The sequence below is a fragment of the Zavarzinella formosa DSM 19928 genome (assembly GCF_000255705.1).
GTDB lineage: Bacteria > Planctomycetota > Planctomycetia > Gemmatales > Gemmataceae > Zavarzinella > Zavarzinella formosa.
Genome location: NZ_JH636441.1, coordinates 906,575 through 956,086, shown reverse-complemented (window position 1 = coordinate 956,086; position 49,512 = coordinate 906,575). Strand labels below are relative to the sequence as shown.

42 protein-coding genes and 1 pseudogene (1 of these 43 running past the window's edge) are annotated in these 49,512 nt (G+C 58.3%); 23 read left to right on the top strand and 20 right to left on the bottom strand.

Annotation, left to right across the window (positions count from 1 at the left end; translation table 11 throughout):
• The 12 genes from BGIM_RS57925 to ilvB form a co-directional block, all read left to right on the top strand.
• On the top strand, positions 1 to 870 hold an 870-nt coding region (locus tag BGIM_RS57925; RefSeq protein WP_020471630.1), incomplete at its 5' end, for a tetratricopeptide repeat protein.
• A 205-nt stretch (positions 871 to 1,075) separates the two neighbouring features.
• Positions 1,076 to 1,777, top strand: coding sequence for a 3-keto-disaccharide hydrolase (locus tag BGIM_RS0120620; protein WP_020471629.1), 702 nt, complete (start codon positions 1,076 to 1,078; stop codon positions 1,775 to 1,777).
• A 52-nt stretch (positions 1,778 to 1,829) separates the two neighbouring features.
• Entirely contained in the window at positions 1,830 to 3,251 is a 1,422-nt protein-coding gene (locus tag BGIM_RS0120615) for a DUF1501 domain-containing protein (RefSeq protein ID WP_020471628.1), read from the top strand.
• Between the two features lie 48 nt (positions 3,252 to 3,299).
• A complete protein-coding gene (locus tag BGIM_RS0120610) occupies positions 3,300 to 3,788 on the top strand; it encodes a hypothetical protein (protein WP_020471627.1) in 489 nt (162 codons plus the stop codon).
• A 91-nt stretch (positions 3,789 to 3,879) separates the two neighbouring features.
• A complete protein-coding gene (locus tag BGIM_RS0120605) occupies positions 3,880 to 5,844 on the top strand; it encodes a phospho-sugar mutase (protein WP_020471626.1) in 1,965 nt (654 codons plus the stop codon).
• Between the two features lie 7 nt (positions 5,845 to 5,851).
• Positions 5,852 to 6,775 carry an RpnC/YadD family protein gene (locus BGIM_RS51515; protein ID WP_020471625.1) on the top strand — a complete coding sequence of 308 codons (924 nt, stop codon included), beginning with the start codon at positions 5,852 to 5,854 and terminating at the stop codon, positions 6,773 to 6,775.
• A 19-nt stretch (positions 6,776 to 6,794) separates the two neighbouring features.
• Positions 6,795 to 7,913 (top strand): D-TA family PLP-dependent enzyme, encoded by a 1,119-nt coding sequence (locus tag BGIM_RS0120595; protein WP_020471624.1) that lies wholly within the window; start codon positions 6,795 to 6,797, stop codon positions 7,911 to 7,913.
• Between the two features lie 153 nt (positions 7,914 to 8,066).
• Positions 8,067 to 9,107: a DUF3500 domain-containing protein gene (locus BGIM_RS51510; protein WP_020471623.1), complete on the top strand. Its 1,041-nt coding sequence runs from the start codon at positions 8,067 to 8,069 to the stop codon at positions 9,105 to 9,107.
• A gap of 205 nt (positions 9,108 to 9,312) precedes the next feature.
• A complete protein-coding gene (locus BGIM_RS0120585) occupies positions 9,313 to 10,710 on the top strand; it encodes a DUF1501 domain-containing protein (protein WP_020471622.1) in 1,398 nt (465 codons plus the stop codon).
• 137 nt (positions 10,711 to 10,847) lie between these two features.
• Entirely contained in the window at positions 10,848 to 13,466 is a 2,619-nt protein-coding gene (locus BGIM_RS57920) for a PAS domain-containing protein (protein WP_020471621.1), read from the top strand.
• Positions 13,467 to 13,536: 70 nt separating this feature from the next.
• Entirely contained in the window at positions 13,537 to 15,357 is a 1,821-nt protein-coding gene (locus BGIM_RS0120575; protein ID WP_020471620.1) for a hypothetical protein, read from the top strand.
• A gap of 374 nt (positions 15,358 to 15,731) precedes the next feature.
• Positions 15,732 to 17,525 carry a biosynthetic-type acetolactate synthase large subunit gene (gene ilvB, locus BGIM_RS0120565; protein WP_029630224.1) on the top strand — a complete coding sequence of 598 codons (1,794 nt, stop codon included), beginning with the start codon at positions 15,732 to 15,734 and terminating at the stop codon, positions 17,523 to 17,525.
• 161 nt (positions 17,526 to 17,686) lie between these two features.
• Here the strand turns inward: ilvB and hslV are convergent, their stop codons facing one another.
• The gene (gene hslV, locus BGIM_RS0120560) at positions 17,687 to 18,220 is read right to left on the bottom strand and encodes an ATP-dependent protease subunit HslV (protein ID WP_029630223.1); all 534 of its coding nucleotides are present in this window, start codon (positions 18,218 to 18,220) and stop codon (positions 17,687 to 17,689) included.
• A gap of 211 nt (positions 18,221 to 18,431) precedes the next feature.
• Between hslV and BGIM_RS60485 the strand changes: the two genes are divergently transcribed.
• Positions 18,432 to 19,553, top strand: coding sequence for a hypothetical protein (locus BGIM_RS60485; protein ID WP_020471616.1), 1,122 nt, complete (start codon positions 18,432 to 18,434; stop codon positions 19,551 to 19,553).
• A gap of 91 nt (positions 19,554 to 19,644) precedes the next feature.
• Here the strand turns inward: BGIM_RS60485 and BGIM_RS0120550 are convergent, their stop codons facing one another.
• The 9 genes from BGIM_RS0120550 to BGIM_RS0120510 all read right to left on the bottom strand — a co-directional run bounded on the left by BGIM_RS0120550 (position 19,645) and on the right by BGIM_RS0120510 (position 28,244).
• Complete coding sequence (locus BGIM_RS0120550; protein ID WP_020471615.1) at positions 19,645 to 20,184, bottom strand: hypothetical protein; 540 nt, start codon at positions 20,182 to 20,184, stop codon at positions 19,645 to 19,647.
• 88 nt (positions 20,185 to 20,272) lie between these two features.
• Entirely contained in the window at positions 20,273 to 20,956 is a 684-nt protein-coding gene (locus BGIM_RS51495; RefSeq protein ID WP_020471614.1) for a 4'-phosphopantetheinyl transferase family protein, read from the bottom strand.
• A gap of 41 nt (positions 20,957 to 20,997) precedes the next feature.
• On the bottom strand, positions 20,998 to 22,320 hold the full coding sequence (locus BGIM_RS0120540; RefSeq protein WP_029630222.1) for an MJ0042-type zinc finger domain-containing protein: 1,323 nt from the start codon (positions 22,318 to 22,320) through the stop codon (positions 20,998 to 21,000).
• A gap of 76 nt (positions 22,321 to 22,396) precedes the next feature.
• Entirely contained in the window at positions 22,397 to 23,575 is a 1,179-nt protein-coding gene (locus BGIM_RS0120535; RefSeq protein ID WP_020471613.1) for a hypothetical protein, read from the bottom strand.
• A gap of 47 nt (positions 23,576 to 23,622) precedes the next feature.
• Entirely contained in the window at positions 23,623 to 23,865 is a 243-nt protein-coding gene (locus BGIM_RS0120530; RefSeq protein ID WP_040889792.1) for a hypothetical protein, read from the bottom strand.
• Positions 23,866 to 23,870: 5 nt separating this feature from the next.
• Positions 23,871 to 24,728: an ATP-dependent sacrificial sulfur transferase LarE gene (gene larE, locus BGIM_RS0120525; RefSeq protein ID WP_020471611.1), complete on the bottom strand. Its 858-nt coding sequence runs from the start codon at positions 24,726 to 24,728 to the stop codon at positions 23,871 to 23,873.
• 76 nt (positions 24,729 to 24,804) lie between these two features.
• Positions 24,805 to 25,440: a zinc ribbon domain-containing protein gene (locus BGIM_RS0120520; RefSeq protein WP_020471610.1), complete on the bottom strand. Its 636-nt coding sequence runs from the start codon at positions 25,438 to 25,440 to the stop codon at positions 24,805 to 24,807.
• Positions 25,441 to 25,533: 93 nt separating this feature from the next.
• Positions 25,534 to 27,237, bottom strand: a complete 1,704-nt coding sequence (locus BGIM_RS0120515; protein ID WP_020471609.1) for a GH3 auxin-responsive promoter family protein — start codon at positions 27,235 to 27,237, stop codon at positions 25,534 to 25,536.
• Between the two features lie 47 nt (positions 27,238 to 27,284).
• A complete protein-coding gene (locus BGIM_RS0120510; RefSeq protein ID WP_020471608.1) occupies positions 27,285 to 28,244 on the bottom strand; it encodes an alpha/beta hydrolase in 960 nt (319 codons plus the stop codon).
• Between the two features lie 176 nt (positions 28,245 to 28,420).
• Between BGIM_RS0120510 and tsaD the strand changes: the two genes are divergently transcribed.
• From tsaD to BGIM_RS0120490, 3 genes are all read left to right on the top strand, one after another.
• Positions 28,421 to 29,431: a tRNA (adenosine(37)-N6)-threonylcarbamoyltransferase complex transferase subunit TsaD gene (tsaD, locus tag BGIM_RS0120505; RefSeq protein WP_020471607.1), complete on the top strand. Its 1,011-nt coding sequence runs from the start codon at positions 28,421 to 28,423 to the stop codon at positions 29,429 to 29,431.
• Between the two features lie 228 nt (positions 29,432 to 29,659).
• Complete coding sequence (locus BGIM_RS65940) at positions 29,660 to 30,193, top strand: hypothetical protein (protein WP_020471606.1); 534 nt, start codon at positions 29,660 to 29,662, stop codon at positions 30,191 to 30,193.
• Positions 30,194 to 30,360: 167 nt separating this feature from the next.
• Entirely contained in the window at positions 30,361 to 31,554 is a 1,194-nt protein-coding gene (locus tag BGIM_RS0120490; protein ID WP_020471605.1) for a hypothetical protein, read from the top strand.
• A 16-nt stretch (positions 31,555 to 31,570) separates the two neighbouring features.
• On the opposite strand, the gene BGIM_RS0120485 is transcribed toward BGIM_RS0120490, so the two are convergent.
• On the bottom strand, positions 31,571 to 32,485 hold the full coding sequence (locus BGIM_RS0120485; RefSeq protein ID WP_020471604.1) for a DUF4349 domain-containing protein: 915 nt from the start codon (positions 32,483 to 32,485) through the stop codon (positions 31,571 to 31,573).
• 161 nt (positions 32,486 to 32,646) lie between these two features.
• On the opposite strand from BGIM_RS0120485, the gene BGIM_RS0120480 reads away from it, so the two are divergent.
• Positions 32,647 to 33,480 carry a glycosyltransferase family 2 protein gene (locus BGIM_RS0120480; protein WP_020471603.1) on the top strand — a complete coding sequence of 278 codons (834 nt, stop codon included), beginning with the start codon at positions 32,647 to 32,649 and terminating at the stop codon, positions 33,478 to 33,480.
• Positions 33,481 to 33,553: 73 nt separating this feature from the next.
• Positions 33,554 to 33,847 carry a hypothetical protein gene (locus BGIM_RS65935; protein ID WP_020471602.1) on the top strand — a complete coding sequence of 98 codons (294 nt, stop codon included), beginning with the start codon at positions 33,554 to 33,556 and terminating at the stop codon, positions 33,845 to 33,847.
• 263 nt (positions 33,848 to 34,110) lie between these two features.
• Here the strand turns inward: BGIM_RS65935 and BGIM_RS0120470 are convergent, their stop codons facing one another.
• The 3 genes from BGIM_RS0120470 to BGIM_RS0120460 all read right to left on the bottom strand — a co-directional run bounded on the left by BGIM_RS0120470 (position 34,111) and on the right by BGIM_RS0120460 (position 37,997).
• The gene (locus BGIM_RS0120470; RefSeq protein ID WP_020471601.1) at positions 34,111 to 35,547 is read right to left on the bottom strand and encodes a PrsW family glutamic-type intramembrane protease; all 1,437 of its coding nucleotides are present in this window, start codon (positions 35,545 to 35,547) and stop codon (positions 34,111 to 34,113) included.
• 27 nt (positions 35,548 to 35,574) lie between these two features.
• Positions 35,575 to 37,044 (bottom strand): DUF1501 domain-containing protein, encoded by a 1,470-nt coding sequence (locus tag BGIM_RS0120465; RefSeq protein ID WP_020471600.1) that lies wholly within the window; start codon positions 37,042 to 37,044, stop codon positions 35,575 to 35,577.
• 182 nt (positions 37,045 to 37,226) lie between these two features.
• Entirely contained in the window at positions 37,227 to 37,997 is a 771-nt protein-coding gene (locus BGIM_RS0120460; protein WP_020471599.1) for a hypothetical protein, read from the bottom strand.
• Between BGIM_RS0120460 and BGIM_RS63130 the strand changes: the two genes are divergently transcribed.
• Positions 37,996 to 38,415: a hypothetical protein gene (locus BGIM_RS63130; protein ID WP_157369277.1), complete on the top strand. Its 420-nt coding sequence runs from the start codon at positions 37,996 to 37,998 to the stop codon at positions 38,413 to 38,415. The genes BGIM_RS0120460 and BGIM_RS63130 overlap by 2 nt on opposite strands.
• Before the next feature lie 172 nt (positions 38,416 to 38,587).
• Here the strand turns inward: BGIM_RS63130 and BGIM_RS0120450 are convergent, their stop codons facing one another.
• Entirely contained in the window at positions 38,588 to 39,316 is a 729-nt protein-coding gene (locus BGIM_RS0120450) for a 3-keto-disaccharide hydrolase (RefSeq protein ID WP_020471597.1), read from the bottom strand.
• A gap of 299 nt (positions 39,317 to 39,615) precedes the next feature.
• Between BGIM_RS0120450 and BGIM_RS0120440 the strand changes: the two genes are divergently transcribed.
• Entirely contained in the window at positions 39,616 to 41,037 is a 1,422-nt protein-coding gene (locus tag BGIM_RS0120440) for a multiheme c-type cytochrome (protein WP_020471595.1), read from the top strand.
• Positions 41,034 to 42,674, top strand: a complete 1,641-nt coding sequence (locus tag BGIM_RS0120435) for a multiheme c-type cytochrome (RefSeq protein ID WP_020471594.1) — start codon at positions 41,034 to 41,036, stop codon at positions 42,672 to 42,674. Before BGIM_RS0120440 ends, BGIM_RS0120435 begins: the two co-directional genes overlap by 4 nt.
• Before the next feature lie 14 nt (positions 42,675 to 42,688).
• Here BGIM_RS0120435 and BGIM_RS0120430 read toward each other — a convergent pair whose 3' ends face one another.
• The 5 genes and pseudogenes from BGIM_RS0120430 to BGIM_RS67835 all read right to left on the bottom strand — a co-directional run.
• Complete coding sequence (locus tag BGIM_RS0120430) at positions 42,689 to 43,630, bottom strand: HDOD domain-containing protein (protein ID WP_020471593.1); 942 nt, start codon at positions 43,628 to 43,630, stop codon at positions 42,689 to 42,691.
• Positions 43,631 to 43,964: 334 nt separating this feature from the next.
• Positions 43,965 to 46,655: an alanine--tRNA ligase gene (gene alaS / locus BGIM_RS0120425; RefSeq protein WP_020471592.1), complete on the bottom strand. Its 2,691-nt coding sequence runs from the start codon at positions 46,653 to 46,655 to the stop codon at positions 43,965 to 43,967.
• Between the two features lie 163 nt (positions 46,656 to 46,818).
• The gene (locus BGIM_RS57910; RefSeq protein WP_157369275.1) at positions 46,819 to 47,127 is read right to left on the bottom strand and encodes a hypothetical protein; all 309 of its coding nucleotides are present in this window, start codon (positions 47,125 to 47,127) and stop codon (positions 46,819 to 46,821) included.
• Positions 47,128 to 47,201: 74 nt separating this feature from the next.
• Positions 47,202 to 48,050, bottom strand: a complete 849-nt coding sequence (locus tag BGIM_RS51480) for a DUF1559 domain-containing protein (RefSeq protein WP_261339983.1) — start codon at positions 48,048 to 48,050, stop codon at positions 47,202 to 47,204.
• Between the two features lie 15 nt (positions 48,051 to 48,065).
• Positions 48,066 to 48,122 (bottom strand): annotated as a pseudogene (locus BGIM_RS67835) (prepilin-type N-terminal cleavage/methylation domain-containing protein); the annotation flags it as partial.
• Positions 48,123 to 48,428: 306 nt separating this feature from the next.
• On the opposite strand from BGIM_RS67835, the gene BGIM_RS0120410 reads away from it, so the two are divergent.
• Both BGIM_RS0120410 and BGIM_RS0120405 read left to right on the top strand, forming a co-directional pair.
• Complete coding sequence (locus tag BGIM_RS0120410; protein ID WP_020471589.1) at positions 48,429 to 49,367, top strand: ABC transporter ATP-binding protein; 939 nt, start codon at positions 48,429 to 48,431, stop codon at positions 49,365 to 49,367.
• A gap of 37 nt (positions 49,368 to 49,404) precedes the next feature.
• Positions 49,405 to 49,512: the start of an ABC transporter permease gene (locus tag BGIM_RS0120405; protein ID WP_029630221.1), read on the top strand. Its footprint extends 936 nt past the window's final position; only the first 108 of its 1,044 coding nucleotides appear in the window; the start codon lies at positions 49,405 to 49,407; its stop codon lies beyond the right edge, outside the window.

Genomic DNA, 49,512 nt, shown 5'->3' with positions numbered 1-49,512 from the left:
GGCGGGGGCTGGAATGGCTACTACGGCGGTTGGCATAACGGCTGGTACAACGGTTATTGGGGCGGCCGTGGATTAGGATGGTTCGGCGCCGGGCTGGCGGCCGGCTGGTTGCTCTCGCCGGGTTATGGCAATTACGCTTATGCCAACCCGTTCTACTCGGCTCCGGCAGTTGCCGGGGCCGGATTCTACGATTATTCCCAGCCGATCGTCACCGCTCCGCTGTCCGCTCCTTACACGGATTCAGGGACAGACCTCCCGGCCGATTTGCCCCCGCCGGACCAGACGCCGGTGAACCCAAGCGTCTCCCGTTCTCCGTTTGAACAGGCGGCCCCGGATGTTTCCAAGTTGTCCGATGATGACGCGAAACAACTCCAAGAACAAGTCGAGGGAACCGTTGGCGAAGCCCGGTCGGCGTTCAAGGCGAAGGCTTATCCAACCGCCTTGGGCAAAGTTGACGCGGCCATCGCCAAACTTCCGAATGATCCCGCTTTGCACGAGCTTCGGGCGTTGATTCTCTTTGCCAAGGGGGATTACAAAAACGCCTCGGCCGCGCTCTATTCCGTTCTGGCCAGCGGGCCGGGTTGGAATTGGGAAACCATGAGCGGGCTATACGGCGATGTGAAGGACTACACCACGCAACTGCGGGCCTTGGAAGCTGATTACAAGGCCAATCCGACCGCCAGCCAAGATGCCTTTTTGCTGGCGTATCACTATTTGACGCTCGGCGAAAAGGATGCCGCCATCGCCAAGCTGGAAGACACGCAAAGACTGATCCCCGGCGATCAGCTTTCCAAGAAAATGCTCGATTACCTGAAGAATCCTCCGAAGGATGCGACCCCGCCTGATGTGAAGCCCAAACCGGGCAGTTGATCTAAAGATGACACGGAGACAAGGAGACCGGGTGACACGGTGACAAAAGCGACGCTCTGAGGAGTGCGTTTTTGTCACCGTGTCACCCGGTCTCCTTGTCTCCGTGTCATCTTCAAAGCCGGTCATCTTTTCCCTTTCCCCCAATCCGCTTCCGGTTTAAGATAGCCTCGCCCGAGAACATCCCACCCCAACCGGAAGAAAATCCATGTCCCTCTCCCGTGTCTTGTTCGCCATCGCTTTGTGTGTGATCTCATCTGTGACCATGCGGGCTGATTCGCCGGCCAGCGGCAAATCGAGCAGTCCGTTTGATGGCAAAACAACCGCCGGTTGGAAGCCCAAGGACGAGAAGAAAAATCATTGGATGGTTGGGGTGTCCTCGCTTGATCCGACCAATCCCGGCAAGATCATCTTGAAGGATGGCTCCGGCGAACTGGTCAACGCGGCCACCGGCGGCACGGACATTTCCACCGAGGCCAAGTACGGCGATTGCACAATCGAAGTCGAGTTCATGGTTCCCAAGGGATCGAACTCAGGCATCTATGTGATGGGCGAATACGAGGTGCAGGTGCTGGATAGTTTCGGCAAGCCTAACGACAAACTCACGCAGGGGGATCTCGGGGCGTTGTACAGCGCCGCCGCCCCGAAAGTGAATGCCGCGAAGAAGCCGGGCGAGTGGCAGAAGTTCGTGATCGAGTTCCAAGCCCCGAAGTTCGATGGCGACAAGAAGACGGCCAAGGCCAAATTCGTGAAGGTGACCCTGAACGACGTGGTTCTTCACGAAAACGTGGAAATGGAAAAAGCCACCCCCGGCGGCCTGACCGGCAAAGAGGCCGCCACCGGCCCGCTGATGTTCCAAGGCGACCACGGCCCAGTGGCTTTTCGGAACATCAAAGTCACCGCCAAGTAAGCGGTGCCTATTCCGAATTGTGATTCCCGCCCAATGAGATTAAACTAACGCCATGACGCCACACATTCCTGTTGCCAAAAATCGTCGGGATTTTCTCTTCCAAGCCGGTGGCGGTTTGGGGGGGCTGGCCCTTGCGGCCATGCTGCAACAGGAGGCATCGGCCGCGCCGACGGTGAATCCGCTGGCGCCGAAGAAGCCACATTTTGACGGGAAGGCCAAATCAGTCATCTTCATGTTCATGGTCGGCGGGCCGTCGCCGTTGGATTTGTTCGACCCCAAGCCGGAACTGGAGAAATGGCGGGGCAAACCGTTGCCGGAAAGTTTGGGCAAGTTCCCGAGCCAGTTCACCAAGGGGGATTCCGGTCTGCTGCCCACGGCCCGCAAGTTTCAGAAGCACGGCAAAAGCGGCCAATGGGTTTCGGATTTGATGCCGAATCTCGCAACTTGTGTGGATGACATCGCGTTTTTGAAAAGCTGCTTCTGCAATTCCTCCATCCATGCCCCGGCCATCTACGAACTGCACACTGGCCGGACACTGATGGGGCATCCCAGCCTCGGTTCCTGGGTGACCTATGGTTTGGGAAGCGTCAGCGAGAACCTGCCAGCGTATTGCGTGATGCCTCAACCGGAAGGGGTTCCCGAGGGCGGGGCGCCTTGTTGGAGCGCCGGGTATTTGCCGACGGTGAATCAGGGGACTCTTTTCCGCAAAGGGGCGAATCCCATCATCAACCTCAAGCCGCCGCGGGGAGTGGGGGACGAGCAACAACGCCGCACCTTTGACCTCGTGAAGAAATTAAACGACCAGCAACTCGACCCGACCGATTCAGAACTGTCGGCCCGCATCTCCAGCTATGAACTGGCCTTTCGGATGCAGCAGGCCGCCCCGGAGGCGGTGGACCTCACGCGAGAACAAGAGACCACGCGCGAAGCCTATGGCCTCAACCGCAAGGAAACCGCCGATTTTGGCACCCGTCTCCTACTTGCCCGGCGATTGGTGGAACGCGGGGTACGATTCGTGCAGGTCTATTCCGGCGGCGGGCCGCTCATCACTCAATGGGACGCCCACGACGACATCAAGTCGAACCATGAAACCATGTGCGGCCACGTGGACCAACCGATCGCCGCTTTGCTCAAGGATTTGAAACAACGGGGAATGCTAGACGAAACCCTTGTCGTGTGGTGCAGCGAGTTCGGTCGCACGCCGTTCTCACAAGGCGGACGCGGCCGGGATCACAACCCCTACGGCTATACCATGTGGATGGCTGGCGGCGGCGTGAAGGGGGGCCAGAGCATCGGGGCGCTGGATGACTTTGGCATGAAGGCCGTCAAGCACCGGACGAGCGTGAACGATTTCCACGCGACCATTCTGCACCTGCTTGGCCTCAATCACGAAAAGCTGACCTTCCGGCACAACGGCCGGGACGAACGGCTGACGGACGTGGCCGGGGAAGTCGTCGAGGAAATCTTGGCCTGAGCCGGGTCGCCCATAGAACAATCGCAAACACCGCCGAAATCCTCCCCCATGTCCCCGCTTGAAGATCGTTTGCGCCATCTCTTGCAAAGCCTCTTAATCAGGTTCGGCGGGGCCATCGAGTTCTGGACAGTCGCGTGCATGTCCCGAAGCGACCTCGGGAACCCGAACCTGTTTGTGGATACCCAATGGAACTCTCTCATCAACGAGGTTCACGAAGTCCGCGCCTTGATCGCGGAACTGCCGCACGAACCGCCGACGGTTGTGCATGAACAATTGGCCCGGTTGATGAATCTTTGTTCGGACTTGCGGGATTTGTTCGACACTTTTTTACGGGCCGGCGATTTCGACCCGGACCTGACGGAGGCCGCCGTCACCCGTCTGACACAATTATGGAAAGAGGTCCGCCTCCGCGTGGCCTTGCTGGCGGCCACGCTTCCGTTGGCGGCTCCGCTGCCGGGGATCACGATGGAACAGGAAGTGTACTATCAGAGCATTCTTGACGAATTGTTTGATCGATTCACGTCTGTGACGAAGTAACTCGCATATCTGATTGCCCCGTTCTATTGCTCCGCTTAGAGTAGCCTCAACGAATCTCATCCGTTGTCATCCTCTTTCGAGTTGCATTCTCATGGATCTCTTGGCCGCCGCCAAACAGGGATTTGAAACCGTTGACGCCGACCCGGCCTTTCGCGCCAAGGCGGTTCAATTCTTGGAACAATGGCTCTCCGGCGGGGATTTTACCCCGTATCGGCCGCAGATTGAATGGCTCGTCACCGCGTCCAAGTGGGCCGATTTGCTCGATATGTTTTACCAAGTGCTTCCCTTCGGCACCGGGGGCCGTCGCGGGGCCGTCGGCATCGGGCCGAACCGGATGAACCTGTGGACGCTTGGCGCCTCCGTGCAGGGGCACAGCGAGTTTCTCAAGGCTCGCTTCCCCGGCAAGACCGATCTTAAGGTGGCCTTGGCTTATGATGTCCGGCAGTTTGAGGACAAGCGTAAAGTCTACAACCCGGCGTTGCCGAACCCGGTGCTGCACCTGAGCAGCAAGGATTTCGCCAAGTTCGCCGCCTGTGTGTACGCGGCCAATGGCATCCACTCCCACATTCTGCCAGACGACAGCAACCGATATCTGGCGACGCCGGAGCTTTCATTTGCCATCCGCTTTTTGGGAGCCCAAGGGGGCTTGAACGTCTCGGCCTCTCACAATCCCCCGGACGACAACGGCGGCAAGTTCTACGAAGAACGCGGCGGCCAGCCGGTCCCGCCGGACGACCAGATCATGAGCGACTACGTCGATCAAGTGAAGACGATCCGGTCGATGCCGTGGGCCGAGGCCGTCCGCGGCGGGAAAGTGCATTTTCTCGATGACTCGTCGCACAAGGCGTACATCGGATTGTGCGCGAAGCAAAGCATCACCGCCCCGCCGACGAAGGCCGATGATTTTCGTCTGGTCTACACGCCGTTGCATGGCGTGGGTTCGATGACCGCTTTGGAAGCTCTTCAAGCAGTTGGTTTCAAGCCGTTCACGGTGGCCGAGCAGATGCCGCCGAACGGCCAGTTCCCGAATGTGACGAAATCGCCAAATCCGGAAGTGCCGGAAAGCATGGATCGCGGCGAGGCCGAGGCAAAGACACAGAAAGCTCATTTGGTGATCGCCACCGATCCGGACGCGGACCGCATCGGCGGCGTGGCCTCCCGGTCGTTGGAAGGGGGCGGCGAATTCCGCTTCCTGACCGGCCAGGAAATCTGCGCGATGATTACCCATTTCAAACTCAGCCAATTGGCCCGTTCGGGGGACATGCCTCCTTCCCCGGTGGTGGTGACCACGGAAGTGACGACCTCGATGGTCGGCCGCATCGCTCGCAGTTTCAACGTGCAGATTGTCGAGAACCTGTTGGTCGGCTTTAAGTACATCGCCGAGGTGATCTGGCAACTCGAATCAACCGGCCACTACGAAGATGTGAGCGGGACCACCTCGGACTTCTTGCTCGGCTGCGAAGAGAGCCACGGTCTGCAAACCACGGCTGAACTGCGGGACAAAGACGCCGGCGGGGCGGCGGTGCTGGTGGCCGAGATGGCCTTGGAGCAAAAGCGACAAGGCCGCACCGTGCCGGAGTATCTGGACTCGCTCGCCCGGCAATACGGCTACTTCCGCAATGAAGTTCTGAACATCATCATGACCGGGATCGAAGGCAAGTCCAACATGGGCCGGATGCTCGACGCCCTGCGGAAAACCCCGCCGAAAACCATTAGCGGCGTGGCTGTCACCGGCTTCGAAGATCTGCGGGACGAAAACGGCCGGATGGGGCCGCTGAAGGGAGCGACGGATGCCTCGTCGCGGAACTTCCTGATCTTCCGTCTCGGCGACATCGGCAAGGTGGTGCTGCGACCCAGCGGCACTGAACCAAAGGCCAAGGCCTATCTCGAAGTCCGCTCGGCCCCGTGGAAACCCGGCACGACTGCCGAAGCATGGGATGCGGCCTGCCGGGAGATCGACGTTCAGGTCCAAAAGATCGCCACGGACTTCCTGACGATGGCCCTCGCCACCGTGGGCCAGAAACCGGCCGCCGGCGGGGACAAACTTAGCCGGTGAACAACCCTTGATTTTGGAACTGGACAGCCCTTGGAAGGACACACTGGACGACTATTTGGAGGAACTGCTCCGGTCGTTCTGTCCGGAAACGCACGCCTTGGTGGACTGGTCGTACCCGGTCGAGAATCTTGAAACGGAGCTGCCGAAACTGATCCGTGACGGGGAACTCGGCCGCACGATTGCCGACCGACTATATCGGGTGCGTGAGAGGGGAACGGCCGAGCCGCTGTATCTGCTGATCCATGCCGAGGTTCAAAGCCAGCGAGACGAAGAACTGGCCCACCGGATGTTCGTGTACCATTATCGGATCAAAGATGCGTATGGCCGGGCGCCGATTGGCTTGGCGATTCTGGGGGACACATCAGAATCGTGGCGGCCGGATCATTACGAATGGATTCGAGGCCGGACACGTCTGCGTTATGAGTTTGAATCGCTCAAGTTGTGGGACTGGCGACACCGCATCGAAGAACTGGAGGCCATGCCCGGTTTCATCGGCTCGGCCGTGTTGGCTCACTTGCAAAGCCAGTTAACCCGAAACGATCCGACCGGTCGGATGGAGTGGAAGTGGCGGCTCATGCGACGGCTGTATGATAAAGGTTATGGCCCGGAAGAGATTCGGCGGGCGTTTCGGATCATTGACTGGTTCCTGAACCTCCCGCCCGAATTGGAAAGACAACTGACTCTCCGGGCGGTCGAATTTGAGAAGGAGCATATCGTGCCGTATGTGTGGTCGGTAGAACGCATGGCCAAGGAAGATGGTCGGCGAGAGAATATCACCCTCGCACTGAAAGCCAAGTTTGGCGACGCCGGAGTTCGGTACGTCGAAACTGAATTGGCCACCGCTGATAGTCTCCTACTTGATCGAGTGATCACCACCTTCTTTTTGTTCAACACACTCGACGAACTCCGGGCTTCTATTGCCCGGCCCTGATCCCACCTTGGAATTTGAAATGAATCCCGTCTATCGGATTGACAATCTCGACGAAGTCTTTTCGCCGGCGCTGGTCTTTTACAAGTCCCTTATCGAATCGAACATCGCCGAGATTATTCGGCTGGCGGGTTCGCCGGCCCGGCTTTGCCCGCATGTGAAGACGCACAAGACGAAGGAGATCGCGGCCATGCAACTGGCCGCCGGGATCACCACGCACAAGTGCGCCACGGTGGCCGAGGCCGAGATGCTCGCTCAGATTCAGGTTCCCGATATCTTGCTGGCCTATCCGGTCATCGGGCCGAATGTGCGGCGGGTGCGGGAGTTGGCGGGCAAGTATCCGCGATCACAGTTCGGCGTGCTTTGCGATCACCCCGACTCGGCGAAGGCCCTCAGCACAGGTTTTCAAGGCGCCTCGGCCAAACTCAAAGTGCTGATGGATATTGATGTCGGCCATCACCGCACCGGGATTGCTGCCAGCCCGGCGGCTGCCGAGTTGTACGCTCTGTTGGCGACCCTTCCCAATCTGCAACTGGATGGCTTCCATGTGTACGACGGGCACAATCATCAGGAAGAGTTGGCGACTCGGGAAGCGGCGGTGCGGGATCTCATCGCCCCGGTGCTGAGTCTTCGGAAACAAGTGGAAGCGAAAGGCATTCCTGTTCCGCGAATCATCTGCGGCGGGACGCCGACCTTCACTGTGTGGGCGAAGATGGATTTCCCTGGCCTGCAATGTTCGCCCGGCACGTTTGTCCTCTACGACAACGGTTACGGCTCGAAATACAAGGAACTTTCAGGACTGACCCCGGCGGCCGTTGTGGTCTCCCGGTTGATCTCCAAGCCGATGCCCGGCCGGTTGACGTTCGACTTGGGCCACAAGGCCATCGCCGCCGACCCGCCGGCGGGGAAGCGGTGCATTCTGCTCAATCTGCCAGAATTTACCCCCATTTTGCAAAACGAGGAACACTTCGCCATCGACACCCCGGCGGCCGACACATGGAACATCGGGGACGTGATTTATGCCGTTCCCTCCCACGTTTGCCCGACGGTCGCCCTGCACCGCCGGGCTTATGTGGTTGAGAATAACAAGGTGACCGGCACATGGGAAATCGCCAGCCGGGATCGTGTCCTGACGGTGTGACAAGTTTGGGCCAAAGACACCCGGCGATTCACATTTTTCTCTCACGCCTTGAATTGTTCTTTTCAAACACCCGTCAATGGGTGTACCATCTATCCACCATCCACTCAACACGGGCAATCTGTCCCGTGTGTCTCTCTCAACGGAGTTTTCCGCATGAACACCAGGAAAGAACCGATCTGCCCGGAATGTCTTCCTTCCGTGGACCGCCGTGACTTCGTCCGGTCTCTTGCCCTCGGCGGCGTCGCCGTGGCCGGCGGGGCCACAATGCTGAATCCGGCCCGTTTGCTGGCCGATTCCCCCAAGCCCGAAATCGGGCCGATGCCGCGGGTCGTCAACACGATGGCCGAAGATCTGGTGAAAGAACTCTTCGCCGGATTGACCGATGACCAGAAGAAGGCCGTTGTGAAGCCTTGGGAACATCCCGCCCGCAAGAGCGTGAACCCGAACAAGGCCCTCGACAAGACGCTCAAGAGCGTTTACACGAAACCCCAGCAAGAACTGGTCGAGCGAATCGTGAAGGCGATCTCCTCCGATGACAAGGGCTGGAATCAGATGACGCGGGGCGGCACGTGGGATGCCAGCAAGAGCTTCGACAACACCGGGGCTGACATCTTCGGCGACCCCTCCAAAGGCAAGTTCGCCTTCCTGTTCACCGGGCACCACCTGACGGTCCGGTGTGATGGCGACAGCGAATCGAACATCGCTTTCGGCGGCCCGATTTACTACGGCCACACGCCCCCCGGTTACAATGAACGCAACGTGTTCTCTTATCAGTCCTTGAAGGCAATGGAAGCTTTCAACGCCCTTGACCCGAAGCAACGGGAGAAGGCCGTCATCACCAAGGGACACCCCGGCGAAGGCCCCAACTCCATCAAGTTGACGAAAGACGGCGCCCGACCCGGCATCGCCTATGCCGAACTGTCCAAGGACCAACAGGAACTGTTCGTCTCCGTACTGAACACCCTCCTGTCCCCCTTCCGGCAGCAAGACGGGGCTGAGGTGATGACGATCATCAAGCAAACCGGCGGCATGGACAAAGTCCACATGGCCTATTACACGGAAGAGTATGAAGGCTCCGGCGTCACCAAGAGCCAGCCGTGGACGTTCTGGCGGTTGGAAGGCCCCGGAATTGTCTGGAACTTCCGCGTTCTGCCGCACGTTCATACGTTCGTGCAAATCGGCGTCCCGGCGTAAGTAAATAAAAACATAGAAAGAGCAGACTTCACGCAGAGTTCGCAAAGGGGACGCAAAGCTCATCAAAAGTCAACGAAAATGAGTCAATGATTCCCTCCGTTGGAAGACATCGCTTTTTTTCGTTGGCTCTTGGCGAGCTTTGCGTCCCCCTTTGCGAACTCTGCGTGAAATCTGCTTCTGTGTCGTTGCGAGTGGGAGTTTGCGGATGATCGTGAATCGTCGTCGGGCCTTGTCCACGTTTGCCAATGGTTTTGGAATGCTCGGCCTGGCCGGTCTGTTGGCCGACGAAGCCCGTGCGGAATCGCTTTCGCCGTTGGGTGTCAAAACCCCGCATTATCCGGCGAAGGCCAAACGGGTGATTTTCCTGTTCATGTCCGGCGGGCCGAGTCACATCGACACGTTTGACCCGAAGCCAAAAGTCCGGGAGTTTGATCGGAAACCGCTGCCGTTCGAGCAGCCGAAACTCGTCCGCACTCGCACCGGCAATCTGCTGGCTTCGCCGTTTAAGTTTGCGAAGCACGGGGCCAGCGGCGTCGAGGTGAGCGAACTCTTTCCGAACGTGGCGAAACACATCGACGATATTTGTGTCGTCCGGTCGATGCACGCGGACAACATCAATCACAATGGCGCTTGCCTGCAAATGAACACGGGGGAACAGGCGTTCTCCCGGCCGTCACTCGGGTCGTGGTTGCTCTATGGTCTCGGCACGGAGAACCAAAACCTTCCCGGTTTCGTCGTCATCAGTCCGGCCCAACCCGCTCAAGGGGCGCCGCTGTGGTCGTCCAGTTTTCTCCCGGCGACGTATCAGGGAACGCTGGTCAACGACCTCAAGAACCCGATTGCCAACCTCAACGCGAATGGCGTCTCGCTCGAAAAACAGCGGGAACAACTTGATCTGTTGAAGAAACTCAATGAACTGCACCGCGACCAGACGGCCAGCGACTCGGCATTGAATGCCCGGATCGCCTCGTTTGAACTGGCTTTCCGAATGCAGAAAGAAGCCCCGGAGGCTTTCGGCATCGATAGCGAATCAGCCGAGACGAAGAAACTCTACGGCATCGGCGACCAAAACACGGACATCTTCGGCAAGCAATGCTTGATGGCCCGGCGGTTGGTAGAACGAGGCGTTCGCTGTGTGCAGGTATATCACACGCAAACATCGAAGCGTTCCAGTTGCCAGCTTTGGGACCAACATGGCGGTCTCAAGACCGAATTGCCCGCCAATTGCCTCGCCACCGATTTGCCCATCGCCGGGTTGCTCCACGATTTGAAATCCCGTGGTTTGCTGAAAGACACTCTCGTCGTCTGGGGCGGTGAGTTCGGCCGCACTCCCACGGCCGAGGGGGATAACGGGCGGGAACATCACCCGTTCGGCTTCACCATGTGGCTCGCCGGAGGTGGCATCAAAGGCGGGCAAGCCCACGGGGCGACGGATGATTTTGGCTGGCATGCCGCGCAGGACAAGGTGCATGTCCACGATTTGCATGCGACGATCCTGCATCTGATGGGCCTGAATCACGAAAAGCTGACGTTCCGATACGGAGGCCGGGATTATCGGCTGACCGATGTGCATGGAAATGTGGTCAAGAATTTGCTGGCGTGATGGCGCGAACAGGATTCCATGAGACGTTACGCTGTCCGACGTAACGTCTTACCCTATCTTAGCATTCTCTCGCGGTGTTGTGGTTCCGACTGTTTTCACGCCAGTCGGGGACGACGGCCCAAGAACCATCGTGATGAATGGCTGAATTTGCTCGTTTCATCGGGTCAGGCTATCTGCTCGCCGTGCTGGCGACGGCTGTCGTGAGTCTGTTTCGCTGGATCGCCGCCGATGTCGTTGGTGATCCGGCTCCCTTTCTTCCTTTTGTTGGTGCGGTGTTGCTGGCGGCATGGCGGGGCGGGTTGAAGCCCGGTCTCCTGGCCACCATTCTTGGCGGCGCGGCCGGATTGTGGTTCGCGCATTCCCCTCCGTCATTCTCGGGGACCATTCCCGCCGAACTGATGTCATTGTTTATGTTCCTCACCCAAGGAGTGGCCATCGGGTGCGTTTTTGAGGCCCTGCGCCGCACCCAACGGCAGTTAGTGGCCGAACAAACGCGATTGATCGCCGAAGTCCAGGAACGTCAGTCGGCGAATTTGAAACTCAACGCGATCATCGATTCGTCCCCGTTACCAATCGTGATGCTTGAACTCAATGAGAACGTGCGACTCTGGAACAGGGCGGCCAGCAACGTCTTTGGCTGGTCCGAATCGGAAATGATCGGCCATCCGTGCCCGGTCGTCACTTCGGAAAATGCCGCTGTTTGGAAGCAGTTGCTGGCGACGGTCGCCGGCGGTGGGGCCGTCACGGGAGTGGAAACAGTCGTTTCCCGCAAGGAACATGGCTCCCTTCAAGTGCGAATGTCGGCCGCTCCGGTGTGGGATGACACCGGCCGGATCATTCAAGCCGTCGTGATGATCGAGGATGTCACCGAACGGACACTGGCTGAAGATCGGTCACGGCGAGGCGAAGAACGAATGTTGCTGGCCACCGAGGCCGTCAACGGGCTGATTTACGAACTCGACTATCCAAGCGGAGCGGTCTGGCGGTCGTCAGCCCTCCGTTCTTTGATCGGCGTGGACACCGCCGACGCCGAGCCGACGATGAATTGGTGGCTCGAACGCTGTCATCCGGATGACGTGAACCGGCTCCAAGCGGAAATTCTGGGCAGCCAAAACTCTAATCGCTACAGCACGACGTACCGCGTCCGGCATGTCGATGGCCGGTATATCCATGTGTGGGATCAGGGAATTATCTTTCCCGATGCCTCCGGCCGGGCGTGCCGATCCGTCGGGTGTGCCGTGGACACCACTAAGCAGCATGAGGCAGAACAACAGATTCGCCGCAGCGAGGAACGTTTCCGTCTTCTGGCCGATGCCATGCCGCAGATGGTTTACGTCAGCGGAGCCGACGCCCGGCTGGAATATCTGAACAATCGCTGGCGGGATTACACCGGACGAACCACGGCTGATTCCGGTGACCTGCATGAAGTCATTCATCCCGATGATTTGCAAAACTTGAATGATCGGTGGGCGGCCGCCTTCGCCGGGGGAACGCAACTCACCGCCGAATTCCGGCTTCGGAACGCAAAGACCGGCGAATACCGTTGGTTTCTCACGCGAGCGGTGCCGATCTTGGACGCCGACGGCCGGGTGATGAATTGGTTTGGAACATCCACGGATATCCAAGACCAAAAACAAGCCGAGGAGGCGCTACGGCAAGCCGACCGCCGGAAGGATGAATTCCTCGCTTTGCTGGCCCACGAACTTCGGAATCCGCTGGCTCCCGTTCGGCAAGGCGTGCAGTTGATGAGTCTGACCGCCTTGCCGGATGATCCGAGGCGGGAAACCTTGCACATGATGGATCGGCAGCTTGACCAGTTGATCCGACTGGTTGATGATCTGTTGGATGTCAGCCGGATCGGTCAGGGCAAACTCGACCTGCGAATGGAACAAGTGGACATGGCCGCCGTCATCGCCCACGCCATTGAAACCACACGATCGATGATTGAGGGAAAAAATCACACCTTGTTGCTGGACCTGCCGCCTGAACCGATGTTCGTCGACGGGGATTTCACCCGGCTTTCTCAAATAATTTCCAACCTCCTCAACAACAGCGCCAAATACACACCGCCGGGGGGGCGCATCCGTTTGAGCGTCGAAACAGAGGCGGGGTTTGTTCGAGTGAGCGTGCGGGATTCCGGGGTCGGCATCCCCCGGAATATGTTGCCGAAAATTTTCGATCTTTACATGCAAGTGGACCGGTCGCTGGACATGGCCCAGGGGGGATTGGGGATCGGCTTGTCACTGGTTCGACAACTGCTTGAACTGCACGGAGGCACGGTGGAGGCCCATAGCGAAGGTTACGGGCTGGGGAGCGAATTTATCATCCGGTTGCCGTCCTGCGAGCCTCCGGAACCCTCGCCCGAAACACTTCCGGCCGTGCAGCGGACACACGTCAGCCGGCGAATCCTTGTGGTGGATGACAATCAAGACGCGGCCGAGAGTCTGGCGTTGATGTTTCGGTTGATGGGGCACGACACTCAGACAGCGCATGACGGTTTGGCGGCGGTCGAACTGGCGGCAACGGTCCGGCCGGACTTGATCTTGTTGGACATCGGGATGCCGAAACTCGATGGCTATGCGGCCGCCCGGCGCATCCGGGAATTGCCGGGGTCCGAGGCGATTACGCTGGTGGCCCTGTCCGGTTGGGGGCAGGAAGAGGATCGCCGCAAATCGGCCGAGGCGGGCATCAACCGACATTTGGTGAAGCCCGTCGATCTGGCCGCTTTGCAGGATGTGCTGGCCACCCTGCCTTGAAGGACCTGTGGCCGGGGATCGAATTTTGTGATCTCACTTCTGTTCAGTCGATTGGGAAGGGAATCATTTCATGCCGGAAGAAACCGCTTCACCGCCTTCCCGTTGGCCTAACCTGTTGTTGATCGCCGGAACCTTGATGGCGCTCGGATTCGTTGGCTGGATTTTTGCGGAACGAGCCACCGGATGGCAGATCCGCGAACCACTGATGTGGGACGAGTGCCTCAATCTTGAAAACTACACCTGGCTTGATTTCGAGAGGGACGGTTCCCCGCGACGGATCAGGCGGGCCGATGAACTTCTACACCAACCCAAACCATCGACCGGCATGCAACTGGTCGCCGGATTGTACCGGGCCATCGGTGTCTGGCGGGAACCCAACGATCACATTCCGCATAGTGTGATGCTCAACGCGGCCATGCTCGCCGCCCCGTCTGATGAGCGAGCGGCCCGTGTTCCCGCCCTCATTGGGGCATTGGTTTTCACGCTGTCCGTTGGTTGGTTTGCCCGAAAAAATGGATCATTGATGGCATGGCCGGTGGCAATATTGCTGGCGGCAGCGTGGCCGTATGTTCACCTGTTTTCCATGCAAGCCCGCGGGTATTCATGGATGCTGGCTTTTCAGACGCTTCATCTGCTGGCGCTGCGGCGGGTGGCGTTGCAACCTGTTTCGGTCTGGTGGGGATCACTCTCGGCTCTGACAGGCATCATCACGTTTTTGAACATCATCAGTCTGGCGCTCGACTGGTTGTTGCCGCTGTATGCCGTGTTGTGGTTGTCCCCCCCGCTGGATCGCGATGGATTCTCGCCAGAACAATACGCCGCCAGGCGAACGGCCTATCGTCGGAATCTCTTGGTGCAATTCGGCGTGATCGTTTTGGCCGGGTTCTTCTTCTTGGCCGATCATCTGCCGTATGTCGTGCTGGCGATGCAGGAACACGGGGTGAGAACAAGACTGCACGAACTTCCGGCCCGGTTTCGGGAGATTGGCGGTTATCTCTTCCCCACGCTCGGATGGCAAATTGTCGCCGGGCTGGGTGTTCTCGGCTGGTTCCTGATTCTGGCCGACCGGTCCGTTCGGTGGCTGGGATTGATCGCCTTGGCGGTTGTTGGCGTCAGTCTGTCGCATTTCATCGGGACGCACAAAGTCCCCTTTTCCCGCACTTGTGCGTATGTGCTTCCCTTGCTGGTGATGGGAGCAACGTATTCGGCTGATCGGTTGCTGCGATTGATTCCCGAACCGGCGAATGCCGTCGGCCGGTTCCTGATGATCGTCGGAGTCAGCGTTTTTGCCTTCTTGCAACTGACCGGCCCGCGACAGCAGGAATCCCCGCTCACGCCGTATGTCCACGATGTCCGGGAGACTGCCGTGCCGGGACATCCGTATGTGCTGTTTGACCGGGACATGTACATCTTTGAACTCACCCGGCATTTGTCGGCCGATTATCGAACCGCCACCGATGACTTGACCCTTCTCTCGGAAATCGACGGATTGATTTTGATGGGGCCGCCCAACTTGACACGAGGCAACCCGGCGGCTGAATGGGCCAATTCGCCGGTGAGAGACATGCGGATGAGCCATCACCCGGCCCGGAGCATTCCGTTGTTGGTGGACAGTGTTCCACAGGCTTATCCGGCAGTGGTGCTCTGGATTCCGCAGGTTGACAGACTCGGCCTGCGGAATGCGAAACTGTATGAAGCCCTCGGGGATGCCCAAGGCCTGATGCTGCGGCATTACCGGCCTGTGTTTACCAAATTGGAATTCAACAACCAGTTGTATGCCGCCGAGTTTCTGGTCACCAACCCGGATGACTTCTTGATGGTCCGGTCGGCGGTCATTCAAGGGATTGAAACATTGGGGGGTTCTGCCCGGTTGATCGAACCGACTCCGTGAGGATTTTCGGATGTTGGCCCCGTTGAAGATCGCTGGTTTTGAATCCGGGTCATCGGTCTTGGAAGCCGCCAGCGCCGGATACAAATGGAGCCAAAACCAGATGAAATCGCCTGATTTTGAGGGAAATTTGGATGCAAAGGGGTTGATGGGCAAATTCGGCAGGCTGGTTTTGTGGTGAGTATGTCCGGAATGAGTCGTTGGCGGATGCTTTTCCCGCGACCGTCCCGTCCCGTTCGGATGCCATTTCACATCGTCAAATCAAGTGGCCGTCCGTATACCAAACCTTCCGGCTGATGATTGCGGCCGTCCGACCGTTCGGGTGTCGTCCGAACCGAAGACGGGAAGCCATGCAGCCGCAGAAAGGTGATGGTCCGATGGCTGATTCTCCCAAACCCGCTTTGCCGAAAACCCCGATGAGCGGGGCGGACATTCTGGTTCAATGCCTCATCAATGAAGGCGTCGACACCATGTTCGCCTATCCGGGCGGGGCCAGCATGCCCCTGCACCAGTCCCTTACCAAGGTCGGCGACAAACTACGGACCATCCTTCCCCGCCACGAACAAGGCGGCGGGTTCATGGCCCACGGCTACACGCGGACGACCGGCAAGGTCAGCCTGTGCATGGCCACCAGCGGACCGGGGGCGACCAACTTCGTCACCATTCTGGCCGACGCCAAAATGGATTCGATCCCGATCATCGCCATCACCGGGCAGGTGGGCACGAAGGTCATCGGAACGGATGCCTTCCAAGAAACGCCGATCGTGGAAGTGTGCCGTCCAGTCACCAAGCACCATTACCTCATCCACCGGACGGAAGACATCACCCGGGTGGTGAAGGAAGCCTTCTTCCTGGCCGTCACCGGTCGCCCCGGCCCGATCATCATTGACATTCCCAAGGATGTCCAGTTGCGGGAAGTGATCCCCGATTGGGATCCGCCGATGAACCTGCCGGGCTACGTGGCCCACCGCGAGGGGACGACCGACGAATACCAGCGGATCATTGATGAAATCCGCCGGGCCAAAAAGCCCCTCATTTACGGCGGCGGCGGCATCATCGCCTCGGACGCCTCGGCGGCCATCAAGGAATTCGCCGAGAAGACCGGCATCCCCGTGGCCCTGACGGTTCACGGTCTTGGCGGTTTCCCAAACGATCATTACCTTTGTCTCCAGATGCTGGGAATGCACGGCACCGTGTATTCCAATCTGGCCATCAACGACGCAGACTTGGTCCTCGCCTTCGGTGTGCGGTTCGACGACCGCGTGACCGGCAAACTGGACGAGTTCATCAAGCACGGCCGGATTGTTCATATCGACATTGATCCTTCCGAGTTGAACAAGAACAAGCACGCCCACGTGGCGGTGAACAGCGATCTTCGCCTGGCCCTCGAAGGCGTGAACAAACTGCTGAACGATGAAAAGAACGCGGACCTCGTCGGCGGCGGTCGTTACACCGAATGGATGCGGCAGATCGACGAATGGCGGGAAACCGAACCCTTGCGGTATCAGGACCGGGACGATGCCATCCTGCCACAGTATGCCATTCAGCGAATGGCCCAGATTCTGAAAAAGCGGAACCAGATTGACGACACGATCATCACGACCGGGGTGGGCCAGCACCAAATGTGGTCCGCCCAATACTTCCCGTTCACGAAGCCCCGCACTTGGATCACCTCAGGTGGTCTCGGAACGATGGGCTTCGGGCTTCCCTCGGCCATCGGGGCCAAGGTCGCCCACCCGGACAAGATCGTGATCGACATCGACGGCGACGGCAGCTTCCTGATGAACATCCAGGAACTGGCCTGCGCCCACGTCGAAAAAGTCCCGGTGAAGATCCTTCTGTTGAACAACCAGCACCTCGGCATGGTGGTGCAGTGGGAAGACCGCTTCCACGGCAGCAACCGCGGCCACACTTACCTCGGCCAAGGGATGGATCTCGACGCCTATCCCGATTTCGGCACGATTGCCAAGGGCTTTGGCGTGCAAAGCAAGACGATCATCAACAAGGAAGACTTTGACGCCGCGATCAACGAAATGCTCGACAGCAAGGGGCCGTTCCTGCTGAACGTGATGGTGCCTCACCAAGAACACGTTCTGCCGATGATCCCGTCCGGCCGAACTGTGAAGGACATCATCAAGGAACCGATGACCGTCCCGGCGGCGGCCAAGTAAAGACTGAAGGAAAGCAAAGACTAACCACAAAGACTCAAAGATCACACAAAGTTTCACAGAGAAGACGGAAGAAAAAATTCTTCATTGGTCTTCTCTGTGAAACTTTGTGTGATCTTTGAGTCTTTGTGGTTAGTCTTTGCTTTCCTTCAGTCTTTCGTCTTTCAAACTTCCACCAAGTCGATGTTTCGGTTGGTGTAGATGCACAAGTCTCCGGCGATTTCCATTGAGGCCCTTACAATTTCAGCGGCCGAAAGGCTGGAGTGAGCCACCAAGGCTCTGGCCGCCGAGAGGGCGTAGGGGCCGCCAGAGCCGATGGCGAGGATGCCGTCGGTGGGTTGGATCACGTCCCCGGTGCCGCTGATCAGGAGCAGGTTCTCTTTGTCCATCGCGATCAACATCGCCTCCAGACGCCGCAAGACCCGGTCGGTTCGCCAGTCCTTGGCCAGTTCGGCAGCGGCTCGGGGGACCGAGCCTTGATGGTCGCGCAGTTTGGACTCGAAGCGTTCCAATAGCGAAAAAGCGTCGGCGGCCGAACCAGCAAATCCGACGGAAACCTTGCCGTCGTATAGTTTTCGGATCTTGTGGGCGTCGTTCTTCATGACGATGTTGCCCAAGGTGACCTGACCGTCCCCGCCGATGGCTGATTTGCCCCCGTGTCGGACGGCCAGAATGGTCGTGGCCCGAAACTGTTCCATCAGACGTTCTCCCGGAAGTTCATCACTCGTTGGCATTATCCTGAATAAAAACTCGCAGACGTCCGGCACAACAAATGCACTACAATGTTCAAGGGACGGGCCGGAATGCCAAAATCGTCCGCCGATGCCGGTCTGGAATCTGATATTCCGCAAGAGCCGACGAATAAAGTGGTATATGCCGGAACCATGTCCGAACCCAAGGATCATCGCCATGCGAACAATCTTCCGAAGTGTCGGTCTTCTGGCTCTGCTGACCGGACTGATGGGCGTCGCCCCCGCGATGGCTGCCCCGGTTCCGTCCAAAGCTGGTGAATTGAAGGTCGAAGACAATGCCAAACTCTTTAGCGAAGATGCCGTCAGCAAAATGAAGCGGGACTTTGCCAATTGGGTTTCATCCAAGACTGGTCGTGAGGTTACTTTTTGGACGGTGGCCAAACTCTCGGATGCGGAGAAGACAAAACGAGATGCATTGAAAGATGATGATGCTAAGAGAACGTTCCTGAAGGACCTCGCCAAGTCCCATGCAATGGACGAACATGACAAAGGGGTTTTCATCTTTATTTGCAGAAACCCCGCCTTCGTGGGCGTTATCGTAGATAAGGACATGCGAGAGAAGGGGTTTGACAACACCAAGGAAAGCAAACTCCATGATCTGCTTTTCAACGGTTTGAAGGATGCGCACGGAAAGTCCGGCGATGCCGAACAACAGACAGCCCGAGATGCAACGCTCCGAAAAGCGGTCGAGTTTTTAGAGAACAACCTTCCGGATGCCAAAAAAGATGTCATCAAGACGGGCCAGCAGGCTGGCAATCATCAAGAACAGACTGGCAATCATCAGGCGCCTGCCGATGAAAAGAAAGGCAGCGGCCTTGCCGGATTGTTATGTGTTGGTTTGATCGTGCTGGGAGTTGGTTGGGTTCTCTTCGCCGTCATTAAGGCCGTCTTCCGCATGATGAGCGGTGGCGGGGCGGGTGGCGGTCCGGGCTATGGTGGAGCGCCCGGTTACGGAGGTGGCGGCGGTGGTGGAATGGGTTTCTTGGGAACGTTTATGACCGGGATGTTCGGCGCGGCGGCCGGGATGTGGATGTACGACAGTTTCTTCGGCCATCACGGTTCCTCGGCCTACGGCGGTGACTCCGGCACGACGGGATATGGCGGCGGTGGTGGCAATGAAGTCGTGGACAACACCGGGGCCGGTGATTTCAGCGGCGACGCCGGAACCGGCGGCTACTACGACAGCGGAAACACCGGCAACGACAACACCGGTGGAGGCGATTGGGGTGGTGGAGGCGGTGACGGCGGCGGAGGTGGGGGCGGTGACGGCGAGTTCTAAATCCTTGGCCATGCGAAAACAAGCAGACCCGGCGTTTGGTCATGACCAAACGCCGGGTCTGCTTGTTTATATTTCGCGTTTTTTAAGCGATTCACATCTGACCAAAACCCATCCCCATCATCATGTTGGGATCAAAACCCATCCCCATCATCATGTTGGGATCGAATCCCATCCCCATCATCATGTTGGGGTCGAAACCCATTCCCATCATGTTCATATCCGGCATCGAAAATCCGGGGAAGCCGCCCATCATGGGATTCATAGCCATCGGGTTCATTCCCATACCCGACATGTCCGGCATCGGAAAGCCGGGGAAAGTCGCCATCATGGGGTTCATTCCCATGTCCGGCATGGCGAAACCGGGGAAGCCATCCATCGCAGGCAGGGCTGGCATGTGAGAGGGAAATCCCGGCAAAGCGGGCATGTTTGTCGGGAAGGCGGCCGGTTTGGCCGAGCCGGTTCCCAGATGTTTTTCCACGAATTCCACCAACTTGCACGCCCCTTGAATGCAGGTGGCGACGCTTCCAACTGTCTTTTGAACTTGTTCCAACGTCGTTGGCTTGGGGGTGGCCGGTTGTTCCGGTTGGACGGTTTGTGCGGTTGGCAGCGGCGGGGGCGTGCGATTCGTCATGGCATCTACCGGGTCGGGTTGGTGATCGGTCCTCACATCAACCCGTATCGGCCATCCGGCGATTTGTGACAATCATTTTCTGGGATTTTCAGACCCGCATGGCCAAGGCGGCCAGAAACCCCGGTTGCGGGTCCCATGTGTGCAGTTTCCATTGATCGCCGACTGTTGAATCACCGTCGAGCGACACAACGGCCGGTGGTTCGTCGGTCCGGAACGTGACTTCGCAGCAATCGAGGGATTGCACCCCCCGGCCCATCGCCTTCAGGACCGCTTCTTTGCGAGTCCACGCCCGGAGAAAAGCAGCCGGGATTTCCGTCGGGTCGAGTTCGCAAAACTGTGAATGTTCCCGAGGGCTGAAGAAGCGTTGCACCAAGCCAATGGCATCCGGCACGATGCGGACCTGTTCCACATCGATCCCCACCGGAGTCTCCGCCACGGCGAAAGCGGCCAGGCCGTCTGTGTGCGAAAGGTTGAAATGCAGCCCGGTTTCCGGGGGAAGACACGGCTTGCCCCCGTCGGCGAGGAAGATCGGCACGGCCAACGGCTCGCAACGCAGGTAATGAGCCAGCAACACCCGCAAGGAACCGCGAGCCTGAATGAATTGATCGCGGATGCGGGCAACCCGAAACCGATTGGCCCGGATTTGTTCCGACTCGGTGAGATGACACCAAAGAGACTCAACCAACTCTGCCCCGCGAGAGACATACAGATGTACCCGCTTTCCCGGCGGTTCCCGAAACGGGGATTCGATCTTGCCGAACATCACGGGCATTTCTAGAGCATCCCTAACAAAATCGTGGCGTGAGACGCTACTTACCCTTGTCCGAACTGATTCCGAATGGCTCGTTTGGCCGCCGCCACCAAACTGGCGTATCGGCCGAAGAGCATCACTCCATAGGTCATGACGATGGCCCCGGCGATCAGGATTCGCATGGTGGCCTGTTTGTCCGGCCCGGCGAACGGCGAACCATATTGGCTCAGGGTTGTCCGCAAAGGTTCGATCACCGGGCAGAACAGAGTGGCGGCGACCATCATGGCCGGGGCCACCAAAACGAAAGTCAGGAATGTCCCGACGGAAAGGAGCAACCGGGGCATCCCGGCGGCCCAACCGGCTTGGGCGATGAAGAACAAGGTGAACAAGTCAGCCAGCACGGCGGCGGGAAGCCAGACGCATAACCCAAGCGGGCCGGTGATCGGGGGAAGGTTAAAGCGTGTCGTATAGCCCATGTAGAAGGCGGCGGCCGAGGCCGCCCCGATGACTCCCAAGAGGGTGCAGAACGTCGCCCCTCGGGCGAGGCCGCGGGCCGTGGATTGTTCGGGGATGGAAGTGCATTTGGCCCGGCCGAAGAACAACAGCACCAACCCCAGCGAAATCGGCAGGGCGGTATACGCCAGCATGATTTCCTTCCAGAACGGCAATTCCGGCCGACCCAGGTACCCTGGCGCGTTGCTCATCGCCTGGTCGGGTTTCATGTAGGCCCAGACACCGTGGGCGATTCCCCCCAGAAAAGGGATCATCCACAGAATCAATCCGGCCTGGATCATCGACAAACCGGAGCAGGTGGCCGCCCACTCATTGGCGGCTGCGGCGGCATTTGCCTGGGCGGGCGAACCCGGCGCCGGGGGAAGAATGAGGCTGCTTTGTGCTTTCGGCAAATTAACGGCCGATTTTCCACCCGCCGGAGTAAGGGGAGAACTTGGGGGATTCAGGCTCCCGCCAACCGAATACGGGGATGGAGCGGTGGGAAGGAGCGGAGAGGAAGGAACCGGATTCGTTCCGGGAACCGACGGCGCTCCCCGGAATTTAATCGAGGGCGGAGCCGGCAGGGCCATTCCGGCCGAGCCATATTCCATCGCCGGCGGGCGGGCGGGACCGCCCAACAACAAATCATCATCCGATGGCGGGGGCGTCGGCAGCAGATCCTCGGCCATCGGCCGGGTCGCGCCAGTTCCCCCCTCGGCGGGGTTTGGAGGCAATCCCCCCGGCATATCGTATCCGAAGCTCGAAGCCGGGGAGAGCGACGAGGGCACTTGCAGAATGGCCGCGCAACTCGGGCAGCGCACCCGCCCGCCGATGGATTCATCCCGCACGCGGAACGGCTTGTGGCACTTGGGGCAGTTCAGGGTAATCGGCATCGGGATTACTTCCGTTCGGGCGATTCGGGAGGAGGCTGGCCTCGGGATGTTTCCGGCAGGCAAACAATCAATTCGCTCATTCTACATGAACCGGGCTGCGGTTATGCCAGTCATCGGGGTTGCCGTCAAGCCCCCCCGACAGGCGGACGATTTCCCTCTTGATGGCTCCTTGGGCGGCCAAAAAGCTGAACACGCACAACATCGAAAAACCAATTGTCCCTCCTGCGGTAACCACGATCACAACGATGACCAGCTCTTTGTGTTCTTCTGGATTGAACTGCGGGGGTGGCGGGGGATTGTTCGGGTTATTCTGGTTGGCGGGGGCTTTTTTCTCCCCGCCCTTGGGAGCTGGCGCGTTCTTGGCGTTGACCACCGGAGGGTTGTTGCCGTTTTTCGCGGCCTGTTGCTGCATCTCGCTGAACAAGGCCACAAATAACACACAAGAACCAATCGTTCCAACGGTCAACATGGTGATGAGACCCGCCAAGTGGAACTTGGCCCAAAGGGAGGCTCCTGCAGCCTCCAGACCTTTCATAATTTGGATCTGAGCGATCAAACCGACGATTTCAGCAACCACCCAACCAAGGAAACAGATGCCGAGTCCGCACATGCCCAACTGAAGAATGGCCATTCCGGCCAACAGGTTATTCTGGACGATCAGAATGCCCGCCGCCATCATCCCCATGCCGATCACGCCGGGAACCGCCGTGATCCCCGCGAGGACGCCGGAACTTTTGGCGCTGGCCCCGGCCGGAAGATACGGGGTTCTCATCAACGCAATTCGGCCGAACGCCCAAAGGATGATAGCCAGGCAGGTAAACAACCCCTCGCCGACCGCCAAGGCTTTTTGGGCCGAAGTCAGTTCGTTATCATTTTTGGGAATGCCGTTGGCGAGATTGAAGGCTCCGCGAATGGCGGTGTCGATGCCGATCAGGCCGGCGGCGATGGCCAGATTGCGGAACCCGGCCGCCACTTTCTTCCATTTCTCGATCCGGGGTCCGGGATTGAAACGGGGTTCCTCACGGCGTTCCGTTCGTGTCGGCGAGTATTCGTATCGGTCAACCGCCCGGCGGGAGGCCGAGGGGAATTCCTCGATCCTCGGATCAGCCGGAAAAGCATCATCGTCCGGGTGTGTCTCCGCCGCCGGAACCTGAATGACGGCATCGCACTCCGGACAGCGGCCGGGGCTGCCGGCAAACGCCTCGTCCACATGAAAACGGTAGGCACACTCCGGACATTTCACTGGGATCGGCATACGTTTTCCGGCTTCGGCGGTTCAGGTTGAGGGATCGGGGCGGCGGCTCACTTCGGCTGCGGAATCTTCCATTCGGGATCATATTCGAGCGAGAAAATTTCCTGAATCCGTTCAGCCCGGCCCGGTCCGGATTCCAAAAGGGCTTCAATCGACCGGCGAATCCTCTCAACCCGGTGATCGTTCAGGGGCGCGCCTTCGCCCCGGTCGATGCGGTCCAGCACGGCCGCCACATCCAGCAGTTTGCAGCGGGCTTCCAGAAAATACGCATCCAAGACTTTCGGGGCGGTCATCGGTTTCACGAGGTTGTCCTCCGTTCGGGGGCGTGGCGAGTCCGCATTTCCAGCGGAACCAAGTCGTTCAGGCTGCCGCTGCGGAAGCCTTCCAAATCCAGCGTGACGAAACGGAAGCCAAGTTCATGAAACGTCCGCGACAAGGTTTCACGCACGCCGGGCGCCGCCAGCCGGGCCACTTCGGCCAGCGGAACCTCGATCCGGGCCAGTTCTCCTTCGTGCAATCTTACCCGGCCGTTGTTGAGGCCAAGGCTTCGCAGGAATGTTTCCGCGTGTTCGATCATCGCCGTCCGTTCGGGCGTCACCGCCACGCCGGGGGCCAGCCGACTGGAAAGACACGGCGAAGCGGGTTTGTCCCATGTTGGCAGGTTCCACCATTTCGCCACCGCCCGCACATCGGCCTTGGTGAAACCGGCTTCCTGCAACGGGTGGAACACATTCCGCTCGGCGGCGGCGGTCAACCCCGGCCGGTAATCGCCAAGGTCGTCCAAATTCGCCCCGCTGCAAACCGTCATCACCCCGAGGCGGGGGAGTATTTCCAACACGCGGTCGTAGAGTTCGCTCTTGCAATGATAGCAGCGGTCGCCGCCGTTTCTCAGGTAATCGGCGTTCGCAAACTCCGAGGTGGCGATCACTTCGTGCCGGATACCAATGAGGGCCGCGATTTCTTTGGCCCCCGTTAGTTCCGCTCGCGGCACACTCGGACTGTCGGCCGTCACGGCCACGGCTTGGTCGCCCAGTTCGAGAAAAGCGGCCTTGGCCACGACCGTGCTGTCGATGCCGCCACTGAGGGCAACAGCCACCCCGCCGGTGCGGGTTCGCAACACTCCCCGCAACCGGCCAGCCAAGTCTTCGGGATTCATCCGGATATTATCGCACTTCCACCGCCCGCCTGACAAGCGAAGCCGGGGGGATTGTTCAACGAAGGGAGTTGTTGCTTCAATCGTCGTAAGCATCCCGGTCGGAGCGACGTGGGCGACGCGGTTCGTCGTCGTAGTCATCCTCGTAGTCACGCTGCTTGGGGGCGAGCTTGGACGCCTTCACGGCATTGTTGATTGCCCTAATCAACATCACAACGATGAACACTCGCACAACGATGCTCTTCGCGGCGGCCGGTTCAAAGACGATATCGAGGATGCTCAGCCCGATGAACAAGATCAAGCCAATGGTCGCCGGAGGAATAGGCATGTACATGGCCCAGAATCCCAGCCCGGCGAAGAGGGCTGCCATTCCGGCGACCAAGACAACAGCGACGATAGTCTCTTCTTCGGCGGCATTTTCTTGATTTCCGAGCAGAACAACGCTGATCGTTCCACAAACCATCAACAGAGCCGCAACCACAAACAACGTGATGGAAGCTTGCTTTTTAGCCTGCTTCATCAAGTCTTCGTGGTCGGACTCGCGCGTGCTTCGCAATTGAGCGGTTCGACGGGAGCGAGGCCGGTGATCGTCATCGTTATCATCCCCTTTGGCCCAAGCGGCGGGGAGCCTGGCTCCGCAGGCTTCGCAGGTGCGAAATTCAATTTCGCTCGAAGAAAGGGGAGACTGACACTCGGGGCAATGACGAATGGCCATTGAAACACTCGGGTGGGAATTGGTGAATGACTGGCTGAGTGTCAGTCTAGCATCCGCAGGCGACCCGGTCGAAAAAAGATTTTCGTCCGGAAGTCACGCGGCAGCGAGTATTTCCCGGCGAATCACGGGAACGGACTGACAAAAGTTCAAATCGCCGATCAGGCAGGGGTGCTTGTATTGCTCAACAGCGCCCCCGGTTCGACGCACTCGTTCGGAGTCCCATTTGGCCCATGCCCCGGTCGGCAGCAGAAAAATCCGGATCGGCCCAAGCCGATTGCTTGATCGCTTGGCCTCGTATTCGATGTTTTGCCGCCCGAGGACAATATCGAGTTCGTGGACGAATTTCCGCAACCGGGCCGGATCGCCAGCATCCTGTTCTTCAACATATAGCCCGTAATACGGCAGTTGATCGTCCCACACCGGGGCGAGGGCGTAGCTCGTCAACGGTTGCTGAACGGACCGGGCGACAATATCCACGGCTTGGGTAACGTGATACTCGGAGAGCTTTTCCCCCGTGAGGTTGGCGAACCGGCTTCCCTTGCCCAAAAATTCGATCAACGGGGTGCGTTGGAAGAATCCGGTCACCCGCACGAGATCCGAGATGTGATAGCGATACAGCCCGGCTTTCGTCGTCGGCAGGATGTAGTAATGTCCCCCCTCCCGCACCTCATGCGCCCCCAACACGGTCGGATTGGCCGAGTCGATTTCGTTTTCGGGGATGAACTCGAAAAAGTGTGTGGTGATGTCCAGCACGCCGTCCGGTGTGGAGTCTTCAACCGGGAGCGTCATCCGCCCTTCGCTTGCCAACAGACCGATATCCCGCACCGGGGTGTCGCCATAATACTGTCCCAGTTGTCGAAGATACGGCCCGACGCTTCCACCGGTCCAGCAACCGATTAACAGGCGTTCTTTCGGCCATGTGTCTTTCGGAAGCAACACTCCTCCGGCGGCATTGGCGAACGCTTCCAACTCGGCGGCCCGTTCCGGTTGGGGTTTCAGCCTGACGGCGAGCAACTGGCGAAGTTCCGGGGTGATGTCCCATTTTGGGTTGATGGTCCCGTCCGCGATGTCGCGGATCAGGTTTTCCTTCTCCCGATCCATGAGCCGGGCCAGGTTCACCAGCGTGCTTGGATTGGCGGCAACCAGCATCCCGAGTTTTTTCGGGGCGGCAAATCGCAGGGCCACATACTGACGGGCGGCCGCATCGCGTATCTTGCCGGTCATCGGCGGGAGGACGTACATCCGTCGCATCACCCGCTTCTGGACTTGGGCGGTGAAGCCGGAAAGATTGCCGCACGGGATGTCGGCGTCGGTGCGGTATTCGTCCGCGTCCCCGGCAAGTTGCAGCATCGGCTTGAAGAAAATCTGGGGATGTCGGCGGATCGCCTGAAGGCCCCACAGATTCCAGCCGCGTTTGTAGTCGTCGAGGTATTGCTTCGTGATGGGAATGTGCTTGCGGGCGGCGGTTGTTCCGCTGGTGAGGGCGAACATCAGCACTTTGGAATCGGCCAGCAGGGCGTTCGTATCCCCGGCCATCACCCGGCGGATGTACGGCTCCAAGTCCTCGTACCGCCGGACGGGAAGTTGCCGTCGGTAATCAGCGACGTTCTTGATGCCCGCAAAGCCGTGATCCCGGCCGAAGGTGGTGTCTCGATGATAATTCAGCGTTCGCAGGAGGAGTTCCCGCTGAATCATCTCCGGGTGGGCGCACGCCTGCTCGAACCGGGCGAATTTCCGGTAGAGAGGCTGGGCCAGCGCCTTGCGAAGCAGATAAACGAGTGTGCGGCCGAGTTTCATGTTCTGCGAGGTGCCGGACGTTTCAACCGGGTGACCGGCCGATTCGTTCAGCGTAAGTAGTGATCGAAGAAGGCCACCACCCGGCGAGAGTATTCGTCCCCGGCCATTGCCAGGGCTTGATTGTGCCTCGCCTTGGGGACCACCCAAAACTCTTTCGGCCCGCGCGCCCGGAGAAACAACGTGCGAGCCATTTCCGTTTTAATGTAACTGTCCGCTTCGCCGTGAATCATCAATAATGGACGAACCAAACGACTGGCGGCCGGTTCGAGGTGATAGAAACGGACTTTCCGTTCCTTCTCCACCATGCCGACGCCTCTCCGGCCCACCGTTTGGTAAAACCAACCCGGCAACAGCCCGTGAACGAGGAAACTGGAGTTGTAGATGCGAATCCAATGCCGCATGTAGGGTACCATCACCGAGAGAAGCCCGAAGGCTCCATCCGTGACGGCGCAACGAATACTGGAGTCTTCCGCAAACATGGCCAGCCCGACATTGGCCCCCTTGCTAACCCCGAACCAGCCAACTCCCTTCGGGTCCGCGTCCGGCCGGGCCTTCACATAAGCCATCGCCGCTTTGGCGTCCTCGATTTCGTAATCAGAGATCCACTGAATCGGTTCGTAGTCGGGAATGGTGTCGCTTTTCCCCTGATTACGGGGTTCATAGGCGAAGATATCGTACCCGGCCTGAATCAACGGATCACAATACGGCTTACACGACCAGCGATCCGACCCGTGCTCGATCCCGAACACGATCACTCCCTTTCGGGCGGCGGCTGATGTGCGGAAGTACACTGCCTGGAGCATGGCTCCGCCGCATGTGGGAACCCTTAGTTCCTCGGCGGTCGGGTCCGGCTCGCCGCGCGGAATCACGAACAGCGGCTTTTCCTGAAATATTCGCACCAGTTGCCACAAATAATGACGGCAAACAATCCGGTAAATGACGAACACAGTCCCCATTACCGCAAGCAGCGGCAGGGCCAGCAGAAACAATCCGATCGCGGTCTTCATCGGGGTAATTTACGAAACTGCTTTGCGGGGTGTCATCAAATATTTCGGAGGACAGACTCTGTCAAAGTATTCACATCCCCTGCCTCCTCTCACGGCGGCAAAGACGCGAGAAGCAAGAAGACCGGCATCATCCGGCCGCTTCCCCTAAAATGCCCGGATACCCACGGAGAAGCGCGTTGTTGTTCTTGGCTCTTGAGACATCCTGTGACGAAACGGCGGCGGCCGTCTTTACGGACGAACCCCGAGTATTGTCGGCCGTCGTCGCCTCCCAAAATGATCTTCACGAACGCTTCGGCGGGGTTGTTCCGGAAATCGCCGCCCGCGCCCATCTGCGAAATCTGCTTCCGGTGGTTGACGAAACCCTTCGGCAAGCGAACGCAACCCTTGCGGATATCGGATGCGTGGCCGTCCACAACACGCCGGGATTGGTGGGGGCCTTGCTGATCGGAGTGAGCGGCGCCAAGATGCTGGCCCTCGCGCTGGGGGTTCCCCTCATTGCCGTCAACCATGTTGCCAGTCATATTTATGCCTGCCGGCTGGCGGCCGGAAGAGACATTTTTCCCTGTGTCGGTTTTGTGGTCAGCGGCGGGCACACGGCCCTGTTCCGGTGTGACACCCCGCTTTCGATGACCTTGCTTGGCGGCACACGAGACGACGCGGCCGGCGAAGCCTTCGACAAAGTGGCCGCTATTCTCGGGCTTGGTTTCCCCGGCGGACCGCGACTGGAACAGGAAGCCCGGACCGGCGACCCGAAGGCCCACAAGTTCCCCCGCTCGTTCATCCGCGAGGACCGGTTGGAATTTAGTTTCAGCGGGTTGAAGACGGCCGTGCGCTATGCCGCGTTGGGGCAGGACGTGGCAAATCCCCTCGCGATTCCCACCGGCCAAGCCCGCGCCGACTTGGCGGCCAGTTTCCAACAGGCGGTGGTTGATGTATTGGTGGAAAAATGCCGTCAGGCCCTGCGCCAATCCGGGCTGACACGACTGGCGGTTGGCGGCGGGGTGACCGCCAACAAAACATTCCGCGCCGCCTTGGAGGCGATGACCGCGAGGGAAGGATTTGAATTACATATCCCGCCGATGAGCCTATGCACGGACAACGCCGCGATGGCCGCCTTGGCGGTGGAGAAATGGAAACTCGGCGACTTCGCCAAAATGGATTTGGATGCGGAAGCCAGTTTCATTTGAGGAACTCTCACCTCATTCCATCATCTCTTCATGGTGTCAAATTCCGGGTCGTGAGGGGAAATCACCCCAAATTGAATCAATCCTTGCTAGAAATTCATGCCAATTTGTCCGGGAAGGTGGGCAATTGAGATAAAATGTTAGTGATTTGAAAGATCATTTTCGGGCCTTCAAGACCACCCTCGTCCCGTCGTTGATCTAATCGAATCAATCTCTCACAGGAGTCGCATCTTGAGAATCTTCCTGACTCTGCTCGTCGCTGGCGTCATCGCCATGATTCCCTCTTCAACCACTTTTGCCGCTCACGGAGGCGGCGGCCACGGCGGCGGCCATGCCGGAGGTCACCCCGGCGGGCATGTCGGCGGCCATCCGGGCGGCGGGCATGTCGGCGTTCACCCCGGCTATTATGGCGGCAACCACTACGGTTATGGCGGCTACGGCTATGGCGGCATCGGAATCGGCATTGGCCTCGGCGGCTATGGCTACGGCAACTACGGATATCCCAGCTACGGCTATGGTTATGGCAGCGGTGGGGGGTATTCCAACTATTACCCGTCCACTTATGCGGCTCCGTTGATGGTGGCCCCGTCGTATCAACCGGCGGTTGTGGGTGTTCCCGCTGGGGTGGCTCCGGCTGCCCCGGCGGCGGCTCCTGTTCCGGCGGCCGGTCCGGATGTGATTCCCGTTCCCGGTCCCACCGGCGATGGCATTCCCGGCTATGATCTGCACCTCATCAACGGCAAGTATTTCTACATCAAGCGATAAGAGCCTTGTCCGTCAACTTTGTTGATCTTCTTCTATCCCCTTGGAATCCGACCGATTTCCGGGGGTAGAATTTCGTTTCTCATCTCTTTTGCCCCTCTCGTTTTTTTCTTTCCTTGCCTCGATTTATCGGGCATCATGCGGATTCCTCCCACCGATGGAATTCCTCCATGAACACTTTCTCCCTGTTCTTGATCGCATCGACAATGACTCCCGGCATTGAGCCGACGCTGGCTGAGAAGCCGGAGATCCTTCAAAAACTGAAAGCCCTCAAGCCCGGCGAAGCGGTCACGCTTGGCAAGGCCGATGTTGTGGGCGAGTTCAACGAGACGGCCAAAAAATGGGAACTCGACCGCACCGGGCCAAAAGGCCGCGACTTCTCAATCAAAATGTGCTGGGCCGAAGACCGCAAGCGGGTGTTATTTTGCGGGGCAAATCACGCGGTGCCGCACCGGCTCAATGATGTGTGGGAATTCGACCTTCCGTCCCTCACATGGGCGATGATTTATGCGCCGGACAACAACCGGGATTACACGGGACTGGGCAAAGACCCGAGCGATGTGGAATTCAAGAACGGCACGTTCATCACCAAACGCGGCGGGCCGGGAATCATCGCCCATACATGGTGGGGGCTGGCCTATGATTCGGACGCGAAACAACTCTTGATGATGAACACTTGGGTGACCGAGCAAAAGAAAATGGCCGTGTTATTGGGGGCAAAGCCGGAAGATTTGGCCCAATGTCCACCGTTGTGGTCGTTTGATCCGGCCAAACGGACCTGGCAATATCACCGCACGGAAAAGCCATGCCCCATCGCTCCCTTCGGCGGGATGCTGGAGTATCTCCCTCCCCTGAAACGAACCATGTGGCACACAAACAATTGGCAGATGCAGGCAAGCTGGCTGTTCGACTTGTCCAAGAACACTTGGGAAAATGCCAAATCAAACGGCGACACGAAGGTATTTGAGAAAGAGGCCCCGGAACCGGAGCAGGTGGGTTATTACGACGCGAAACGAAACATGCTGATCGTCCACCGACATTGGGCGACATTTCATTACAGCGTGAAAGACAACCAGTGGAAGAAAGTGCGAAGCGAGCCAAAGGACTCCACGGATGTTCCCTACGGTCATGACGCCTATTCACCCATGTATCTCGACACGGCCACGGGGCAGGGATTGCTTGTCGAGTTCAAGACGAACGCCCTGTGGAGCTACGACCCGGACACGGTGACATGGAAAAAACTCACCCCCGGCGGCGACCCGATGCCGAAGGGGGGCAAACGACTGGCCTATGCCGACCCGGTCCACAACGTATTCGTGATTCTTGATGGAACAACGATTTGGGCCTATCGGCACGGAAAGTAAGTTCGGGCATCTCTTGTCAGACTTCGGTTGTCGCCGGTTTGTGGGTGAGCGGCGGGGGCAATCTGGCCGGTTTCGGCCGGTTCAGCCGTCGGGTGATCCATCGCAGGAGGAGCAAAGCCACGGCGATGAGCGGCAGCCAGGGAGCGAGACCGACGCAGAAGATCAGCACATCATGGCCGAAATCTTGGAGGGTTTCGACGGAGGCGGCGAAGGTCCGGCCCACCGAGGTCGTCGGCTTGCTGGAAGTGTTGGGCGGGGTCAGCACGTCCCGGTCTTTGATGGTCAAGTCAATGGTGGACATTTCGGTGAGGGTTCGGATGGTCTTCATCCGGGCCTCCATCCGGTCGATGTTCTCGCGGATGGGGTTGATCTGGGCGCGGAACTTGAGAATATCCTCCGGGGATTGGGCCTTTTCCTTCAGTAACTTCAAAAGCGTTTCTTCCTCGCCCTTCCAATGCTTCAGCCGGGCCTCGGTGTCGTAAAACTCGTCGGTGACATCATTGCTGTCCATGTTTCGGCGAGTCACTTCGCCGAGTTGTTTCAGCGAGTCCGCCACTTCGCCGATGCTTTTGGCGGGGACGCGAATCGTCCAGACCGCCTGGCGACGGGCGCCCGCCGCCACGCTTTCATCCGACTTGATGACATAGCCTTTCGACACCTTGACGATTTCGGTGATTTTCTGGCCTGCCTCTTCGACATTCTCCACTGTGATTTCCATCTTGACATTCAAAATGACTTTGCGCTCCACATCCGGGTCGGCCAGATTGACCGCCTCCGGCTTTTTCTGCCGGCCATCCGCCGGGGCCTGTCTTCCGGCCAGCGCGAGTTGGTCGCTTTCGGGAGAACTCATGCGGGCCGGTTTTTTGTCGTCGCAACCGATGGCGGCCAGCACGGCCACGCTCAACAAGGAGCAAAACGAGATTCGAGACATGGGAGTGATCCGATTGAGAGGTGATCGCTTCTATTGACGATGACGCAAAACGGGTGGTTTTATTCCCGCATCCTGAAAGTTCACTTTTTGGGGAATAAACCACCGTCGGCCGTATCTTAAAGGGGAGAGATTCCGGGCCTTCACACACGATATTCGCACCCATGCCGACCCTCCTCGAAGCACCCCCGTTGCGACCGTTCCATGAGATTTTTCATGTGGAACGTATTCTCGATCCCGACGAACCGACCCCGAAGCGTCAGCACAAGGTGATGGCCGTCCTGCCGGCGTATAACGCGGAGAAGACGCTCGCCGCCACCATCGCGGACTTTCCGGCCGGCAGTGTGGACGAGATTTTGCTCGTGGACGACGGTAGCAAGGACAACACCGTGGCCGTCGCCCGCGAAATGGGCCTGACGGTGATCGTGCATCCGAAGAACCGGGGTTACGGCGGCAATCAGAAAACGTGCTACGAATACGCCCTCGCCCAAGGGGCCGACATCGTGGTGATGATCCACCCGGATTACCAATACGACGCCCGGATTATCCCGCATGCCGTCGGGTTGATCGAACTCGGCATCTGCGACGTGGTGCTTGGTTCCCGAGTCCGCTCGCGGCAAGAAGCCCTCAAGTGCGGGATGCCGTGGTGGAAATATTTCAGCAATCGCGCGCTGACGATGTTCGAGAACGTCGCCCTTGGCCAAAACCTTGGCGACTTTCACAGCGGTTTCCGCGTCTATCGCCGCAGCGTTTTGGAAACGATCCCGTTTGAACGCAACTCGGACGACTTCGTCTTCGACACCCAGTTCCTCGCCCAAGCCGTCCACAGCGGTTTCCGCCTCGGCGACATCCCGGTGCCGGTGCGCTACTTCGCCGAGGCCAGCAGCATCAACTTCAAACGAAGCACGATCTACGGCCTGCGAACCGTCTCCACGATGATGCGATTTTGGCTCCACAAAACGCGGATCTGGCGGTCAAAGTTGTTCAAGGCGAAGTGATTGCAACAAGCGGGACAGGGGCGATCAAATCCACCTGTTGATTTCCAGTGAATTACCTCCTCTGGGAGCGTCGTTGGAATATCGCTCACGGTGTCATTCGCTCGGTCCGGAGACGCAACAGGGAAAGCAAGTCCGCCAAATCGACCAGTCCTTCAGCTTCGCCACGTTCGCTTTCTGTCAGCGAATTCCCGGCGTCCTGACGGTCGAGCAAATCCTGAAGCCGGGCATCAAGGGCTGCCGGGAGGCGAAGCCGGGCCAAGTCTGCCGACAAATCAACTTCAAGGATTACGGGCATGAAGACGGGGTCTGGCAAATCTTTCTGGCATGCCTGTCCGGTTGGTTTTCGCCCCAAGGGGGCGCTCGATAATAGCCAGGGGCGGAAGCCCCTGGGCAACGATAGCCAAAAGGAATCCACCCCAACGGGGTGGCACAACTCGCAAGCACTGCCCCGTTGGGGCAGAAAACCCTTCAAATGATGGGATTCCAGGGGCTTCCGCCCCTGGCTATTCTCGAGCGCCCCCTTGGGGCGAAAACAAGCCGCTGACGTGTGCCAGAAAGATTTGCCACCCCCATGAAGACGCGGCTCCGCACTATGTTGGCAGCTTGTTTATTGACACACCATCCCACATCTCATTCCGAAACCACCTGTCTTCGACGTTTGTATTCGGCAAGCATGGCCCGGTTGGCGGCTTCGTCGTCGGTGCCGTAAAGGCGGCTGCTGAGATAGGCGAGCCAGCCGAAACTGGCGATGGCGACGAGCAGGGCCACGCCGTTCATATCGCGTTTCAAACTCGTGTCATATAGGCCGTGCAGGATCATCGGGACGCCTATCACGAGCAAAATTGGCCCGATCCAGTCGTGCCACGCATCAATGTGATTAAACAAATCTCGTTTCAAATAAAGTGTGATGGCGGCCGAACCGGACCAGATGGCGTGCAGGGCCACGCACGAGAGAAACCGCACCACATAAATGCCGGGGCCTTGGATGCCGTTGTAATAGCGGCCGGAATAAAGGATGCCCTCGGCGATGCCAAATCCCGCTCCGGAGGCAAGGCCCCAGATGAAGAGCCCCCGCCAGACCTTTCCCTTTGACTCTTCCCGGTGTTGAAAGAGCGGCAATGTCTTGACTAATTCTTCGCAGAGGCCGACGCCGAGGGTGAAGCCAACGAAACTGAGGAGAAAACCATTGTCGGGATCGCTGGCCGCGTTGTAGGAAAAAGCGATGAACTTGAAGATGTAAAAGATAATCACCAACACACTGCGGCCCATAACCACCCGTCCCTCGGTCATTGAGGCAATCACTTGCACCACCAACAACAGGCCGATGCCGATGGTCGCGGAGAACAGGCCGACACCAAGCACCTGAAGCGGTTTGGCCGACCCGTCGGAGGCGAGGAACATGAAGAAAACGAGGAAGAGCGCCGTTGAGGCCGCCGCCAAACCCCAATGGGCCATTGTGTTGCGAGGCAGCCACGCTCCCTGAAGTTTGGAGCCCGGCAGGACACCGAGAAGATCGTCGATGGTCGCGTCGGAATCGAGCGATTCAAACTTGGCCAGCGATTCTGGAGATGCACTCTGGAGAGTGTCCTTAAACCGGTCAAGGACATCCCGTTCGTTGCTCTTCACCAAGAGCGACGCCGCCAGCGGGATCATCGCCAGAACGAGGAGCCAATGGAGGTGCCGTCGCCAGAGAGGCGGGTCGTCAGTCGTCAGGGGCGGAAGCGTGGCGAGGTCCGGCTTGGGGCGTTTTGCCTTCGGTTTCGGCGCCGGGACGACCGGTTCGGATGGCGATTCAAATGATGCTTCAGACTCCGCCAAGCCATAGCTGTGCGATGGAGGCGTTGCGACCGGTTCCGGTGGCGATTCCGGCTTGGTTAAGTCACCGTTCGGCGGGAGAGGCGTCGAAACGGGTTCGTCCGGAGCAAGCAACAAGGCCGCCGGATCGATTTCCGCCGGAGGGACGGTCATTGGTTCGCCGCAGGCCAGACATTTGAGCGTCCGGCCCGCCGCCCGGTCGGGGGCCTTGTGTCCTTTGCCGCAAGCCGGACAGTTCACAGAAATGGGCATTACGAGTCTCGCGAGAAAAATTTCCGGTCAAACAACCAAATCACTCAACACATGACCATGAACATCGGTCAGTCGGCGGTCGATCCCGTTGTGGTAGAACGAGAGTCTTTCGTGATCCAACCCGAGAAGATGCAGCATCGTGGCGTGTAAATCGTAGATGCTGGTGGCGTTTTCCGGAAGAGCTTGGTGGCCAAATTCATCGGTGGAACCATACGAGAACGGAGCTTTCACCCCCGCCCCGGCGAGCCAGACCGTGAAGCCTTTGGGGTTATGGTCCCGGCCGCTGGCTCCCTTTTGGAAGGTGGGCATCCGGCCAAATTCTGTGACGAATGCCACCAGTGTGTCTTTTAACAGTCCGCGAGTTTTCAAGTCCTTCAACAACGCGGCGCAGGGCCGGTCAAGGATCGGGGCATGGATGTCGTATTGGGTCTTCAGTGTTTTGTGGCCGTCCCAATTGCCGACGCCTTCGCCCATCGCATAAGCCCCGTTGAACAGTTGCACAAACCGCACGCCTCGTTCCAACAATCGTCTCGCCAGCAGACAATTGCGGGCGAACCCGGCCATTGTTTTGTTCGCCGAGTCCGTGCCGTAGGCTGTGTGGGTGGTTTTGGTTTCGCGGGTCAGGTCGGCCACTTCGGCGGCCCGCAATTGCATCTTTGCGGCCATCTCGTAACTGGCCACGCGAGCGGCCAGATCGGTGTCGCCGGGGTTTTGCTCCAGATGCTTGTCGTTGAGCAGTTTCAAGAAATCGCGGGTGGCCGCTTCGTTGTCTTGGTTGATGGAGGCCGGACGATTCAAGTGCGGAATGGGCTTGTCGGCCGTAAAGGCCGTCCCTTGGAACACGGCCGGGAGAAACGCGCTGTTCCAATGGTTCGGCCCCACCTGTGGCCCGCCGCGAGGATCGGGGATGGCGACGAACGACGGCAGATCCTGCGTTTCGCTGCCGAGCGCATAGCTCACCCAACTTCCCATTGAGGGGAAACCATCGAGCGTGAACCCCGTGCCCATTTGGTTCTCGGCCGGGCCGTGGGTGTTGCTTTTTGCCGTCATCGAGTGGATGAAACACATCTCGTCGGCAAGTTCCGCGAGGTTCGGCAGCAAGTCGGACACCATCTTGCCGGACTTCCCGCGTGGCTTGAACTCCCACAACGGTTTGGTGAGATTCCCCTGCTCTCCCTGAAACGTGACCAGTTTGCCGCCGGGCATTGGCTGGCCGTCCCGTTTCACCAACTCTGGTTTGTAATCAAACGAATCCAGATGGCTGATTGCCCCGGAGCAGAAGATCACCAGAACTTTCGTCGCTTTCGGGGCAAAGTGCGGCTTGCGCGGGGCAAACGGCTTCGCCGCGTCGATGACCGGCCGCAAGGGCGTCTTTTCTTCGGCGTTTAACAATGAGGCAAGGGCGATGCCGCCCAAACCGGTGCCGCCGTGCTGGAGGAACGCCCGCCGGTTCAAGAGATGACGACCGGCGTGGGAGAGAAATGTTTCAGATGCCACGTGTCAGGTTCCAGGTTCGGGAGGCGGGAATTCTGTTCCGCGTAGTGTTGTATTGCGGACGAACAACAAACACCATTACAAAGGGAATATCCCCGAATGCCAAGCGGGAAATCGGCGATAGTTTTCGGGAGTGAATTTCGGGCAATGTTCCTGACATGAATCCGGAGGGTCCGAATGGACGGTCAGGCCGCGATTTTGGATGATGCGGCCCCGGCGGCGAGTTCTGTGAGAATCTCCTGGCACAGAATCCCTTCCAGTTCCACCATGATGCGGGCGATGTTGGCGCCGTCAACCACGCGATGATCAAAGACAAGCCGGACATCAATCGCGCCTTCTTTGTCAAACGGGCCGTAGTAAAGCGTCGTCGTCAGAGGCGAAAGAAGCATCAGTTGGCTGGCGCCGAGCGAGGCGGTCGCAGAAATGCCGAAGGTGCCGCAATGTTTGGCCCGTCTTTTTCCGCAGACTTTGAAGGTGTACCACCAAATGAGTCGCCGCAGCGGAGACGGGAGCCGGCTCAATCGCAACTCGCGCCGGAACGCGCCGTTCTCTTCGACCGGGGCATTCTTTGCCCGGTCCATGTCGGTTTGCAATGTGACAAGCGACCGCTCCTCGGGGCCTTGGAACAGCGCGAACAGCACCGCCTCCTCATTGCCGAGCCGTCGTTCGACGGCCACGCTGGCGATGCTTCTGTTGTGCTCATACAAGTGCGACCGGGGATAGCTCAGAAATGCCCGGCGCAATTCGGGTCTTTGTGCCGAGACGAGTCCGAACGCCTTCGTGAAGATGGCGCACCAACCCACTCGCGTCGGATGATTCTGCCGGGCGGCGACAAGCTGGCCCAAGTGCATGCGACGTTCCATCACAATGCACGGCACACCGCGAGTCGCACACATCAAATCACCAATCAACCGGCGGGCGGGCGTCAACGGAATGTTGCGACCTCGAACAGACATGGGAGATTTTTTGCTTACGAGTAAAGCATCGGGCGAGCATAAGATCTATCGACTGTCAGGATTTTCAGAATTGAATTATTTTTTGATTGTGTTCATATCTGGGATACAAGAGTTGAGGATAAAAGAGCGATCTGCCTGCATGTGTCGGCCGGGCCAAACCGCCATTTGGGCCACGAGGCTCTTTTCATCATCCGGAAATCAGGGTGGAGCGGTTATTTTAGGCCATTTGCAATGCCTCAAAATCGCTGCGCATTTGCCCAAAATCATCAGGGGAGATACCGATTTTCCCGAGGATTTTGAAAAAAGGTGTTCAGTTGGCCCACTGTTTTTGACCAGTTTTGGGGTGCAAATTGTCCAAAAATGGTCGCCGAACGACTGTTTTTCAGCGTTTTCAGGTCACATTTGGAGTGGATTTTGACCGGTTTTGAAATCGTGAAATATGAAGCCCTGTAACCTCATGGTCTGAATGGAATGCCAGTCAGTTCGAGTCATTTGATCGCAAGAGAAGGGTTTTTCTTCACGTGTAACGTGCGGGGCGATTTGATGAAATCCTCCTTGCGAGTGAGGAGGATTTTGCCGGGTGGTTTGACTTACTTCGCGGTTTTCTTCACCAACCAGATGTTGCGATATTGCACCGGGTTGCCGTGGTCTTGCAGAAGGATCGGGCCGGGCTTGCTCGGGTCGCCGCCGAGGCCGGAGGTGGTGTTGTCCTTGGTGATGGTCACATTGTCGTGGATCTTCACGCCGTTATGCAGCACGGTGATGTGGCCGGGTTCCGTCTTCTTGCCATCGACGAACTTGGGGGAAGTGTAGTCGATGTCATAGGTCTGCCACACGGTCGGGGCCTTGCAGGCGTTCACGAGCGGCTTGGCGATGGTGTAAATCCCGCCGCAATCGTTGTCCTTGGAGTCCAGCCCGTAGCTGTCCAGCACCTGGACTTCATACCGGCCTTGCAAGTAGACGCCGCTGTTTCCCCGGCCCTGCCCGCTGGCCTTCGGCATATACGGCACGCGGAATTCCACGTGCAGGGTGAAGCTGCCGTCGAAGAGTTCCTTGGTGATGATGTCCCCGCCGTTGACTTGCATGATGCCGCCGTCGAGGAGCTTCCAAGTCGCGGTGGTCTTCGGGTCATTCCGTTTCACCCATTGGTCGAGGTTTTTGCCGTCGAACAACACCAAGGCTCCGCTCGGGGCGGGCGTGCTTTTGGCGTCTTGCTTGTCTTCCGGCTTCGCCACTTTCAGGTCGGCGATGCTCTCATACTGGGCAAACGCCGGGGAGCCGATGACAACGGCGCTCAGGATCAGGAACCAGATTCGCATGGGGTTCTCACAACAACGGGGGGAGAGTTTGGCGGGGTTTGCAAAACCGGCGGGAAACGGCCGAGGCCCGTTCCCGCTCCTCATTCTGTACCCCTCCCGAACCTCATTTGCAAGTGGCCGGTTCGACGGATCAAGCATTTGGAAGCCTGCCGACGATTTCTAAAAATTGCTCAAGCCCGCATAACCGGAAGCCGGGGGGTGAATCTCGGAGGCCGGTTTCGGTTTTGCGTTGGCGTTCGCAACTCTTGATCTGATATACTCTTCCATACCTCCGGAACCCGCACCCTCGTTGAACCGTCATGGGGTCACGCCACATCATTCGTTGGACACCGGCCGTCGGGCTGGCCGTCACCTTGATGGTGATTTCCAACGTTCTGTCGTCCCCGCGAACTTCAACATCTCCACCGATTTTCGATGTGGCGGACGGCCGCATCCAACCCAAGCAGGCTCATGGCATCGGTCATCTGGGTTGCAATGCCGCCAGTTGTCACGGCGGCGGCAACGTCGGCGAACCGGGCAGCGAATCCCTCACTTGGTTCGAGGGAGATCCTCACCGCAAGGCCTATGCGGTGCTGCACAACGCCCAATCGAAGACCATCGCCAAAAACCTCGCCGGTCCGCACGGAACGGTGATCGCCGCCCACCGTGACGAGCGTTGCCTGAAGTGCCACGCCCCGGACGCCGTGACTATTCCGGACCAACGGCTGATTTCCCCGATTGGCGTCGGCTGCGAAAGCTGCCACGGTCCCGCCGGGGAATGGGGAACCGCCCATTATCAACCGGGTTGGAAGTCGCTCTCTGCCAAACAACAAGCCGGTGAATATGGGTTTTATCCGCTGAAAGATCTCGGCTTCCGCGTCCGGGTTTGTGCTTCCTGCCATGTGGGGGATGAGAACCGGGATGTGAATCACGACCTGATCGCCGCCGGGCATCCCCGGCTGGCGTTTGAATACACCGCTTATCATCATCAGCCGGATTATCAAAAGCATTGGAAAGAACGCGATCCGCAGTTTGAATCCAAGGCATGGGAGACCGGCCAGATTGCCTGTGCCCGAGCGGCGGTCGCCTTGCTCAAAACGCGGGCCGACCGAGCGGAAACATCGGCGAACACTTGGCCGGAGCTTTCGGAATATGCCTGCTTCTCCTGCCACAAGGAACTGGCCACACCCTCATGGAAAAATGTGACTTCCACCACCCACCGCCTTGGGGGAATGCGTTGGGGGTCGTGGTATAACGCCACCCTTCCGTGGCTGGCTGATGCGCGGGGTGATGGCGTGAAACCGCTGGATATCCCCGCGAAATTGAAGCATCTAACTTCGCTTGCCGAGTCGCCGACGGCAAACCCCAAAACCATCAGTTTGCGGGCCGCCGAAGTGATGACCGACTTTGACCGCTGGCTTTCCCTGACGAACGAACCGTTGAGTCCGCGAGCCATTTCCTTCGGATTGTCCGCGAATGCGCTCACCCCCGATCATCTAAAATTGCGAAACATGGAATGGGATGAGGCCACTCAACACTATCTCGGCCTCGCGGCCGCCCGATATGCCGTCCATTCGACCGCAAAGACCAATCCGGACCCCTTGATCGAACTTCGACAAACCTTGAGATTCCCCGTCGGACCCGCCGGACGGATTGACAGTCCCCGCGACACCGACCCCGCCCGAGTGCTGAAACTCTTCCAAGACCTGCAACATCCCACGCCACGGGAGCAACGGCCATGACCGCTCGCCTGCTTCGCCTCGGACTCCTGACACTCCTCACGGCTGGCGGGGGTTGCTTTGCGATCTTGATCACCAGCGAACCCGCACGCACACAAGAGCCGAAGAAGGAAGCCGGGGCGACGAAGGTGCGTGATTCGCTGAGCGTTATTCAATGCGTCGGCTGTCATGGGATCGAAGAAGGTTCGTTGGCCTATCAGGAATATGCCAAGAGAGATTGGGGCGGCACCAAAGCCAAAGTGACTCAGTTCGTCAAACTCAACGAGTTTGTGACCTGGTCGAAGCAGGACATGCACTCGCAAGCGTTTCGCCGGATCAACCCGGTTGACCCCGAGGATGGTAAGCCGAATCCAATTGCCGCGAAGATGCAGGAAAATCTCAAATACGACATCACCAAACAGGCCGCGTGCCTGGCGTGTCACTCCTTGGATCTCACGCCGGAAGCCCCCATTCCGGACAAGCATTTCAACACCGATTATGGCGTGAGTTGCGAGTCTTGTCACGGACCCGCCAATGATTGGAACGGCCTGCATGTCCAGGCTGAATGGCGTGGATGGACCCCGGCGCAAAAGGCCGCCAAGGGGATGATCGATCTGCGCGACCCGGCCAAACGAACCGAAGTTTGCGTGTCGTGCCACATTGGCAATGTCAAGGAAGGGAAATTCGTCACCCACGAAATGTACGCGGCCGGGCATCCCCCGTTGCCCGCGTTTGAACTGGTCACCTTCTGCCGGGACGAACCGGGCCATTATCATCAACCGAAGAACGAAGCCATCGAAAAGCTGGACCCGAAAGCCGCTTTTGAACGCTATCACTATCGCCCGATGGATTCCGAATGTGCGGACGCCCGAAATCTGGCGGCCGGTTCCGTCGGCACGATGAAGGCGTTTGCCGATTTGCTCGCCGACTCCGCAAGCAAGGCCGGGCCGAATGATGTCCTCGACTTCGCCCTGTTTGATTGTTACGCCTGCCACCACGAATTGAAGATTCCGAGCTTCCGGCAAGATCGCGGCTATCGCGGCGTCCCCGGTCGGCCCTCGTTGCCTGCATGGCCGGGTGAAGGCACTCGCGTGTTGTTGAAATCGCTCGACGCAGACGCGAGTTTCGCCAAAATCAAAGCGGAATACGATCAATCCACGGCCGCTCTTCAAAAAGCCATCGACGCCAGACCGTTCGGCATCCCGGCCGAAGTGGCCAAAACGGCCCGTCCCCTTGGCGATGCCTGCGGGAAACTCCAAGCCGATCTGGCGAAGTTGCCATTCGACACGGCCCGAACGGAACAGTTATACACCGCGTGGCTGGACTTCGTGAAAAACACACCGAAGGACAAAGCCCCCGGCCCGGATGGATTGTTCCTCGATTACTTCACCGCCCAACAAACGGGCTGGTCGATCCGGGTGTTGCAAGATGGCTTGCGCGGGCGCCCGGGATTGAAAGTCACCCTGCCGCCATCGGAAACGGCAGAGGCCCGGCAAAAGGCTCTCGGCATGGCCGTGTCGCTGGAATTGCGGACGTCGAAGACGGACAACAAACAACCCTCGGCCGAGTTGTTCAACGCCCGGATGAAGCAACTCGGCAACTTCGACCTGCCGCCGTTTTTGGACGCGATGACCGAGTTCGTGAAACCGGGCGGCAAGTGACAACGGCCCCCGGATTAAAAGTCGCTGACTCGCAAGGCCTCCCGAGTTTCCTTGGTGGCCGCTTTGATGACTCTGACGATGCAATTCGGAAACGCCTCGACAAAGTCCGGGGATTGTTTCTCCAGCAATCGTTTAAAACTCGGGTTTGATTTGAAATCGTAGTCAGACACGCGGCGTTCGCTGAGGGCGTAATTCGTCAGGTGATCGGCCGCACAAACCAGATCAGTTAGCGTCCGGTTGTTGATGTCGGCGCCCAACGGGATGTGGTGATAGCGGATCACTTGCGTCAGGTTGGCCGGCAGGTTTTGCCGAAGCGAATATTCCATCCCAAGTTCGCAATGATCGGTGCCGATCATCTCCCGTTCCCTCGCCAAAATATCAGGAGATTCCCGGAAGGTGAGCGGGTCAACCCGCTTCGCCATCTTTTCATTCGTCAGAAGAAACACAATCCGGCCGATATCGTGCAACAAAGCACCGGTGTATTCTTGGCCGGTAAAACCAAGCCCGAGTTTGGCATTTAAGTGAGTGGCGACGAACCCCGTCAGCAACGAATGTCGCCATAGAATGTTGATCCGGTTGGCCACGTCGGGATTTTTCGGCTTCAGCGCGCCTTTCATCCCCACGGTGGTGATGAGGCGATTGCATTGGATCATGCCGATGCGAATGACGGCCTGATCGACCGTTTCCACCGGTTTGGTGCTGCCGTAGACCACGCTGTTGGCGACTTTTAGCATGAGCGAGGTCATCGCTCCGTCCCGCTTCATCACGTCGACGAGTTCCTTGAAGCGATAATTTTCATCATTGGCGAGAGCCATCGCTCGAATAACCGTTTCGCTGAGCGACGGAAGTTGCTTGATCGCTTTCATCATGTCCGACAGGGTTGCCGGAGTCTCAGCCACTTGCTTGACGGGCGAGGCGGCTTCTTTGACGGCTCGTTTGAAGATTCCAAAACTCATGATTCAATTGCCTTGGTGAGAGCGTGATTCAAAAGGATTTTCGGTGGGTGTGCGGGTCGAATCACATTTTCTCTAAACAGAGACTAATTCACGAGGATGTTGAATGAGGGCGTGAAATCAGTTCAGGGCAGACGAAGGTTGCGACTTGTGCGTGAAATTTGCGTGAATTGCAATGGTCCGGTTGATTGATCGGTGAAAAGGAAAACCGGTCCGGGAGTTGGCCATCAATACCGGTCAGATTTCGAGCCGTAATGGCTCGAAATCTGAGCCGACACAGGAGAATTAGCAATTCGCTCAATCAGTCTCACCGAATGATTGAGAATTGCACAATTGCCTATTTTTGCAGCAATGTTTTCGCCAATTCGCCCGCTTTCGCGAGAGCATCAGCAAGCTTCGTCGCATCCTTGCCACCGGCAGTGGCGAGGTGGGGCGGGCCACCTCCTTTGCCACCGATCACTTCGGCAACGGGCTTCAAGATGTCGTTTGACTTGACGCCCTTCTTGATGACATCTTCCGAAACGCCGACCATCAGGCCCGCCGTTTCGTCTTCATTCTTCCACCCCAAGACGATGACCGCCGAACCGGCTTTTTGCCGGAGGCGGTCCATTTGGGCCCGGAGGGTTTCGACGGGAACGCCTGGCACTTCGCCGACCACCAGTTTGACGCCGTTGATCTCGGCAGCCTTGGCCACCAAAGTATCGCCGACCGTGTTCAAGTCCCCGGCCGTTCCCTTTTGGATGGTCTTCTGGAGTTTCTTCACGTCCTCTTGAAGCGTTTCAATCCGCTTCGGCAACTCTTCGACAGAGCAACTAAATTTGCTCGTGAGATCGCTGAGAACGGTCGCCATTTCCTGAACGTAGTCGAATGCCTTGCGGCCCGTGACGGCCGTTACCCGGCGAACGCCTTTGCTGACGTTCTCTTGCGAGACGATCTTGAAGAAGCCTGCCTGACTCGTCCGGTTCAGGTGGGTGCCGCCGCAAAACTCGATGGACATGCCGTCGTCGGCGTTTGCCAAGTCGCTTGTGCCGATGGCCACCACACGCACCGGGTCGGGATACTTCTCCCCAAACATCGCCCGCACGCCGGGGAGTTTCTTCGCCTCGGCCAAAGGCACAATCGTCGCGGAGACGGGCAAGTCTTCGCGGATGTCCCGGTTCACTTGGGCTTCGATCTCGGCGATTTCAGCCGTCGTCAGCGGTTTGTCGTGGCTGAAGTCGAACCGCAATTTTTCGGCATCGACCAGCGAACCCTTTTGGTCAATGTGGTCGCCGACGACTTCCCGCAGCGCGAGGTTCATCATGTGCGTGGCCGTGTGGTTCCGCATGATGTCGATGCGTTCCGTCCCCGGCAGCGCCGTCACCACATCACCAACCGAGACTTCGCCGGACGTGACGGCCCCGATGTGCAGAACCGCATCGCCGAGGCGTTGCGTGCCCTCCACTTCAAAGGTGAATTCCCCGACTTCAATCACCCCGCGATCACCCGCCTGCCCCCCTTGTTCGCCGTAAAAGTTGGTGCGGTTGAGCAGCAGGCCGACTTCGTCACCAACAGCCAGTGTGCCGGTGTTGATGACCGTGTTGTCGCTCACCCACCCCAGCACCTTTGCAGAAACCGGGCCGGGGACGTACTTCGGCGAGTCATCGGTCTTGGGCAGGTCGCCTTTAACGGCTGTGACAATGATGGTTTTGCGGCCTTTGTCAGAGTCTATTTTGAACTGCTCAAAAAGTTTGTCATATCCGGCTCGATCAACAGTCAACCCCCCGTCCGCGGCAAGTTTGGCAGTGATGTCAATGAAGAATCCCTGTTCCGTATGAAGATCAAAAGCTTCCTTGGCAGAGATCACGCCGCCCGCCTTCTGAGCTTTCTCGGCGGCAGTTTGATAAAGCTTCAGCCCTCGCTCAATGGTCCGCAAGAAGGACTTTTCCTCATCCAGAATGACGGCCGCCACCTTTTTCGGATCACGTTTCAGTTCGGGGAATGCCTCCCCAAAGTTGGCGACAACCGCCGGGACCAGCAAGTGAACAAACGGCTCGCGCATTCCGAAATCAAGCCAGCCGAACAAAGCGGCCCGCCGAAGGATACTGCGAATGACCGAACCACGCCCTTCGTTTGAGGGAACGCCGCCATCCGTAATAGAGAACGTCAGTGTGCGAATGTGGTCGGCGATCACGCGATAAGCGGTGTCTTTGCGATCTTCGAGTTTGGCGCCGTAAGCCGGGGCCTTCGTCACCTCTTGAATGGCCGTCATCAATGGGATGAAAATATCCGTGTCGTAATTGCTCGTTTTCCCTTGGATGACCTTGGTGATGCGCTCGAAGCCCATTCCGGTGTCCACATGCTGGGCAGGCAGGGGAGTCAAAGACTTGTCCGGGTTCCGGTTAAACTGGATGAACACATTGTTCCAGATTTCGACCACCTGATCGGAACTCTGATTCACCAACTTCGCCCCGCTCTTGTCCGGCGTGGCGTCATAGTGGATTTCCGTGCAAGGTCCGCAAGGGCCGGTGTCGCCCATTTCCCAGAAGTTGTCTTTCTTGTTTCCACGATGAATGCGCGATTTGGGGACGCCGACCGCTTCCCAATAACCGGCCGCTTCAATGTCTTCAGGGACGTTGTTTTCTTTGTCACCCTCGAATACCGTCACATGCAAACGTTCGGGGTCGAGTTTCCACACCACCGTGAGGAGTTCCCACGCCCAAGCGATGGCTTCCTTCTTGAAGTAATCGCCGAACGACCAGTTGCCGAGCATCTCGAAGAAGGTGTGGTGGTAGGTGTCCTTGCCGACATCGTCGAGGTCGTTGTGTTTGCCGCCGGCGCGGATGCACTTTTGGGTGTTGACGGCCCGCGTGTAAGCCCGCTTTTCGAGGCCAAGGAAGATCGGCTTGAACTGGTTCATCCCGGCGTTGGCGAACATCAGTGTTTTGTCATCCAGCGGAACGACGCTGCTGGACGGCACAAATGTGTGAGCGTGCTTCTGCACGAAAAAGTCGATGAACTGCTGCCGGATCTCGTTCGCGGATAACATGCCGTGGCCCTAAATCGAAGATGGTCTGCCAAAGGGGAGATGATAGGGTTGGCGGCAGGTTCGGGCATCGTCTTCCGGGAACGCCAATCGTCAGAGGGGAACAAACACGAACACCGCCCGTTTCCGGGCGGTGTTCGGGGAGTTGCTTAAATTAGATCGGCAATTACTTCTTTGACGAATCGGGAATCGTGATTGGCAGCGTTTTGGTTCCCGAGGGGATGTCCACCGGAACCGAAACATTGCTGAACAACGGTCTCACATCCGGCGAATCGGGCTTGCTGGCATAGCCGGTGATTCGGGCCACATGGGGACCGGGCATTGGCCCCATTCCGGAGGCCGTCTTGTATTTGCCGTCAACGATGTCGGCCGATCCCTGCGGACCCTTGCCCCCTTTGGTGGTATCCGGATCGAACTGGATGCTGCCGAAGGCGACAGGCGTCCCCTTGTGGGTGACCACGCCTTCGAGTTCCACGCGGCCCCTGTTGCCACCGTCACAACCGACCAACAATAAGAAGATTGCCGATGAGAGAGAGATGAATCTTAAATTCATGGAAGTGTGCCGGCTCCGTCGTTGATGGCGCCCAACTGGCGAAAAGCAGTCAGGTCAATGGTGTTTTGGATGAACCGGACCGAGCCATCACCCATCGCAAAATTAACCCCGCCGGTGTGATAACCGCCGAAGGAAAGATTCGAGGAATCCCAACATCCCGTGGTGGCCGGACGGCAGGTGTTTGAGTTCGGTGCGTTCGCCGCCGCCGCTCCGTTGGGGTAGTATGGTCCGCCGGCGGTGTAGAAGGCCGTCGCCCAAGTCGCGTAATAAGTGCCGCTGCCGGAGGCCAGTTGCATGTAGCGGGATTCTCCCAACAAGAACGTGTTGCTGGAACCATCCGTGATCGAGGCGAAGGTGTTTTTGGAATTCACATACATGATGCCATTGTCTGCGGCATATCGGTAGGAACCTGTCCCGGTGCAGACGCCCGTGGTGCAGGCTCCGTTGGGGGCGCCGCCCCCCATACAGGGGAAGTAATTGCTGTTTTGGTTCGCCGCCGTGCTGTTGGGATCACTGGGGCATTCAAACGCCGTCAAACGAGTGGATTTCTGAATCGCCGCTTGGCTGGCGCCGTTGTCGTAACTGAACAACCCGCCAAAGTCCCCCGTCAGCACGTTGAACTGTGAGTACAACGCCGTTTGTTCGAGGTACGGCAAAATAAGGACACTCCAAGGGGCGCCTCGTGTTCCGCCGCCGGTGACGAACGCGCCCGAACCGGCGGGGCCGATGGTCGCGGCCGCCGGGAACAGGCTGTTGGAATCGTGGTAATTGTGCAGGCCGAGGGCGAGTTGTTTCATCTTGTTGGAACAACTCATCCGGTTGGCGGCCTCCCGGATTTTCTGCACGGCGGGCAGTAGCAATCCGATCAGGATGGCGATGATGGCAATCACCACCAGTAGTTCGATCAGGGTAAAACCCCGTCGACCACGTCAAGCAAGGCGGCTTGTCATGAAAGTCCTTGTCAAAGTGAAATGAACGGAATCACCATGATCCGTTATGTGCGTCTTTGCCGCAGGAGGGTTCTGGGCGGTCATATGGAAGGCAGGCAAGTAGTGACCATGCTTGAGTCAAGTCCTTCAAGCGAACGCATGTTAACAAAAGGATTTGGGCATGTCACGATGAATGTTTGAAAATCGGCGGGAAACGATCTGAAGTTGGGGAGAACTCAATTCCTCATACTGAATTGCTATCATTCTCCCTTCGACAACTCTGGAAGACGAGCAATGCCTCCCGCCATCCTTTGTGAAAACCTCGTGAAGACCTTCCCCGGTCGGCCGCCGGTCGAGGCGGTGAAAGGGCTGAATCTCACTGTCAACATCGGCGAATGTTTCGGCCTGCTGGGGCCGAACGGGGCCGGCAAAACCACCACGTTGGAAATCCTCGAAGGCTTGCAAGACCCCACCTCCGGCCGGGTGGAAATTCTCGGGATGAATTGGGCCGGGCAGGCCCACATCATCCGGCAACGGATCGGCATCTCCCTTCAGGAAACCCGCCTCGCGGACAAGTTGACGGTTCGAGAAGTCGTCACCATGTTCCGCAGTTTTTACCCGAACGGCATCGAGGCCGACGAGGCCATTGCCCGCGTGTCGCTGGAGGAAAAAGCCCGGTCGTATGTGGTGAAACTCTCCGGCGGGCAAAAGCAACGGCTGGCGGTCGCCTGCGCCATTGTTGGCGACCCGGACCTGTTATTTCTCGACGAACCCACCACCGGCCTCGACCCGCAATCCCGGCGGCAACTGTGGGACATTATCAAGTCGTTCCGCGACGCCGGAAAAACGGTCATGCTGACCACTCACTATATGGATGAGGCCGAACGACTGTGCGACCGGGTCGCGGTTGTGGACAAGGGGCAGGTGATCGCCCTTGGAACGCCAAATGAGTTGATTGCCCGGCTTGGCGGCCAAAACATCATCGAGTTCAGCCTCGACGGCGACCCGGCCCTTGATGCGGATCGCTTTTCCAAATTGCCGTCGGTGATCTCGGCCCGTGTGCAGACCGGGCAATTCGGCCTCACGGTTGGCGAGCCACATCTCGCCCTTCCCGCGTTGATGAACGAATTGCAACGAGCCGGCCAGTCGCTCGCCACGCTGAACACCCGGCATGCCACGCTGGAAGATGTGTTCGTGAATCTCACCGGCCGACAACTGCGGGATGCGGACTGACGCCCCGATTCCACTTCAGTCATACACGGATTCGACCATGTTCCGATATTCACCGCTTTTTCAATTAATGATGGCCCGCCTCCGCGAGTTCTATCGGGAGCCGGCCGCCGTCTTTTGGGTCTATTGCTTCCCGCTGTTGATGGCG

Bases quoted from the DNA above. Each gene is read 5' to 3' on its own strand.
- BGIM_RS0120435 (WP_020471594.1), top strand. From the start codon at position 41,034: ATGACCGCTCGCCTGCTTCGCCTCGGACTCCTGACACTCCTCACGGCT.
- BGIM_RS0120585 (WP_020471622.1), top strand. From the start codon at position 9,313: ATGATCGTGAATCGTCGTCGGGCCTTGTCCACGTTTGCCAATGGTTTT.
- BGIM_RS0120460 (WP_020471599.1), bottom strand. From the start codon at position 37,997: ATGTCTGTTCGAGGTCGCAACATTCCGTTGACGCCCGCCCGCCGGTTG.
- BGIM_RS0120410 (WP_020471589.1), top strand. From the start codon at position 48,429: ATGCCTCCCGCCATCCTTTGTGAAAACCTCGTGAAGACCTTCCCCGGT.
- BGIM_RS0120615 (WP_020471628.1), top strand. From the start codon at position 1,830: ATGACGCCACACATTCCTGTTGCCAAAAATCGTCGGGATTTTCTCTTC.
- BGIM_RS0120540 (WP_029630222.1), bottom strand. From the start codon at position 22,320: ATGCCGATTACCCTGAACTGCCCCAAGTGCCACAAGCCGTTCCGCGTG.
- BGIM_RS0120430 (WP_020471593.1), bottom strand. From the start codon at position 43,630: ATGAGTTTTGGAATCTTCAAACGAGCCGTCAAAGAAGCCGCCTCGCCC.
- BGIM_RS0120550 (WP_020471615.1), bottom strand. From the start codon at position 20,184: ATGACGAATCGCACGCCCCCGCCGCTGCCAACCGCACAAACCGTCCAA.
- BGIM_RS60485 (WP_020471616.1), top strand. From the start codon at position 18,432: ATGCGAACAATCTTCCGAAGTGTCGGTCTTCTGGCTCTGCTGACCGGA.
- BGIM_RS0120605 (WP_020471626.1), top strand. From the start codon at position 3,880: ATGGATCTCTTGGCCGCCGCCAAACAGGGATTTGAAACCGTTGACGCC.
- BGIM_RS0120520 (WP_020471610.1), bottom strand. From the start codon at position 25,440: ATGGCCATTCGTCATTGCCCCGAGTGTCAGTCTCCCCTTTCTTCGAGC.
- alaS (WP_020471592.1), bottom strand. From the start codon at position 46,655: ATGTTATCCGCGAACGAGATCCGGCAGCAGTTCATCGACTTTTTCGTG.
- BGIM_RS0120450 (WP_020471597.1), bottom strand. From the start codon at position 39,316: ATGCGAATCTGGTTCCTGATCCTGAGCGCCGTTGTCATCGGCTCCCCG.
- BGIM_RS0120535 (WP_020471613.1), bottom strand. From the start codon at position 23,575: ATGCCGATCCCAGTGAAATGTCCGGAGTGTGCCTACCGTTTTCATGTG.
- BGIM_RS0120470 (WP_020471601.1), bottom strand. From the start codon at position 35,547: ATGCCCATTTCTGTGAACTGTCCGGCTTGCGGCAAAGGACACAAGGCC.
- BGIM_RS0120530 (WP_040889792.1), bottom strand. From the start codon at position 23,865: ATGACCGCCCCGAAAGTCTTGGATGCGTATTTTCTGGAAGCCCGCTGC.
- BGIM_RS51495 (WP_020471614.1), bottom strand. From the start codon at position 20,956: ATGCCCGTGATGTTCGGCAAGATCGAATCCCCGTTTCGGGAACCGCCG.
- BGIM_RS0120575 (WP_020471620.1), top strand. From the start codon at position 13,537: ATGCCGGAAGAAACCGCTTCACCGCCTTCCCGTTGGCCTAACCTGTTG.
- BGIM_RS51510 (WP_020471623.1), top strand. From the start codon at position 8,067: ATGAACACCAGGAAAGAACCGATCTGCCCGGAATGTCTTCCTTCCGTG.
- hslV (WP_029630223.1), bottom strand. From the start codon at position 18,220: ATGGAACAGTTTCGGGCCACGACCATTCTGGCCGTCCGACACGGGGGC.
- BGIM_RS63130 (WP_157369277.1), top strand. From the start codon at position 37,996: ATGGGAGATTTTTTGCTTACGAGTAAAGCATCGGGCGAGCATAAGATC.
- ilvB (WP_029630224.1), top strand. From the start codon at position 15,732: ATGGCTGATTCTCCCAAACCCGCTTTGCCGAAAACCCCGATGAGCGGG.
- BGIM_RS0120610 (WP_020471627.1), top strand. From the start codon at position 3,300: ATGTCCCCGCTTGAAGATCGTTTGCGCCATCTCTTGCAAAGCCTCTTA.
- BGIM_RS0120480 (WP_020471603.1), top strand. From the start codon at position 32,647: ATGCCGACCCTCCTCGAAGCACCCCCGTTGCGACCGTTCCATGAGATT.
- BGIM_RS57920 (WP_020471621.1), top strand. From the start codon at position 10,848: ATGGCTGAATTTGCTCGTTTCATCGGGTCAGGCTATCTGCTCGCCGTG.
- BGIM_RS0120440 (WP_020471595.1), top strand. From the start codon at position 39,616: ATGGGGTCACGCCACATCATTCGTTGGACACCGGCCGTCGGGCTGGCC.
- BGIM_RS0120595 (WP_020471624.1), top strand. From the start codon at position 6,795: ATGAATCCCGTCTATCGGATTGACAATCTCGACGAAGTCTTTTCGCCG.
- BGIM_RS0120620 (WP_020471629.1), top strand. From the start codon at position 1,076: ATGTCCCTCTCCCGTGTCTTGTTCGCCATCGCTTTGTGTGTGATCTCA.
- BGIM_RS0120485 (WP_020471604.1), bottom strand. From the start codon at position 32,485: ATGTCTCGAATCTCGTTTTGCTCCTTGTTGAGCGTGGCCGTGCTGGCC.
- BGIM_RS0120510 (WP_020471608.1), bottom strand. From the start codon at position 28,244: ATGAAGACCGCGATCGGATTGTTTCTGCTGGCCCTGCCGCTGCTTGCG.
- BGIM_RS0120490 (WP_020471605.1), top strand. From the start codon at position 30,361: ATGAACACTTTCTCCCTGTTCTTGATCGCATCGACAATGACTCCCGGC.
- larE (WP_020471611.1), bottom strand. From the start codon at position 24,728: ATGAATCCCGAAGACTTGGCTGGCCGGTTGCGGGGAGTGTTGCGAACC.
- BGIM_RS0120515 (WP_020471609.1), bottom strand. From the start codon at position 27,237: ATGAAACTCGGCCGCACACTCGTTTATCTGCTTCGCAAGGCGCTGGCC.